The 56094-nt window shown below is 59.6% G+C and carries 56 protein-coding genes and 1 pseudogene (2 of these 57 only partly in view); 38 read left to right on the forward strand and 19 right to left on the reverse strand.

The features are described from left to right. Positions 1-938, forward strand: partial view of a MerR family transcriptional regulator gene (locus tag AABM52_RS04440; protein WP_347910668.1) — the 3' portion only. The gene continues 22 nt to the left of window position 1, outside the view; only the last 938 of its 960 coding nucleotides appear in the window; its start codon lies beyond the left edge, outside the window; it ends in the stop codon at positions 936-938. A gap of 3 nt (positions 939-941) precedes the next feature. Here AABM52_RS04440 and AABM52_RS04445 read toward each other — a convergent pair whose 3' ends face one another. Beyond that, positions 942-1547, reverse strand: coding sequence for a hypothetical protein (locus AABM52_RS04445; protein WP_223467468.1), 606 nt, complete (start codon positions 1545-1547; stop codon positions 942-944). A 54-nt stretch (positions 1548-1601) separates the two neighbouring features. Next, positions 1602-2078 carry a PAS domain S-box protein gene (locus AABM52_RS04450; RefSeq protein ID WP_347910670.1) on the reverse strand — a complete coding sequence of 159 codons (477 nt, stop codon included), beginning with the start codon at positions 2076-2078 and terminating at the stop codon, positions 1602-1604. Positions 2079-2180: 102 nt separating this feature from the next. Here AABM52_RS04450 and AABM52_RS04455 point away from each other — a divergent pair, with 102 nt between their 5' ends. The 4 genes from AABM52_RS04455 (at position 2181) to AABM52_RS04470 (ending at position 5620) form a co-directional block, all read left to right on the forward strand. Continuing rightward, positions 2181-2636: a flavodoxin gene (locus AABM52_RS04455; protein WP_347910672.1), complete on the forward strand. Its 456-nt coding sequence runs from the start codon at positions 2181-2183 to the stop codon at positions 2634-2636. A gap of 192 nt (positions 2637-2828) precedes the next feature. Then, positions 2829-3611, forward strand: a complete 783-nt coding sequence (locus AABM52_RS04460) for a class II aldolase/adducin family protein (RefSeq protein WP_046040106.1) — start codon at positions 2829-2831, stop codon at positions 3609-3611. Continuing rightward, entirely contained in the window at positions 3611-4513 is a 903-nt protein-coding gene (locus tag AABM52_RS04465; RefSeq protein ID WP_347910674.1) for an alpha/beta hydrolase, read from the forward strand. Before AABM52_RS04460 ends, AABM52_RS04465 begins: the two co-directional genes overlap by 1 nt. Positions 4514-4708: 195 nt before the next feature. Further along, complete coding sequence (locus AABM52_RS04470) at positions 4709-5620, forward strand: SDR family oxidoreductase (RefSeq protein ID WP_347910675.1); 912 nt, start codon at positions 4709-4711, stop codon at positions 5618-5620. 72 nt (positions 5621-5692) lie between these two features. Here the strand turns inward: AABM52_RS04470 and AABM52_RS04475 are convergent, their stop codons facing one another. Beyond that, entirely contained in the window at positions 5693-6463 is a 771-nt protein-coding gene (locus AABM52_RS04475) for an N-acetylmuramoyl-L-alanine amidase (RefSeq protein ID WP_347912582.1), read from the reverse strand. 580 nt (positions 6464-7043) lie between these two features. Here AABM52_RS04475 and AABM52_RS04480 point away from each other — a divergent pair. The 4 genes from AABM52_RS04480 (at position 7044) to AABM52_RS04495 (ending at position 13780) form a co-directional block, all read left to right on the forward strand. Next, positions 7044-8837: a DUF1302 domain-containing protein gene (locus tag AABM52_RS04480; RefSeq protein WP_347910677.1), complete on the forward strand. Its 1794-nt coding sequence runs from the start codon at positions 7044-7046 to the stop codon at positions 8835-8837. Between the two features lie 23 nt (positions 8838-8860). Continuing rightward, on the forward strand, positions 8861-10231 hold the full coding sequence (locus tag AABM52_RS04485; RefSeq protein ID WP_347910679.1) for a DUF1329 domain-containing protein: 1371 nt from the start codon (positions 8861-8863) through the stop codon (positions 10229-10231). A 141-nt stretch (positions 10232-10372) separates the two neighbouring features. Continuing rightward, positions 10373-12919 carry a LuxR C-terminal-related transcriptional regulator gene (locus AABM52_RS04490; RefSeq protein WP_347910681.1) on the forward strand — a complete coding sequence of 849 codons (2547 nt, stop codon included), beginning with the start codon at positions 10373-10375 and terminating at the stop codon, positions 12917-12919. A gap of 171 nt (positions 12920-13090) precedes the next feature. Further along, entirely contained in the window at positions 13091-13780 is a 690-nt protein-coding gene (locus tag AABM52_RS04495; protein WP_347910683.1) for a hypothetical protein, read from the forward strand. Positions 13781-13783: 3 nt separating this feature from the next. On the opposite strand, the gene AABM52_RS04500 is transcribed toward AABM52_RS04495, so the two are convergent. Further along, entirely contained in the window at positions 13784-14569 is a 786-nt protein-coding gene (locus AABM52_RS04500; RefSeq protein WP_347910684.1) for an IclR family transcriptional regulator, read from the reverse strand. 165 nt (positions 14570-14734) lie between these two features. On the opposite strand from AABM52_RS04500, the gene hmgA reads away from it, so the two are divergent. Genes hmgA through maiA form a run of 3 tightly spaced genes read left to right on the forward strand, consistent with a single transcriptional unit; the run spans position 14735 to position 17995 of the window. Beyond that, entirely contained in the window at positions 14735-16039 is a 1305-nt protein-coding gene (gene hmgA / locus AABM52_RS04505) for a homogentisate 1,2-dioxygenase (RefSeq protein WP_347910686.1), read from the forward strand. Positions 16040-16042: 3 nt separating this feature from the next. After that, the gene (gene fahA, locus AABM52_RS04510) at positions 16043-17347 is read left to right on the forward strand and encodes a fumarylacetoacetase (protein WP_347910688.1); all 1305 of its coding nucleotides are present in this window, start codon (positions 16043-16045) and stop codon (positions 17345-17347) included. Positions 17348-17359: 12 nt separating this feature from the next. Further along, complete coding sequence (maiA, locus tag AABM52_RS04515) at positions 17360-17995, forward strand: maleylacetoacetate isomerase (protein ID WP_347910690.1); 636 nt, start codon at positions 17360-17362, stop codon at positions 17993-17995. A 119-nt stretch (positions 17996-18114) separates the two neighbouring features. On the opposite strand, the gene AABM52_RS04520 is transcribed toward maiA, so the two are convergent. Beyond that, entirely contained in the window at positions 18115-18918 is an 804-nt protein-coding gene (locus AABM52_RS04520) for a transglutaminase family protein (RefSeq protein WP_347910692.1), read from the reverse strand. A 183-nt stretch (positions 18919-19101) separates the two neighbouring features. Between AABM52_RS04520 and AABM52_RS04525 the strand changes: the two genes are divergently transcribed. Next, positions 19102-20121, forward strand: coding sequence for a Glu/Leu/Phe/Val dehydrogenase dimerization domain-containing protein (locus tag AABM52_RS04525; RefSeq protein WP_046040126.1), 1020 nt, complete (start codon positions 19102-19104; stop codon positions 20119-20121). Between the two features lie 188 nt (positions 20122-20309). Here AABM52_RS04525 and AABM52_RS04530 read toward each other — a convergent pair. Further along, positions 20310-20549: pseudogene (locus tag AABM52_RS04530) on the reverse strand (YebG family protein); the annotation flags it as partial. Between the two features lie 276 nt (positions 20550-20825). Between AABM52_RS04530 and AABM52_RS04535 the strand changes: the two are divergent. Next, complete coding sequence (locus tag AABM52_RS04535) at positions 20826-21326, forward strand: phosphate-starvation-inducible PsiE family protein (RefSeq protein ID WP_347910694.1); 501 nt, start codon at positions 20826-20828, stop codon at positions 21324-21326. Here AABM52_RS04535 and AABM52_RS04540 read toward each other — a convergent pair. Continuing rightward, positions 21323-21640: a DUF3509 domain-containing protein gene (locus AABM52_RS04540; protein WP_347910696.1), complete on the reverse strand. Its 318-nt coding sequence runs from the start codon at positions 21638-21640 to the stop codon at positions 21323-21325. The genes AABM52_RS04535 and AABM52_RS04540 overlap by 4 nt on opposite strands. 310 nt (positions 21641-21950) lie before the next feature. Then, on the reverse strand, positions 21951-23327 hold the full coding sequence (locus AABM52_RS04545; RefSeq protein ID WP_347910697.1) for an L-serine ammonia-lyase: 1377 nt from the start codon (positions 23325-23327) through the stop codon (positions 21951-21953). Positions 23328-23462: 135 nt separating this feature from the next. Between AABM52_RS04545 and AABM52_RS04550 the strand changes: the two genes are divergently transcribed. The 5 genes from AABM52_RS04550 (at position 23463) to AABM52_RS04570 (ending at position 29459) form a co-directional block, all read left to right on the forward strand. Further along, a complete protein-coding gene (locus AABM52_RS04550) occupies positions 23463-24410 on the forward strand; it encodes a LysR substrate-binding domain-containing protein (RefSeq protein ID WP_056728454.1) in 948 nt (315 codons plus the stop codon). Positions 24411-24624: 214 nt separating this feature from the next. After that, complete coding sequence (locus tag AABM52_RS04555; RefSeq protein WP_347910699.1) at positions 24625-25032, forward strand: HPF/RaiA family ribosome-associated protein; 408 nt, start codon at positions 24625-24627, stop codon at positions 25030-25032. A gap of 253 nt (positions 25033-25285) precedes the next feature. Continuing rightward, complete coding sequence (locus tag AABM52_RS04560) at positions 25286-25858, forward strand: RNA polymerase sigma factor (protein ID WP_347910701.1); 573 nt, start codon at positions 25286-25288, stop codon at positions 25856-25858. Then, positions 25855-26844, forward strand: a complete 990-nt coding sequence (locus tag AABM52_RS04565; RefSeq protein WP_347910703.1) for a FecR family protein — start codon at positions 25855-25857, stop codon at positions 26842-26844. The genes AABM52_RS04560 and AABM52_RS04565 overlap by 4 nt, the downstream gene beginning before the upstream one ends. 185 nt (positions 26845-27029) lie before the next feature. After that, the gene (locus AABM52_RS04570; protein ID WP_347910705.1) at positions 27030-29459 is read left to right on the forward strand and encodes a TonB-dependent receptor; all 2430 of its coding nucleotides are present in this window, start codon (positions 27030-27032) and stop codon (positions 29457-29459) included. A gap of 72 nt (positions 29460-29531) precedes the next feature. On the opposite strand, the gene AABM52_RS04575 is transcribed toward AABM52_RS04570, so the two are convergent. Continuing rightward, the gene (locus AABM52_RS04575) at positions 29532-30407 is read right to left on the reverse strand and encodes an AraC family transcriptional regulator (RefSeq protein ID WP_347910706.1); all 876 of its coding nucleotides are present in this window, start codon (positions 30405-30407) and stop codon (positions 29532-29534) included. Positions 30408-30544: 137 nt separating this feature from the next. Here AABM52_RS04575 and AABM52_RS04580 point away from each other — a divergent pair, with 137 nt between their 5' ends. Continuing rightward, on the forward strand, positions 30545-31447 hold the full coding sequence (locus AABM52_RS04580; protein ID WP_347910707.1) for a DMT family transporter: 903 nt from the start codon (positions 30545-30547) through the stop codon (positions 31445-31447). A gap of 27 nt (positions 31448-31474) precedes the next feature. On the opposite strand, the gene AABM52_RS04585 is transcribed toward AABM52_RS04580, so the two are convergent. Together AABM52_RS04585 and AABM52_RS04590 are read right to left on the reverse strand one after the other, a co-directional pair. After that, positions 31475-31984 (reverse strand): DUF2165 domain-containing protein, encoded by a 510-nt coding sequence (locus AABM52_RS04585; protein ID WP_347910709.1) that lies wholly within the window; start codon positions 31982-31984, stop codon positions 31475-31477. A gap of 187 nt (positions 31985-32171) precedes the next feature. Further along, positions 32172-33146, reverse strand: coding sequence for a D-glycerate dehydrogenase (locus AABM52_RS04590; protein WP_347910711.1), 975 nt, complete (start codon positions 33144-33146; stop codon positions 32172-32174). A 194-nt stretch (positions 33147-33340) separates the two neighbouring features. Between AABM52_RS04590 and AABM52_RS04595 the strand changes: the two genes are divergently transcribed. Next, on the forward strand, positions 33341-33598 hold the full coding sequence (locus AABM52_RS04595; RefSeq protein WP_347910713.1) for a hypothetical protein: 258 nt from the start codon (positions 33341-33343) through the stop codon (positions 33596-33598). Positions 33599-33744: 146 nt separating this feature from the next. Here AABM52_RS04595 and AABM52_RS04600 read toward each other — a convergent pair whose 3' ends face one another. From AABM52_RS04600 to norR, 5 genes are all read right to left on the reverse strand, one after another. Next, a complete protein-coding gene (locus AABM52_RS04600; protein WP_347910715.1) occupies positions 33745-34494 on the reverse strand; it encodes a YkgJ family cysteine cluster protein in 750 nt (249 codons plus the stop codon). Between the two features lie 83 nt (positions 34495-34577). Further along, positions 34578-34904 carry a hypothetical protein gene (locus AABM52_RS04605; RefSeq protein ID WP_347910717.1) on the reverse strand — a complete coding sequence of 109 codons (327 nt, stop codon included), beginning with the start codon at positions 34902-34904 and terminating at the stop codon, positions 34578-34580. A 102-nt stretch (positions 34905-35006) separates the two neighbouring features. Beyond that, complete coding sequence (locus AABM52_RS04610) at positions 35007-35465, reverse strand: GNAT family N-acetyltransferase (protein ID WP_347912583.1); 459 nt, start codon at positions 35463-35465, stop codon at positions 35007-35009. Positions 35466-35492: 27 nt separating this feature from the next. Further along, positions 35493-36395, reverse strand: coding sequence for a chemotaxis protein CheV (locus tag AABM52_RS04615; RefSeq protein ID WP_007970363.1), 903 nt, complete (start codon positions 36393-36395; stop codon positions 35493-35495). Positions 36396-36511: 116 nt separating this feature from the next. Beyond that, positions 36512-38062: a nitric oxide reductase transcriptional regulator NorR gene (gene norR / locus AABM52_RS04620; protein ID WP_347910718.1), complete on the reverse strand. Its 1551-nt coding sequence runs from the start codon at positions 38060-38062 to the stop codon at positions 36512-36514. A gap of 156 nt (positions 38063-38218) precedes the next feature. Here norR and hmpA point away from each other — a divergent pair, with 156 nt between their 5' ends. After that, positions 38219-39400 (forward strand): NO-inducible flavohemoprotein, encoded by a 1182-nt coding sequence (hmpA, locus tag AABM52_RS04625; RefSeq protein ID WP_347910719.1) that lies wholly within the window; start codon positions 38219-38221, stop codon positions 39398-39400. 223 nt (positions 39401-39623) lie between these two features. Further along, positions 39624-40133 carry a disulfide bond formation protein B gene (locus tag AABM52_RS04630; RefSeq protein WP_347910720.1) on the forward strand — a complete coding sequence of 170 codons (510 nt, stop codon included), beginning with the start codon at positions 39624-39626 and terminating at the stop codon, positions 40131-40133. Between the two features lie 551 nt (positions 40134-40684). On the opposite strand, the gene AABM52_RS04635 is transcribed toward AABM52_RS04630, so the two are convergent. Beyond that, positions 40685-40945: a hypothetical protein gene (locus AABM52_RS04635; protein ID WP_102669135.1), complete on the reverse strand. Its 261-nt coding sequence runs from the start codon at positions 40943-40945 to the stop codon at positions 40685-40687. Between the two features lie 27 nt (positions 40946-40972). On the opposite strand from AABM52_RS04635, the gene cyoA reads away from it, so the two are divergent. The 7 genes from cyoA to AABM52_RS04670 all read left to right on the forward strand — a co-directional run bounded on the left by cyoA (position 40973) and on the right by AABM52_RS04670 (position 46622). Further along, entirely contained in the window at positions 40973-41917 is a 945-nt protein-coding gene (gene cyoA, locus AABM52_RS04640; RefSeq protein WP_347910721.1) for a ubiquinol oxidase subunit II, read from the forward strand. Positions 41918-41920: 3 nt separating this feature from the next. Next, positions 41921-43951, forward strand: a complete 2031-nt coding sequence (gene cyoB / locus AABM52_RS04645) for a cytochrome o ubiquinol oxidase subunit I (protein ID WP_347910722.1) — start codon at positions 41921-41923, stop codon at positions 43949-43951. A gap of 3 nt (positions 43952-43954) precedes the next feature. Beyond that, complete coding sequence (locus tag AABM52_RS04650) at positions 43955-44581, forward strand: cytochrome o ubiquinol oxidase subunit III (RefSeq protein ID WP_108218274.1); 627 nt, start codon at positions 43955-43957, stop codon at positions 44579-44581. Further along, on the forward strand, positions 44582-44929 hold the full coding sequence (gene cyoD, locus AABM52_RS04655) for a cytochrome o ubiquinol oxidase subunit IV (RefSeq protein WP_223459110.1): 348 nt from the start codon (positions 44582-44584) through the stop codon (positions 44927-44929). A gap of 11 nt (positions 44930-44940) precedes the next feature. Next, complete coding sequence (gene cyoE / locus AABM52_RS04660) at positions 44941-45828, forward strand: heme o synthase (protein ID WP_223459108.1); 888 nt, start codon at positions 44941-44943, stop codon at positions 45826-45828. Positions 45829-45966: 138 nt separating this feature from the next. Further along, complete coding sequence (locus AABM52_RS04665; protein ID WP_033047368.1) at positions 45967-46311, forward strand: hypothetical protein; 345 nt, start codon at positions 45967-45969, stop codon at positions 46309-46311. Beyond that, on the forward strand, positions 46308-46622 hold the full coding sequence (locus tag AABM52_RS04670) for a DNA-binding transcriptional regulator (protein WP_007970375.1): 315 nt from the start codon (positions 46308-46310) through the stop codon (positions 46620-46622). Before AABM52_RS04665 ends, AABM52_RS04670 begins: the two co-directional genes overlap by 4 nt. 59 nt (positions 46623-46681) lie before the next feature. Here the strand turns inward: AABM52_RS04670 and AABM52_RS04675 are convergent, their stop codons facing one another. Together AABM52_RS04675 and AABM52_RS04680 are read right to left on the reverse strand one after the other, a co-directional pair. After that, positions 46682-46960: a DUF3077 domain-containing protein gene (locus AABM52_RS04675; RefSeq protein WP_347910723.1), complete on the reverse strand. Its 279-nt coding sequence runs from the start codon at positions 46958-46960 to the stop codon at positions 46682-46684. Between the two features lie 499 nt (positions 46961-47459). Beyond that, positions 47460-48878 (reverse strand): PLP-dependent aminotransferase family protein, encoded by a 1419-nt coding sequence (locus AABM52_RS04680; RefSeq protein ID WP_347910724.1) that lies wholly within the window; start codon positions 48876-48878, stop codon positions 47460-47462. 148 nt (positions 48879-49026) lie between these two features. On the opposite strand from AABM52_RS04680, the gene AABM52_RS04685 reads away from it, so the two are divergent. From AABM52_RS04685 to AABM52_RS04720, 8 genes are all read left to right on the forward strand, one after another. Next, positions 49027-50127 (forward strand): hypothetical protein, encoded by a 1101-nt coding sequence (locus AABM52_RS04685; RefSeq protein ID WP_347910725.1) that lies wholly within the window; start codon positions 49027-49029, stop codon positions 50125-50127. Between the two features lie 42 nt (positions 50128-50169). Beyond that, on the forward strand, positions 50170-51450 hold the full coding sequence (locus AABM52_RS04690; RefSeq protein ID WP_347910726.1) for a biotin carboxylase: 1281 nt from the start codon (positions 50170-50172) through the stop codon (positions 51448-51450). A gap of 49 nt (positions 51451-51499) precedes the next feature. After that, positions 51500-51994, forward strand: a complete 495-nt coding sequence (locus tag AABM52_RS04695) for a RidA family protein (protein WP_347910727.1) — start codon at positions 51500-51502, stop codon at positions 51992-51994. 82 nt (positions 51995-52076) lie between these two features. Beyond that, entirely contained in the window at positions 52077-52562 is a 486-nt protein-coding gene (locus AABM52_RS04700; protein ID WP_347910728.1) for a cupin domain-containing protein, read from the forward strand. Between the two features lie 242 nt (positions 52563-52804). Then, positions 52805-53449 (forward strand): glutathione transferase, encoded by a 645-nt coding sequence (yfcF, locus tag AABM52_RS04705; RefSeq protein ID WP_347910729.1) that lies wholly within the window; start codon positions 52805-52807, stop codon positions 53447-53449. A gap of 32 nt (positions 53450-53481) precedes the next feature. Next, positions 53482-54822, forward strand: coding sequence for a lysine 2,3-aminomutase (locus AABM52_RS04710; RefSeq protein ID WP_347910730.1), 1341 nt, complete (start codon positions 53482-53484; stop codon positions 54820-54822). Between the two features lie 31 nt (positions 54823-54853). After that, complete coding sequence (locus tag AABM52_RS04715; protein ID WP_347910731.1) at positions 54854-55729, forward strand: branched-chain amino acid aminotransferase; 876 nt, start codon at positions 54854-54856, stop codon at positions 55727-55729. 18 nt (positions 55730-55747) lie between these two features. Next, on the forward strand, positions 55748-56094 hold the 5' portion of the coding sequence (locus AABM52_RS04720) for a TauD/TfdA family dioxygenase (protein ID WP_347910732.1). 412 nt of this gene lie beyond the right edge of the window; 347 of the gene's 759 nt are visible here — the first part of the coding sequence; its start codon is at positions 55748-55750; the stop codon falls past the right edge of the window.

A 56094-nucleotide genomic window follows, 5' to 3' on the forward strand; every position in this document is an offset into this window, starting at 1 on the left:
CATCAGGCTCCACGCAGGCCGTCGCTCTCGAACAGGAAGAACTCTTTCCCATTCGCGAGGTGGCGCGACTGACAGGTGTCAACCCGGTCACTCTTCGAGCCTGGGAACGACGATATGGCCTGATTGTTCCAACACGCACCGATAGTGGGCATCGCTTGTATTCGATGTCCGATATCGAGCGTGTCCACAGCATCCTCGGCTGGATCGAGCGCGGGGTTGCCGTCAGCAGGATCGGCAAGATCCTGGCCAGGACCGAGCCGCTCCAGACGTTGTCGCACATCATCCCCAACCACCTCGTGGAAGCCGATTACGCGCAGTGGCGGCAGCAGGTGCTTGCTGTGGTCAACGGGTTTGACGACATTCGACTGGAGCAGGTCTACGGGCAAATCTTTTCCAGCTACTCCCTGCCGGTGGTGTTCCAGGACATTCTGATTCCCATCTGGAAGCAGTTGTTGCAACGCCAGGACCAGTTCGGCGGCACCAGCGAGTGGCTGTTCCTGGATGGTTTTCTGCGTTCCCGGGTGGCGCAGCGTCTGTTGTTGATGCGCGAAAAACAGGCGCGTCGCGTGGTCATCTGCGCTCTGGATAGCAATTGCCGGGAACTGGAACTGCTGGTCGCCGCCCTGTTCCTGAGTTCCGGGCCATCGGCCGTTCGCGTATTGAACATGGGCCAGCCATTCGAGGAGCTGGCGCTGATGTGTGACAGGATCAAGCCCCTGGCACTGGTGCTGTTTTCAAATCATGCGCCGGCTCCCGAGTTGCCGCGGCGCCTGAATCGTCTGGCCATGAGTCTGGAGTGCCGATTGTTGTTGGCCGGCGATGCTTGTGACCTGGCACAGGAGAGCCTGGCCGGGTCATCGATCGGTTGCCTGGGCAATGAAGGGGAAGTCATGAGCCAGCGTCTGAAACAGTTCCTGGCGGGTACTCTGGATACTTGAAGTTCAGAGATGCAGCGCAGGATGAGTCAAACGATGCTGTTGCAGGATGAACTGGCGCAGACGCTCGGTTTCGTCCGTATCGCTCTGGCTCAGTTGATAGGCGTAGAAGCCCTTTTCGTTTTCTTTCTCGAAGGTGCCGCGCAAGGCAATCCGCTCGTAGCCTGAGGGGCTGAACCACAAGGCAAAATGCTTCGGCGGTTTGGTCTTGTTGCGAGCTTCCAGCAAAACCCCTTTGCACGACACTTCGTGTACCCACAGGGTGCCGGGTTGACCCTTGGCGTTTTCCAGCGCTACCGGTTCGTCCAGCACCAGGCGCCAAGGCCGCACCATCGGCCCGTCTTCATAGATGCTCGGCACGCCGAGACGCAAATGCAGCGCATGGAACTCGTCTTCCACCAGGTGCAGGGGGAAGGTCATTTGCTGGTTTTCGAAGCTGGCTTGAATGGTGACCTGCTCATGGGCCGCCAGGCGGGTGAGCAGGTCACGGATTTGCGAACCACCGTTGACGAGCAGGCTCGACGTCGCGTCCCGCACATTGAGTTGCGGGTTGTGCTGCATGGTCTGGATGAAATCCAGCTCATCCTGGGTCAGGAGCGCGTCGCGTTGCATGGCCTGCTCGAAAGGTATAGTTACAAAGTTATTGGTGATTGTAGTTACTGACCATTAATTCTGAGTTTCGTTTACGCCGTTCGTCGCCTTGAGTGCGGCAAGCTCGGCCTGGAGTTCAGCCAACTGCCCCTCCAGCTGTGCCACGCGCTGTTGCGCCTTGACCTGCACGGTGACGTCTTTCTGCACACCGACAAAATAGGTTTGGCCGTCCGCCGGATTTTTCACCGTTGAAAGAGACAGCTCGTTCCAGAACGGTGTGCCGTCCTTGCGGTAGTTGCGCAGTATTTCCCGGCAGGATCCTTCACTGTTCAATGCATCGCGAATCAGCGGCAGGGCTTCCTGATCGCGGTCCCCCGACTGCAGGAAACGACAATCCTGATAGAGGATTTCTTCGCTGGAGTACCCCGTCAGGCGTTCGAACGCGGGGTTGACGTAAATGAGGATTTTGTCCTGATCGCCTTCCTTTTCGGCAATCACGATACCGTCGTTGGAGGCGTTGATCACCATTTGCAGCAGTTGTGCATTAATCATCGGAGTATCCTTTCCTGATTGATTGTCGATTGCATTCTAAAAGAACTATCACGACCGTGCTGTTAATATCCGCGTCTTTTACTCGGATTCAGGATCAGATTGATGAAAGTCGCCATCATTTCCGGCTCGGTGTACGGCACGGCCGAAGAAGTTGCCCGCCACGCCGCCAGCCTGTTGAAAGCCGCCGGTTTCGAAACCTGGCACAACCCGCGTGCGACCCTCGCCGACGTCCAGGCGTTTGGCCCCGAAGCCTTTCTGGCGGTGACCTCGACCACCGGCATGGGTGAGCTGCCGGACAACCTGCAACCGCTGTATTCGACCATTCGAGACCAATTGCCAGCGGCCTGGCGCGGTTTGCCGGGCGCGGTGATCGGATTGGGCGATGCGAGCTATGGCGATACTTTTTGTGGCGGCGGCGAACAGATGCGCGAATTATTCGGTGAACTGGGCATTCGTGAAGTACTGCCGATGTTGCGCCTGGATGCCAGCGAGAGCGTGACCCCAGAGACAGACGCAGAGCCTTGGCTGGCGGACCTGATCAACGCACTGCGCGACTGAACGTTGCCTCGGCCCCCATGCCGGTCAGACCCTTGCTGGCGCCGGTCATTTGACATGGATCCAAGGCAGCAGGGCGGCTGACCCGCTGGGTCATCAAGCTGGCTGCCAATGCAACTACACGATCCTCAAGGGCTGACTAGACTCGGTGAACATAGGAAACACTCCATAATAAAAACACCGAGGCTTCTTTCCGTGACCGTCGCTCCCGTCCAATCGCCACCCAGTGTCAAAGACCAGGTCAGTGCTGCCGAGTGGCAGACGCGCGTCGACCTGGCAGCCTGTTATCGCTTGGTCGCCCAGCATGGCTGGGATGACCTGATCTTCACCCATATCTCCGCCAAGGTGCCCGGCACCGAAGATTTCCTGATCAACCCGTTCGGGTTGATGTTTCACGAAATCACCGCGTCGAGCCTGGTCAAGGTCGATCAGGCCGGCAACAAGTTGATGGACAGTCCTTACGAGATCAATCCGGCGGGTTACACCATCCACAGTGCCGTGCATGAAGTTCGTCACGATGTCGTCTGCGTGCTCCATACCCACACGGCTTCGGGGGTTGCAGTGTCGGCACAGAAGCAGGGCGTTCTGCCGATCAGCCAACAGTCGTTGTTCGTGCTTTCCAGCCTGGCGTACCACGCCTACGAAGGCGTGGCGCTCAACCATGAAGAGAAAGTGCGGCTGCAGGCCGACCTCGGTGAAAACAATTTCCTGATGTTGCACAACCACGGTTTGCTGACCTGCGGCAGCACCATCGCCGATACGTTCCTGATGATGTTCACCTTTCAACGTGCCTGCGACATTCAGGTCATGGCACAAAACGGTGCCGCTGAACTGATCGCCATCGAACCGCAGATTCTGGCCGGCGCCAAAGCCATGATCGCGGGTGTCACCCGAAGTGCTCAAGGAATGGGCGGAGCGCTGGCCTGGCCGGCGTTGCTGCGCAAACTCGATAAACTGGACCCGGGTTATAAACTCTAATGGAACTCGCCGAGATCCCCCTGTGTGTCTGGCGCAAACGCAGCCAGACGTTCGTGTTCCGTGGTCGGAGCATCCGTTACTGGACAGCCGGGCAGGGTGAGCCACTGCTGCTCATTCACGGCTTTCCGTCCGCCAGTTGGGACTGGCATTACCTGTGGCAGCCATTGACCCAGCGTTTTCGCGTGATCGCTTGCGACATGCTGGGCTTCGGCGATTCGGCCAAACCGGTGAATCACGATTACAGCCTGCTGGAACAAGCGGATCTGCAACAGGCACTGCTTGAACACCTGAAAATCGAACAGCCGTTGCACCTGCTCGCCCACGACTATGGCGACAGCGTGGCCCAGGAACTGCTGGCCCGGCATTACGAATCGCGGCTGGAACTGGCCAGTTGCGTGTTTCTCAACGGCGGGCTGTTTCCGGAAACCCACCACCCGCTACTGATGCAAAAACTCTTGCTCAGCCCTTTGGGCTGGATGATTGGTCGCGCCTTCAGTCGCGACGGACTGGTGAGAAGCTTTCGGCAGATATTCGGTCCGCAAACCCGTCCCAGTGAAAGCCAGATGGATGACTTCTGGAGCCTGGTCGAAAGCCAGCGCGGGCCACGGATCATGCACAAATTGATCGCCTACATCCCGGAGCGACGCGTCTGGCGCGACCGCTGGGTGAGCGCGATGCAACGCGGTGAAGTGCCGCTGCGAGTGATCGATGGCGGAGTGGATCCGGTCTCCGGCGTGCACATGGTCGAGCGTTACCGGGAGCTGATCCCGGATGCGGATACGGTGGTGTTGCCGGACATTGGCCACTACCCGCAGATCGAGGCCCCTGGCGAGGTGCTCAAGCACTACCTGGCGTTTCGCGATCAACTGCTGTTGCCGCCGCGCAAGGTGGCGTGCTCCTGATTCGCAGCGTTCAACCTGCTGTGCTTTTTTGTGGAGAGGGGGCTTGCCCCCTCTCCACAGGGTGCATGTCCATTTCCCTATCAATCATCCCCCAGCCTTATCGCACACCATTCAGCCTCCCCCGTGTTCATTGTGACCCGTAGCGCCGTGCCTGAAACTCGGACTCACTGTCCCCTGGCCTGCTGGAGTCCCCCCATGAATGAGTCTGTGCGCTTCGAAGATAAAGTCGTGATCATCACCGGAGCCGGTGGCGGCCTGGGACGGGCGCATGCACTGTTGTTCGCCAAACAGGGCGCCAGGGTGCTGGTTAACGATCTTGGCGGCTCGGCCCAAGGCGAAGGCGCCAATGCCTCGGCCGCCGCCCGTGTGGTCGCGGAGATTCGCGAGGCCGGCGGCATCGCCGAGGCCAACCACGACTCGGTCACCGACGGTGACAAACTGGTCCAGCACGCCCTGGACGTCTTCGGTCGCGTCGACGTGGTGGTCAACAACGCCGGGATCCTGCGTGACAAGACCTTCCACAAAATGGATGACGCCGACTGGGACCTGGTTTACCGCGTCCACGTCGAAGGTGCCTACAAAGTCACCCGCGCCGCCTGGCCGCACATGCGCGAGCAGAACTACGGGCGGGTGATTTTCACCGCGTCGACCTCGGGCATCTATGGCAACTTCGGCCAGTCCAACTACGGCATGGCCAAGCTCGGTCTCTACGGCCTGACCCGCACCCTGGCCATCGAAGGCCGCAAGAACAACATCCTGGTCAACGCCATCGCCCCCACCGGCGGCACCCGCATGACCGAAGGCCTGATCCCGCCGCAAGTCTTCGAACAGCTCAAGCCGGAACTGGTCAGCCCGCTGGTGGTGTACCTGGCCAGCGAGAACTGCCAGGAAACCTCCGGTCTGTTCGAAGTCGGTGGCGGCTGGATGGGCAAGGTCCGCTGGGAGCGCAGCCTCGGCATCGGCTTCGATCCACGGGCCGGTTTCTCCCCGGAAGACGTGGCCGCACACTGGCAGCAGATTTGCGACTTCGAGGGCGCGGCGCATCCGAAGGACAACATCGAAGCGCTGAAGGAAATGATGGGAAACCTGCAGAAATATTCGCTCTGATAGCGCCGGCAAGGTCACATTGCTGACCTTGCCGGTTGTTGCATTGTCGGCTGCAAAGCCGTTTGCCGACGATCAGCCTGGAAAGTATTTGACTACCAGCGCCTTCAGGTTGGCGGCTGTTTGCGTGTCCATTTTTCCATCGAGGTTTTCCGGACGAAAATGCATCTGGAATGCCCGCACCAACTGTTGAAAACCGCCGTCCGTTGACGCGCCCGAAACATCGTATCCATAGGATTTGAACAGCCCCAGCAATTCGCTTCGGGCTGGAACCCCTGCTGTGTTGTATTGGCGCAGATACTCGTCCCGAGTGCTTTCATCGAACCAGGCACCGACACCTTTCAAGTAAAGCTCTCGCCAGGGAAACATCGGTCCCGGGTCACTTTTGCGGCCGATCGAAACATCGGAGTGGCCCAACACCTGGGTCGGCGTGATATCCGGGTAGCGCATGAGGATATTCAGCGCCAGTTGCTCAATCGCAGCAATCTGCTCGGGGTGATACGGCGGGAAGGTGAAGTCACCTTTGTTGTCGGTCGCCAGGTTGACGACTTCAATGCCGATGGACGTGTCGTTCAGATTGCCGCGGCTGCCCCACTGACTGACACCCGCGTGCCATGCGCGATGGGTTTCATCCACCAGGTTGAACACTTCCTGCCCGGTATGGCCGGCTTTGAGGTAGCTGGGGTCGGTGATGTCCGGAACCAGATAGTGCGCGCTGACATTCGGGCCGGTCAGGGCACTGACAGAGCTCGCAAAGTCAGCGGCCGTGTAGTGAAGAATCAGAAAGCGTATTCGACTGTTGAAGCTTCGGGTTGAGCGATAATGGTTGTATTTGATGGGTTTCATGGTTGCACTCGCAATAAGTAAGTTTGAAGTCGGACGAAGGTAAAAGTCGTTCGCCGACGTGCTGTTCAACTTAAAGACTCGAATGCTTTTGGTGTTTACCTATGCTTGTAGGTACTTTCTGAAAGAAATGTAGGCATGCGAAGGTCAGCCTTTATGGTCAGGGGTTGCCGACTGACAGCCGTTACTCATCGAAAACCATCGCCCATAAAAAAGGCCGCTGCAAACGCAGCGGCCAAAGTAAGACGTTGGATCAGGAGCTACAAATCAACGTCAGTGAACACGGGGTGATAAACCGAATCCTCAATTCATCTGAAATCTTTCAGTCACGGCGCAGGCCGGTACATCGTGCCTTGCGGCGGTTTACCGTGGCAGTCAGGTAAGAATAAGCCCTTGGTGTCGTAGGAAAAATACCAATTACGGACATGCACTGTTGCAGCCCCGGCAACAGTCAGGATTCGGCTGCTCGTCGTCTGTGCCAGTCATCCTTTAGAGGTACACCACGAATACCTCCTTGGTGCGCTTATCGACCCCGATGCCCGGCAGTAGGGTGAGGCCTTCTGTCACTCACCGGGGAAGACGCATGACAAAAACAACAATGCGCGCCATCTTCACACCGCAGGCACTGGCGGCTGCGGTCGCCTTGGGTTGCTGTGCCCAGGCGCAGGCCATTTCGTTCAACATCGGGGAAATCGAGGGGACGTTCGACTCCTCGCTGTCGGTCGGCGCGAGCTGGGGCATGCGTGATGCGGATAGCGCGCTGGTGGGCACCGTCAACGGTGGTTCCGGCCAGTCTTCGACCGGTGACGACGGGCGATTGAACTTCAAGAAGGGTGAAACCTTCTCGAAGATCTTCAAGGGTATTCACGATCTCGAGCTGAAGTACGGCGACACCGGTGCGTTTGTGCGTGGCAAGTACTGGTACGACTTTGAACTCAAGGATGAAAGCCGCCCATTCAAGGACATCAGCGATCACAATCGCAAAGAGGGCGCCAAGTCTTCAGGCGGACAAATCCTCGATGCTTTCGTCTATCACAACTACTCCCTCGCCGATTTGCCGGGCACGGTCCGCGCCGGCAAGCAGGTGGTCAGTTGGGGCGAGAGCACCTTCATAGGCAACTCGATCAACAGCATCAATCCGGTCGACGTGTCCGCGTTCCGTCGTCCTGGCGCCGAGATCAAGGAGGGCCTGATCCCGGTCAACATGCTGTTCGCCTCCCAGGGCCTGACGGAGAAGTTGACCGTGGAAGGCTTCTATCAGCTGGAATGGGACCAGACGGTCGTCGATAACTGCGGCACATTCTTTGGTGTCGATGTGGTGGCGGACGGTTGCAACAAGGGTTACACCGTGGCCAATCCGGCCATTGCACCCTTGCAGCCGATTGCGGCTGCCTTTGGCCAGGGCTTTGAAGTCAGCAAGGAGGGGGTGATCGTTCCCCGTGGTGGCGACCGCGATGCCCGGGATTCCGGGCAGTGGGGTACGGCGTTGCGCTGGCTGGGGGACGACACCGAATACGGCCTGTACTTCATGAACTACCACAGCCGTTCGCCGAATGTCGGGACCACCACCGCTGGCCTCAGTACGCTGGCGAGCATTCCGGGGATCGTTGCCGCCGCCAACCGCATCGCCCCCGGCAGCGGTTCGGGTCTGGCCCAAAGCGTGATGCTCGGTCGCGGCCAGTATTACCTCGAATACCCGGAGGACATCCGCCTCTATGGCGCGAGCTTCGCCACCACCTTATCCACCGGCACCGCGTGGAGCGGGGAAATCAGCTACCGCCCCAACCTCCCGGTGCAGGTCAACACCAATGACCTGACCCTGGCCATGCTCAATCCGATCGCGGGCGGTGCGGCATCGCCCATCGCCACGTCACCCGGGGCTGACAACAAGGGGTATCGCCGCAAGGAGGTGACGCAGGTCCAGAGCACCCTGACGCACTTCATCGATCAGGTAGCCGGTGCGGATCGCCTGACCCTGGTGGGCGAGGCGGCGGTGGTCCGGGTCGGTGGTCTGGAGTCGCGTACCAAACTGCGCTACGGCCGCGACTCGGTGTATGGCCAGTATGGTTTCGGCGGCGATACCGACGGCTTCGTGACCTCGACTTCATGGGGTTATCGCGGCCGGGCCATCCTCGACTACAACAACCTCATCGCCGGGATCAACGTCAGGCCCAACCTCTCGTGGTCCCACGACGTCTCCGGCTATGGCCCCAACGGTCTGTTCAACGAAGGCGCCAAGGCCATCAGCCTCGGTGTCGATGCGGACTATCGCAACACCTATACCGCGAGCCTCAGTTACACCGACTTTTTCGGCGGGGACTACAACGTCCTCACCGACCGTGACTTCGTGGCGTTGAGCTTTGGTGTGAACTTCTGATCTGGCTGAAAAGGATGAATTCAATGCGCAAGATGATTCTGCAATTGGGCACCGTTCTGGCCCTGAGTCTGCTGGCCGCCAACGTGATGGCCGCGGTGTCGCCGGAAGAAGCCAACAAGCTCGGCACCAGCCTTACACCGCTTGGTGCCGAGAAGGCCGGCAATGCCGAAGGCTCGATTCCGGCCTGGACCGGCGGCATCCCGAAAAACGCGGGTGCGGTGGACAACAAAGGTTTCCTGGCCGACCCGTTCGCCAACGAAAAACCCTTGTTCGTGATCACCGCGGCGACCGTCGACAAGTACAAGGACAAGCTCTCCGACGGCCAGATTGCGATGTTCAAGCGCTATCCCGAGACCTACAAGATTCCGGTCTACCCGAGCCATCGCACCGTGGCGTTACCGGCAGAAATCTATGAGTCGGCCAAACGCAGTGCGCTGAACGTAACACCAATCAACGACGGTAACGGTCTGGCCAACTTCACCGGCAATCGCTACTACGCATTCCCGATTCCGAAGAATGGCGTGGAAGTGATCTGGAACCACGTCACTCGCTACCATGGCGGCAATCTGCGCCGCACCATCACCCAGGCGACACCGCAGTCCAATGGTGACTTCACGGTGATCCGCTTCAAGGACGAAGTCGCCGTGCCGTCGTTGCTCGGCGATCTGAAACCGGGCAGCGACGATAACGTCCTCAACTACTTCAAGCAGGAAGTGACCGCGCCGGCGCGGCTGGCGGGCAACGTGTTGCTGGTCCACGAGACCCTCGATCAGGTCAAGGAGCCGCGCAAGGCCTGGATCTACAACGCTGGCCAGCGCCGGGTACGGCGTGCGCCGCAGGTTGCATATGACGGTGTCGGCACCTCATCCGACGGCCTGCGCACCACCGACAATTTCGACATGTTTTCCGGCGCGCCGGATCGCTACGACTGGAAACTGATCGGCAAGAAGGAGATGTACATCCCCTACAACAGCTACAAGCTCGACTCGCCCGACCTCAAGTACACCGATGTGATCAAGGCCGGGCACATCAATCAGGACCTGACCCGCTACGAGCTGCACCGGGTCTGGGAAGTCGTCGCCACGGTCAAGCCGAACGAGCGGCATGTGTATGCCAAGCGCCACATGTACATCGATGAAGACAGCTGGCAAGTGGCGCTGGCCGACCACTACGACGGGCGTGGCCAACTCTGGCGCGTCGCCGAAGGGCATGCCCAGTTCTACTACGATCACCAGGTGCCGGCCTACACCGTCGAAGCACTGTATGACCTGATCGCCGGTCGCTATATCGCCCTGGGAATGAAGAACGAAGAGAAGCGCAGCTTCGAATTCAACATCGATGCAAAAGCGGGGGACTACACGCCGGCAGCCTTGCGTAGCACGGGGGTTAGGTAGGTTTCCTACAGGCTCCTACACAAAAGGGTGACTTTGCGGTCACCTTTTTTATAGCGGTCGATCAGTGTGTTGAATACTTCTTCAACAAGCGCTCGGGAGGGGGCTAGGGTGGCGCCAGAATTATAAAAAAGGCGCATCACAATGACTGCAATGACGCACTGTCTGGACCGCCCTGGCTTCCTGCCCCGACTGTCGTCCCATCATCTGTCCCGCGAGCGGCTGATCGAGCCCATGCTGGTCTCGACCGCGCGGGTGAAGTTGCTTTGCGCACCGGCCGGTAGTGGCAAGAGCGCGTTGTTCACCGAATGCCTGCTGCGGGCGCCGGAGCACGCTCGGGTCTGTTGGCTGCCGCTGGCGGGGGAGCCGTTGAGTGCGGCCGATTTTCTGTTGCGCCTGACGCAAGCGCTGGGTCTGCCCTCGATGGAGGAGCCTGGGCTGCTGGCACATCTGGCCCGATTGCAGGCGCCGACCTGGCTGTTTCTCGATGATTACTGCCGGGCGCCCAGTCCGGAACTCGACCGGATGCTCGATCGCCTGCTGGCCGTCGCCAGCCCGGCGCTGACCTGGTGGCTGAGTTCCCGTCGACGACCGCCCTGCAACTGGCCGCGGCTGCTGCTCGATGATGAGTTGTACGAGTGCGAAGGCCGGACGCTGGCGTTTACTGAGGCCGAGGTCGGGCAATTGCTCGGCCATCTCGAGCCGACCCTGGCGGCACAAACCGCCAAAAAGGTGGTTCAGCGTAGCGGAGGCTGGTGCGCTGGCGTGCGGATCGCGTTGCTCAATGGTTGTCCGTGGTCGGGTGAGCAGGGGCGTTCGGCGACATTACTCGATTATCTGCAACACGAGTTGTTCAACACCTTACCGTCGGAGTTGGTTGAGGTCTGGAAGGTGCTGGTTCATCTGCCACGGTTCAACGCCAGCCTGTGCGAGCATCTTTTCGGTACGGGTGAGGGCGCGCAGTGGCTGCACGCCTTGCAGGACATGGGCTGCTTCATTGAACCCTGGGAAGACTCCGTCGAGTGGTTGCGGATCTTCGAGCCACTGGCCCGGGAGATGCGTGAAGAACCGACCCCGGCCGGGCGATCCTGGCATCGCCGTGCGTGCCAATGGTTCAGCGCCGAAGAGGACTGGCAGGGCGCCTTCGAGCAGGCGTTGCTGGCGCAAGAGCACGAAGTCGCGGTCAGCCTGATGCAACACTTCAGTTTCGAGCATCTGTTCAAACGTCAGAACGTCAGCTGGTTACTCAAACTGCATGAGCAGTTGGGTGAACAGTTGACCCTGGGCACGCCGCAACGGGTGGGGTTGATCACCGCGGCGTTGCTGTTTGCAGGGCGTTTCGAGCAGGCGGCTGCCTGCATTGGGCAACTGTCCCGATTTGCCCCGCAACCGACGGCATCCTTGCAACGGCAACTGCTGGCGCGTTGGCAGGCGCAACAGGGGTGGTTGCTGCATTTGCAGGGGCGCCTGCCGGCGGCAAGGGCGCATTTTATCGAGGCACTGGACGAGCTGACGGCCGAGGCGTGGCCCGCACGGTTGCTGTGTCTGTCCGGGTTGACCCAGCAAGCGCTGCTCAACGCCGACCTCGATGCCGCCCAGGCCTTCAATCGTGACGCCCTGTGCCTGGCGCGGGCACAAGGCTCGTTGCTGTTTGAAGGCTTGCTCGAACTCGATCATGCACAACTGCTGGAGCAGCGTGGTGCACCCCGTCGAGCCGGGCAGTTGCTGACCGACATCCATGAAATGCTTGGACGGCAGGCTGATCGACCGACGCCGCTGCTGGGACGAATCGCCCTGCGGCGTGGGCGGTTGGCCTTGTGCCAGGGCCAGGACGAACTGGCCGGCGAATGTTTCCAGGCGGGCCTTGATTACTGCCTGCACAGTCAGGACAAACACGTGTTGTACGGATTTTTGGGGCAGGCGCAATTGGCGGCCAATCAACGCGACTACGCCCATGCGTTTGATCGTCTGCGCGAGGCCGAACGGTTGATGCAGCAACGGCAGATCCCCGACACGGTGTATCGCGGGGTGCTGCTGCAAATCAGCAGTCATTTCTGGCTGCAACAAGGGCGCCCGGAGTTGGCTCGGGAAGCGCTGACCCGGGTCTTGCGTCATTACCGCGGGGCCCACGCGCGCCAGGCACCGCCGGCCACGCTGCAACTGATTGCGCGTATCGAATACCAGTTGGTGTTGGCCGAGACTCAACTGCACCAGGCGCAACGTCCACTGGATCGACTCAGGGCGTTACTCGAACACGCGCAACGACACGCCATGCTGGCACTGGAAACGGAACTGCAATTGGCTATCTGCGAAGTGGCGGACCTGACGGGTGAGCCGGGCGTGGCTCAGGCAGCGCTGGAGGCCGGGCTCGCGTTGGTCAAGCGTTGTCAGGGGCAACAGGCATTGCGTGATTTGAACTTGCGCCAGCCGAACCTGATCTGTCGTTTACAAGGCGAGGAGACAGTGAGCGCGCGGACACTGGATGCCAGCCTTCTGAGCAGTCGGGAACTGGAAGTGCTCGGCCTGATTGCCCAGGGCAATTCCAATCAGCAAATTGCCGAGCAGTTGTTCATTTCGCTGCATACGGTGAAAACCCATGCCCGGCGCATTCACAGTAAGTTGGGTGTGGAACGGCGTACACAGGCAGTTGCCATGGCGAAGAAGTTGGGGTTGATAATGCAAGTCTGGTAGTTGCTGGTTTTTAGTTGGGAAATTAATTAAAACATACTGTCGCGTGCATAAATAACTGTGTTGATTAGTATGGTCGTCGGCGCTGGCAAATAAGCAGTTGGTTGCGTTGTCAGTATATTGAACGGCAGGTCGAGCAAGATGCTCGATTCTATAACGTGACAGGGAGTCTTTATGAGTGACAGTTTTTTTTCTTACAGTAAAGTTTTGCTATTGAAGCGCATTCGTGCGGATTTCGCCGTCGAAGTGCTGTTGGTTGAACGCCTGGGGGAACTCGGGATCAACCCGTTCAAAACCTATCTGAATACGCTGGTTGATATTCTTGGTACTGACGTCAGCGAGTCCAGGACGTTATTCGATGAGACGCTGGAGTGGGTTGAGACAGAGTCACTGCCTAATTATATTCAGGGTGTCAATGGGGTCTTCAATCGGTCGTATACTTTCGAACGGGAGCATCAGGTTGAAGGGCTGGATCTGCTAGAGTTTGAAAGAGTAGTAATGGATGTCGTCAATTTGTTGATAGATGCACCATCAGTCAACCTTTCAAAACGCTCGATCAAGGTTTCTGGTATCGAGCAGGTCCATGCAGCGTTAAAGTATCAGATCCCGGAAATCAATATTGATGACGTGTACCTGACCAGCTTTGTAACAGAGCCGGACGGGCGAAAGATACTTCAATCCAGAAGTCTGGCCGAAGATGTCTTTGCTCATTTTCAACATGATGAAATTCCTTACTATCACGGCGAAGGAATGGGTGTTTATTCGATCGCCTACAGTTCCCGGGAATCCGATTTGCATCCGCAGCTGACGATCAAGGACATTGGTGATCTGGTGATCGAAATTGCTCCGGATTTCCTGATCTGAAACTCAGGGACTTTCGTAGCCCATTCTCCAACTGATGGCCTGCGTCGCAGCTAATAATCGCTGCGCCGCCGGGCCGTTTTCATCGGCATGGAACAACGAGGTCGGCCCGACCACGGTCAGCACTGCCGTGATCCTGCCCATGGCGTTGAACACCGGTGCCGACAAGGCATCCACTCCGGGCATCAACAGTCCATGCACATGGTGCAGACCCCGATGGCGGATCTGTTCGCTCATCGTTGCGTAGGCCTGATCATCCGCCAAGGCGTGGGCGGCAACGTTTTTCAGTTCCTGTTCACGCAGATCCACTGTTTCACGCGCAGGCAGGTAGGCGCCAAACACCAGTCCCGTCGAAGAACTGAGCAATGGCAACACCGAGCCCAGTTGTGTCACCACCGTCACCGCACGCACCGCCGGTTCGATATGCACCACGGTCGCGCCCTGATTGCCCCATACCGCCAGGAAACAGGTTTCGTTCAAGTCGTCGCGCAGTTCAGCCAGGGGCAGGGCAGCGACTTTCAGCACGTCCATACTGTTGAGTGCCGCCAACCCGACGCGCAAGGCTTCGCGGCCCAGGCCGTAATGGTTGGTAGCGGCGTTCTGTTCGGCGAATCCGCTGGCGATCAGGGCCTGCAAATAGCGGTGAACCTTGCTCGCCGGCATCTGCACGTGTTCGGCCAGGCGCGACAGCGAAGTCGAGGGCGACAACTCGGCCAGAGCCTTGAGGATGTCGGTACCAACCTCGGCTGAGCGGACTTTCTGTTTGCCGTTGCTGTCGCTGGTCTTTTCCATGGTAGTGCTGTGATCCCGGGACGAATGGGCGTCTTTATAGCTTGACGGTCAATACCAATCAAATTACGTTATGCGTAATCAAATTACGACAAAAACAATCCAGGCGTGCCTCGACCTCTGCAACAGAGCGAACGGCCACTGCCGACTCCCTGTTCAGGAGGCTCCATGAACCCCGATTCAACGACGCCAGCGCTGGCCTACCAGTCAGGCTTCGGCAACGAATTCAGCAGCGAAGCGTTGCCCGGCGCACTGCCTGTCGGCCAGAACTCCCCGCAAAGAGCCCCGTACGGCCTTTACACCGAACTGTTCTCCGGCACGGCGTTCACCATGGCGCGCAGCGAGGCGCGGCGGACCTGGATGTACCGCATTCAACCGTCGGCCAATCACCCGGCATTCGTCAAACTGGACCGGCAACTGGCCGGCGGCCCGCTGGGTGAGGTGACCCCCAACCGCCTGCGCTGGAACCCGTTGGACATTCCTGCGGAACCGACCGATTTCATCGACGGTCTGGTGAGCATGGCGGCGAACTCGGGTGCGGATAAACCGTCCGGGATCAGCATCTACAACTACCGCGCCAACCGTTCCATGGAGCGCGTGTTCTTCAATGCTGACGGCGAGATGTTGCTGGTGCCTGAACTGGGGCGCCTGCGCATTGCCACCGAACTGGGCGTGCTTGAACTCGAACCGCTGGAAGTTGCCGTACTGCCACGCGGCCTTAAATTCCGCATCGAACTGCTCGACCCGCAAGCCCGCGGTTACGTCGCCGAAAACCATGGAGCGCCGCTGCGGCTGCCGGACCTGGGGCCGATTGGCAGCAACGGCCTGGCCAATCCGCGGGACTTCCTGACCCCGGTGGCGACCTACGAAAACCTGCAACAACCCACCACGCTGGTGCAGAAGTTCCTTGGCCAGTTGTGGGCCTGCGAGCTCAATCATTCGCCGCTCAACGTGGTCGCCTGGCACGGTAACAACGTGCCGTACAAATATGACCTGCGCCGCTTCAACACCATCGGTACTGTCAGTTTCGACCACCCCGATCCGTCGATCTTCACCGTGCTGACCTCGCCAACCAGCGTCCACGGCCTGGCCAACCTTGACTTCGTGATCTTCCCGCCGCGCTGGATGGTGGCCGAGAAAACCTTCCGTCCACCGTGGTTCCATCGCAACCTGATGAACGAATTCATGGGGTTGATCCAGGGCGAGTACGACGCCAAGGCCGAAGGCTTTGTGCCCGGCGGTGCTTCGTTGCACAGCTGCATGAGCGCCCACGGTCCCGACGGAGAGACTTGCACCAAAGCGATCAACGCCGAACTCAAACCGGCGAAAATCGACAACACCATGGCGTTCATGTTCGAGACCAGCCAAGTGTTGCGCCCAAGCCGTTTCGCCCTCGATTGCCCGCAACTGCAAAACACCTATGACGCCTGTTGGGCTACGCTGCCCGCCACTTTCGACCCGACCCGGAGATAACCCATGACGCAGACTTCCATCACTCGCAGCTGGGTTGCATCCGCCAACGGCCACGCGGATTTCCCCCTGCAAAACCTGCCGCTGGGCGTGTTCAGCCTCAACGGCTCGGCACCACGTAGTGGCGTGGCCATTGGCGAGCATATCTTTGATCTGCAAGCGGCCCTTGAGGCCGGATTGTTCGATGGCGCCGCGAAAACTGCCGTCGAGGCCACCGGTGGCGGCCAGCTGAATGCTTTCTTCGAACTGGGCCGCGAGGCTCGCGTCGCGTTGCGCGAGCGTTTGCTGGAACTGTTCGCCGAGGGCAGCACCCTGCACGGCAAGATCGAAGCCCAGGGCGCAAAACTGCTGCCGCTGGCGGCGGATTGCGAGATGCACCTGCCGGCGAAAATCAACGATTACACCGACTTCTACGTCGGCATCGAGCACGCGCAGAATGTCGGCAAACTGTTCCGTCCCGACAACCCGCTGCTGCCGAACTACAAGTACGTGCCAATCGGCTACCACGGTCGCGCGTCGACCATTCGTCCGTCCGGTACCGACGTACGTCGCCCGAAAGGCCAGACCTTGCCGGCCGGTCAAACCGAGCCGACCTTCGGCCCTTGCGCGCGCCTGGACTACGAACTGGAACTGGGCATCTGGATCGGCCAGGGCAACGACATGGGCGACTCGATTGCCATTGGCGACGCCGCCGATCACATCGCCGGTTTCTGCCTGCTCAACGACTGGTCGGCACGGGACATCCAGGCCTGGGAATACCAACCGCTGGGGCCGTTCCTGTCGAAAAGCTTCATCACCAGCATCTCGCCGTGGATCGTTACTGCCGAAGCGCTGGAGCCGTTCCGTCGTGCCCAGCCAGCGCGTCCCCAAGGCGATCCGCAGCCGCTGCCGTATCTGTTCGACAAGCGCGACCAGGCCGTTGGCGCGTTCGACATCGAACTGGAAGTGTTGCTGCTCACCGAGGCCATGCGCGAACAGAACCTGCCAGCCCATCGCCTGACCCTGAGCAACACCGGGCACATGTATTGGACCGTGGCGCAAATGGTCGCGCACCACAGTGTCAATGGTTGCCAATTGCAGGCCGGTGACTTGTTCGGCTCGGGCACGTTGTCGGGGCCGCAGAGCGGTCAGTTCGGCAGCCTGCTGGAAATCACCGAAGGCGGTAAAAAGCCGATCGAACTGGCTTCGGGCGAGGTGCGTAAATTCCTTGAAGACGGTGACGAAATCATCCTGCGCGGCCGTTGCCGCCGCGACGGTTTTGCCTCCATCGGTTTCGGCGAATGCCGCGGCAAAGTGCTGCCGGCACGCTGAGAGGAGCGGGGCATGGAACTCTATACCTATTACCGTTCGACTTCGTCGTACCGGGTGCGTATCGCGTTGGCGCTCAAGGGCCTGGATTATCAATCCTTGCCAGTCAACCTGATCGCACCCCAGGGCGGCGAGCATCGACAGCCACCTTATCTGGGCATCAACCCGCAGGGCCGCGTGCCGGCCTTGCGCACCGATGAAGGCGAGTTGCTGATCCAGTCTCCCGCGATCATCGAGTACCTGGAGGAACGTTATCCACAGGTGCCACTGCTGTCCAAAGGCCTCGCTGCCCGTGCTCACGAGCGCGGCGTGGCGGCAGTGATCGGCTGCGATGTGCACCCGCTGCACAACGTCAGCGTGCTCAATCGGCTGCGCCAGTTGGGTCACGACGAACCGCAGGTGGTGGAGTGGATCGGTCACTGGATCGGCCAAGGGTTGGCCACGGTGGAGCAGTTGATCGGTGATGACGGTTACTGCTTCGGCCTAGAACCCGGGCTTGCGGACGTCTATCTGATCCCGCAGCTGTACGCGGCCGAGCGTTTCAATGTAGCCCTTGAGGCTTATCCGCGCATCCGGCGAGTGGCGGCATTGGCGGCGACGCACCCGGCGTTCATCAAGGCGCATCCGGCGAATCAACCAGATACGCCATAACGATTCACACCATCCCAATGTGGGAGCGGGCTTGCTCGCGAAGAGGGCGTGTCAGTCAACAATAATGTGGCTGGCATACCGCTTTCGCGAGCAAGCCCGCTCCCACAATTTATTTGTGATCAGTGAACGATGGAATTGGGCGGCAAATGCCCCAGCCGTTCCGTCAGGCGAATCCGCTGGATCGGGTCGTCGCTGAGCAGCAGCGCATGTTCCAGGTCAAAGCGCTCGGCATTCGGGCAGTCCAGCCGTTGGTACAGGCTGGCCCGGGCCAGATAGTCGGCGGCAGTGGCATTGCCCAGTTCCAGGACGCGCTCGGCGTCGATCAAGGCATTGATGCAATCGTCGTGGGACAGGTACAACTGGCGCAGGTTGCGCGACAGCCGTTGCAGCATCTGCGCCGGCTCGGCGGTTACCAGGTGCTCGGCGCTGAGCTTCATGTTCGGGCCATACTGGCGGTGCAGCAGTTCCCGACAATCGTTCGGATAAAGGCGGCGGCCGCCGCAGGGGTCGAGCAAATGATCGGCGCCCGGTACCCGCAGCAGGAAATGTCCGGGGAAGTTGACCCCGACCATGGGAATCTCCAGGCCCCTGGCCAACTCCAGCGCAATCAGTCCCAGCGTCAAGGGTTGCCCTCGTCGGCGCTCCAGTACCTTGTCCAGCAATGCCACTTGCGGGCGCAAGGGGGTGAAGTCGTCCTGGGCGAAGCCAAGGTCATTCAGGCGCCGCAGCAGCGGCTGGGCCAGCTCACTGACCGGCAGCATCGGCAAGCCGCCGCTGACCCGCTGTTGCAGCGCCTGAAAATCGGCCAACAGCGCTTGGGGCTGCACCTCGCTGTCGTGTTCGGCCGCAATCCACAGTGCCGCCTCGAACAGCGCGGGCGGTGAACGTTGCAGGCAGGCAAAGAACGATTGGCGCGGGGTCATCAAAATCTCCGGGCAATGCCTCGTTTTAGCCCCCTCTCCGGCATTCGTCCAGTGCTGCAAAAAGGCAACCACAGGTTATTTCCGAAAGCCTGCATCGGGGCCGTGCTTATTCCGGTGCGCTTCTGCAATTTTTGGGCGCAAGCCTATACTGGCGTCTACAAGAAGTGATTCGGGAGCCTTACGATGTTCGCTCTCATGCAAAGCACTCGCCTTGAATCGCTGCATCTGAGCGTCGACTCGGTCACCGGGTTGAAGGCGGTCATTGCCATTCATAACAGCCGGCTGGGGCCTGCCCTGGGTGGTTGTCGTTACCTTGCCTACCCCAACGACGAATCGGCGGTCGAGGATGCTGTGCGCCTGGCCCAGGGTATGAGCTACAAGGCTGCGCTGGCCGGCCTGGCCCAGGGCGGCGGCGTGGCGGTGATCGTGCGTCCCGCCCATGTGGAAAACCGTGCGGCGCTGTTCGAAGCCTTCGGACGCTGCATCGAACAGCTCGAAGGCCGTTACATCACTGCCATCGACAGCGGCACTTCGGTGGCGGACATGGATTGCATCGCCCAGCAGACCCAGCACGTCACCAGCACCACTTCGGCGGGCGACCCCGCGCCACATGCGGCGATGGGGGTGTTCACTGGCATCCGCAGCACCGCCATGGCGCGGCTGGGCAGCGACAACCTCGAAGGTCTGCGCGTGGCCATCCAGGGCCTGGGCAATGTCGGGTATGCATTGGCCGAACAGTTGCACGCCGCCGGTGCCGAACTGCTCGTCAGTGATATCGATCACGGCAAGGTGCAACTGGCCATGGAGCAACTCGGCGCCCACCCGATTGCCAACGAAGCGCTGCTTAGCACACCTTGCGACATCCTCGCGCCCTGCGGGCTGGGCGGTGTACTCAACAGCCATACCGTGACGCAGTTGCGCTGCTCGGCGGTGGCCGGTTCGGCGAACAATCAGCTGACGCATCTGGATGTCGCCGACCAACTGGAACGCCGCGGCATCCTGTATGCGCCGGATTACGTGATCAACGCCGGTGGGCTGATTTACGTGTCGCTCAAGCACCGCGGCGAAGAGCTGTCGACCATCACCGCACACCTGTCGAAAATCAGCTCGCGCCTGACCGAAGTGTTCGCCCATGCCCAGGCGGAAAAACGCTCTCCCGCACGGGTGGCCGACGAGTTGGCGGAGAAGGTGTTGTACCGCTGAATCGGGCATGCGTTATCCACAGGCATGAAAAAGGCCCTGGGTCATTCGACTCAGGGCCTGTTCAATTCGGGCTTAGCTTACTTGGCGGCTTTGGGGGTCTTGGCAGGCTTGGCCGGAGTGACCGGCTCGGCGGCTTCAACGACCTCGACTGCTGCAACAGGTTGTGCGACTTCAACCGGTGCGCTGAGCAGTTCGGACAGGGCGTCCGGCTGGCTCTTGAACGCCTTGGCGAACACGTCGCGATTTTTCGCCATGTAAATCCCGGCTTCTTCCACTTGCTGCTCGGTCAGGGACGGAACGGCTTTTTGCAACACTTCAGCCAGCAATTCTGCCAGTTCGAGCATTTTGTCATGACGGTCAGCTTCGGCTTTATCCATGAACAAGCGCTCCAGATCTCGGCTGCTGCGGTATACCACTTCGACGGCCATTCACCACCTCACATGCCTTCACATTGGTTGTCGAATTCGACTACTGTATCTATATACAGCTAAAGGATAAGCGAAACCCTGCCTTTTGGGTAGTGGCTTTTTAATGTAGACCGGATTCGAGATTTGTCAGGCGAGACGCTGCACAGGTGCGACCAAACGCCACGGCGCGTTATCCCGAGCGGCTCGCCATCATGGGCTGGCCTTTTTTCTGCATGCAGGAAAACCGTCACGTCCAACCCGCATCATCCGGTCGAATCGACCTAAGGAAGCAGCATCGTGAAAATCAACTGGGCCGAAAAACTGCGGCAGAACGTGCATGAACTGGCCGAGTCCCTGGGCAATCTGTTCGTCGAAACCTTTCACTACCTGGCGCTGTTCGCCATTGGTGCGGTGACTGCGTGGGCGGCGGTGATGGAGTTTCTCGGGATGATCGAAGAAGGGCACATCAAGATCGACGACATCTTGCTGCTGTTCATCTATCTGGAACTGGGGGCGATGGTCGGGATTTACTTCAAGACCAACCACATGCCCGTGCGCTTCCTGATCTACGTGGCGATCACTGCGCTGACGCGGCTGCTGATTTCCAACGTTTCGCACCATAACCCGCCGGACTTGGGGATCATCTACCTGTGTGGCGGAATCCTGCTGCTGGCTTTTGCGATTCTGGTGGTGCGTTACGCTTCGTCGCAATTTCCTTCGGTGAAGATCGAGAACCCGCAGCGCAAGACAGGTGCGGGCTCCAGTGAACATCCGGAAGTAGAAAAGGGCGAGCTTTAAAGTCCCATGGTGGGTCGGGGACGGTCACTGGCTGGTGGTGGCGGCAAGCTGCGCGTGCCGCCATCGGTCATGGATTCGAGGATGGCCACGGCGCTGTGGCCCTGCTCGATGGCAATGCCGAACTGAATGCTCTGCACCAGTCGTTTCAGGCGCTCGGGGTCATTGCGTTGTTCGGCGCTGATCATGCGCTTTGCGACTACGCGGCCACTGTTGGACAGGGTCAGCATGATGCTGCCATCCAGGCCCTGAATGCTCAGGTTGATCTGGTAATCCGCTGCAAAGGCATCGGTAATGAGCTGGAAAGGGTTGTCCATGATGCGTCACCGCCTGATTGAACGTGCAGTTGTTGACCGGCCGTGATCGGGTTGGTTCGCAATGCCAGACCACCGGCCATCTCGCCATCATTGTTCCAACCAGGATGTAGCAAGGGGCATGCCGACAAAATTGTCGGACAAAAAAACACGTTCTGTAGGAGCGAGCTTGCTCGCGAAGGTCGTGAACGATAACGCGTAAAACCAGAGGGTTCGCGGCGCCTGAGGGTTTTTCGCGAGCAAGCTCGCTCCTACAGGGGCCGCGTTTTCTGCACGTTTCAGGGCAATTAACCTCGACGTGCCTCCAAAGCGATCAGCATTCCACCCAGTTCACCGCCAGTCCGCCCCGTGACGTCTCTTTGTACTTGTCGTGCATGTCGGCCCCGGTATCGCGCATGGTGCGGATCACCCGGTCCAGGGAAATAAAGTGTTTGCCGTCGCCGCGCAGGGCCATTTGCGTGGCGTTGATGGCCTTCACTGCGGCGATCGCGTTGCGCTCGATACACGGCACTTGCACCAGTCCGCCAACCGGGTCGCAGGTGAGGCCGAGGTTGTGTTCCAGGCCGATTTCGGCGGCGTTTTCCAGCTGCTCCGGGGTGGCGCCAAGCACCTCTGCCAGGCCGGCGGCGGCCATGGCGCAGGCGGAGCCGACTTCTCCCTGGCAGCCGACTTCGGCCCCGGAGATCGAAGCGTTTTTCTTGCACAGGATGCCGACCGCAGCTGCGCCCAGTAAGAACGCGATCACATCGTCGTCAGACGCATCGGCATTGAATTTCATGTAGTAGTGCAGAACCGCCGGAATGATCCCCGCCGCGCCGTTGGTCGGTGCCGTGACCATGCGCCCGCCGGCGGCGTTTTCTTCGTTCACGGAAAGGGCGTACAGGTTGACCCATTCCATTGCCGACAAGGTGGACGTAATGACATTCGGCTTGCCGATTTCCTGCAGGCTGCGATGCAGTTTCGCCGCTCGACGCGGGACATTCAGCCCACCGGGCAGAATGCCTTCGTGGCGCAAGCCTTGCTCGACGCATTCGCGCATCACCGACCAGATATGCAGCAGGCCCTGGCGGATATCTGCGTCACTGCGCCAGGCCCGTTCGTTGGCCATCATCAGTTCACTCACCCGCAGCCCGTGCTGGTTGCAGAGCTTGAGCAGTTCGGCGGCGCTGGAGAAATCGTAAGGCAGCACCACATCGCCGGCCGGTGCGATCCCGGATTCGGCTTCGGCCGCTTCGATGATGAAACCGCCGCCCACCGAGTAGTAGGTCTGCGCGAACAGTTCGCCGGTTTCGCCAAAAGCTGTCAGGGACATGGCGTTGGGGTGGTAGGGCAGGCACTCGTCTAACAGCAGGAGATCGCGTTGCCAGTCGAAGGTAATTTCCGCAACGCCTGCCAGGCACAGTTTGCCGGTTTCGCGCAGGGTGTGAATGCGGCTGTCGATGGTGGTGGGATCGATACGGTCGGGCCATTCGCCCATCAGGCCCATGACGCAGGCGCGATCCGTTGCGTGGCCGACGCCGGTCGCTGAAAGAGAGCCGTAAAGGCGGATTTCCACGCGTCGCACCTCAGCCAGAAAACTGTGATCGACCAGCGCTTGGGCAAAGGTTGCGGCAGCGCGCATCGGACCGACGGTATGGGAACTGGACGGGCCGATGCCGACTTTGAAGAGATCGAAAACACTGATAGCCATGCTAAAGCCTGTACATGCAATGGAAGGGAAATCGCTGCCATTTCTGTAGGACAAGCGCAATTTGGGCGATACTGCCTGTCACGATCCTGCGTGACCAACGAAAATTCCTAAGACATCCTTTAGCGGTACTAAACGATGAGCCGTCAATTGCACGCCCAGACGTATGTCTGGCTGAACGTGTTTGCCTGTGCCGCGCGGCACCTGTCGTTCACCCGCTGCGCCGAAGAGCTGCACATCACACCGGGGGCCGTCAGCCAGCAGATCCGCCAGCTGGAAGAGCGCCTGGGCTTTCGCCTGTTTCACCGCCGCGCCCGCGGAGTGGAGCTGAGCGCAGAGGGCCAGCGCCTGGCCATTACCGTCAACGAGGCCTTTGGCAGCATCGACGCGGAATTGCGGCGACTGGATGCGGGCATGATCAGCGGGATTCTGCGGGTGCGTTCGATTCCGTCGTTCCTGAGCAAATGGCTGACGCCGCGCCTGCCGCGCTTGCAGCAGCGTTTTCCGGACATCCAGTTGCGCCTGGTGGCCGAGGACAGCAGCGTGCCGTTGCATGAAGGCGACTTCGACCTGGCGATCGACCTGAACGACGGCAGCTACCCGGGGCTGTTATCCACAGCCTTGCTGGATGAACAGATTTTTCCGGTGTGCGCGCCGAGCCTGTTGCGTGGTCGGCCGCCACTGCACGGTCCGGCAGACCTGATGCACTTTCCCTTGCTGCACGACATCACCGCCTGGCGCGGCAGCTATGAGTACGCGGAATGGGAGTTTTACCTCAATGCCATCGGCTTCGAGGGTGCGGATGTGCGACGCGGGCATACCTTCAATCGCAATCACCTGACCATCGAAGCGGCCATCGCCGGCATGGGCGTGGCGATTGCCCGACGAACCTTGCTCAATGATGAGTTGGAACGTGGTGCCTTGATCGTGCCGTTTGGCCTGGCGGTGCCCAATCACAAACGCTACATGCTGCTTTACGCACCGGGGGCTTTGAGCCATCCGGGTGTGCGCGCGGTGCACGATTGGTTGGTGGAGGAGGCGGGTGCTTTTCGCAGTCTGCACCCGCTGGGGGAGCAGCAAATGTGAGCAATTATTACGTAAGAGCAGGGCGACCCAACTCCCGACATTAACAGCGCTTTTGCTCGTTGTCCGACTTTTTTTGCGTATGAATATTTATCTTTTTTCAGGGGTTGAATTGTTCAGCGTACAGACCGATTGTGTAAGCAAGAGGTCACGGTGATGACGCCCAAGGGCTTAGCTGACCGGCCTCTCGCGAGCTAGCTGAAATAAGGGATGAACTATGCAAATCCAAGTCAATAGCGATAACCATATTCAAGGCAGTAAACGACTGGAGGAGTGGGTACGTACGACCATTGAGAGCACGCTCGAACGCTACGAAGAGGACCTGACACGAATCGAGGTTCATCTGCGGGACGAGAACGGCGAGAAGCCGGGTCCCCACGACATGCGCTGCCAGCTGGAGGCGCGGCCAAAAGGCCATCAACCGGTTTCCGTCACCCATAAAGCCTCCACCATGGAGCAGGCGATCGACGGAGCGGCCACCAAACTTGAACATGCGCTGGAGCATATGTTCGGCAAATTACGCGGCAAACGAGCCAATGTGGTGCCCATCGAGAGTGGCGCCCATGCCGACCAGCTGCTGGAAGAAGAGTTTCTGGAAAACGAACAGGCAGCGCTTAACGGCTGACACCTGATTCACTTTTTTACCTTCCCATGAAAACGGGCCTGCATTGCAGGCCCGTTTTGTTTTCGGTGGCTTTTGGATTCCATGGCCATTGGCTGGCTCTGGGGGCAGCCAGGTTTGCGGTGCAGCCAATGGGCGAAACAGGGAGCTGCACCCGATCTTTTTGCGTATGAGAATATTTATCATTAGTATTGCGTCCTTGCCGGCCCCCTGACGCTGTCGTGGCCTCACCGGTTTTCAGATCGAAACATGAACGATGATCACTTTGCCCCCCGACCCCCACGATATCGAACGCGATCAACCGCGCGGCGACCGTGCGCATTTTCTCCAGGTGTTTCTCTCCCAGCGTTCGCAAATGGAAGCACTGGTGAGTCGGCGTGTCGGTTGCCGGGCGACGGCGGCTGACCTGGTACAGGATTTGTTCCTGCGTTTCTGGCGGCGGCCGCTGGTGCAGGTCGAGGAACTCAGCACCTACTTGCTGCGCTGCGCCGGCAACATCGCCATCGATCACTTGCGCAGTGAAGGCACGCGGGTCCGGGCCAGCGAAGGCTTGATGGTCGAACCGCCGGACAGCCACGGCAGCGGTCCGCAAGCGGCGCTGGAGGCGGGCAACGATTTGCGCCACGTCGAAGCCGCGTTGCGTGCCTTGCCGGAGCGTACGCGGCAGATCTTCTTGCTCAATCGCATTCACGGGCGCAAATACGCCGAGATCGCCAAGGCCATGGGCTTGTCCCAAAGTGCCGTGGAAAAACATATGATGCGCGCCCTCGAAGCCTGCAAGGCCAGCCTTCGAGAACCCGAACCGCGTACGCCAGGGAAAGCACCGTGAGCCACTTCGAACGCGTCATTCCGACGCCCGCGCAGGAGCAGGCCGCGCTGACCTGGCTGAGTTTGTTGCATGACCAGCCCAGCAGCGGTGACCAGGCGACGTTCAGCCAATGGTTGCAGGCCGACCCCGCCCATGCCGAGGCCTATGCTCAGGCGCAAGTGCTGTGGGAGTTGAGCGAAGGGCCGGCGCGCACGCTCGCCGATGAAGACGCTTTTGCCTTGCAGGGCTATCTCAATTCCATGGACAAGCCGCGGCGCAGCACGCTCGGGCGCTGGTCCGGTGCGCTGGCGATGGCCGCGTGTCTGCTGTTGATGATCAGTCTCGGCACGGGCTGGCAGCCGATGCGCTGGATGGACGACCTGGGGGCGGATTACGTCTCGGCTCCGGGGGAAATTCGCACCGTCACCCTGGCCGATCAGTCGCAGGTGACACTGGATGCCGACAGCGCCATCGCCGTGGATTTCAGTCGCGGTGAGCGGCACGTGCAACTTCGTCGCGGCGCCGGTTTTTTCAGCGTGACGCATACGGGGGAACCCTTTGTGGTGGACGCCGAGAAGGGGCAGGCGCGGGTCCTGGGCACGCAGTTTGAAGTCCGTTTGCAGCCCCACGGCGCGCAGGTCACGGTGTTGTCGGGACGGGTTGGCGTGACGGCGGACCAAAACGCCGAACAGCAAATCCTCACCGCCGGCCAGCAAGTGACCTATGGCAAAGGCACAGCGGAAAAACTTCACTCGGTGGACAGCGAAGCGCAGTTGGCCTGGCGCCAGGGCTGGCTCAATTACTACAAGGCGACGTTGGCCGATGTGGTGCAGGATCTGGCGCGCTATTACCCCGGACGGATCTTGATACTCAACGATGAACTGGCGATGCGGCGGGTCAGTGGCAGCTTTCCGAGCAGGAACCCGCAGGCGGTGTTGAGTTCGTTGCAGGGGGTGTTGGGGTTTGAGCAACATCAGGCGTTGGGGCATCTGATTATTTTGCGTTGAATCGACCGGCCCCATCGCGAGCTTGCTCCGGGCGGCGATCCGACGATGGGGCCAGTTCAAACACCACATCGCCCTGAGTAAAAATATTTTCAAATTTTTGCTGAGGTAAACCCGATTGCCATCCGTGTAGTGACTGAAACTGCGAGTCATTCGCATCCGTTGCGGTTCTACACAGGTCATGAGTCATGAAGTCCAGGGCAAAATCGGGTTCGTTCAAACAATGGTTGGGTGTGTCTGCGTTGAGCTTTTCGGCAATGGCGTTGTTGCCGCTGAGCGTAGCGCTGGCCGCAGAGGTGGGCAGCAGTCAGCCCCGCGGGCAATTCAATTTCGCGTTGGCTGCCAAACCGCTGCCCCAGGCCCTGAGTGATTTCAGCCGGGTGACCGGTATCAGCGTCGTCTACACCGATGAAGCGCCTTATGGCCTGAATGCGCCGGCGGTCAACGGCCAGATGAGCGCCGAACAGGCCCTGCAACGTCTGCTCACCGGTTCGGGTTTGACCTTCCGTCGCACCGACGGCCACACCTTCGCACTGGAACCGCGGCCAACCGAAGGCGCATTGAATCTCGGCGCGACCACCATCACCTCGTCGATCGATGACTCCATGAGCTACCAGCCGCCACCGACCTCTTCGGTGATGCGCTCTTCGGCCCCGATTCAGGAAATCCCGCAGACCATCAACGTCATCCCGGCCCAGGTCATCCGCGACCAGGCTCCGCGTAATCTCGATGACGCCCTGGCCAATGTCAGCGGCATCACCCAGGCCAACACTTTGGGCAGCACCCAGGACTCGGTGATGGTCCGCGGCTTCGGCGACAACCGTAACGGCTCGATCATGCGCGACGGCATGCCGATCGTGCAGGGGCGTGGCCTCAACGCCAGCGTGGACCGGGTCGAAGTGCTCAAGGGTCCAGCCTCGTTGCTCTATGGAATCCAGGATCCGGGTGGCGTGGTCAACATGGTCAGCAAGAAGCCCGAGCTTGAGCAGTACAACGCGCTGACCGCGCGCGGTTCGAGTTATGGCGACGGCAAGAACGGCAGCGGCGGCGGTCTCGACAGCACCGGAGCCCTCGGCGATTCCGGGCTGGCCTACCGCATGGTGCTGGACTACGAAGATGAAGATTACTGGCGCAACTTCGGTGTGCATCGCGAGAGCCTGATCGCGCCATCGCTGGCCTGGTACGGCGAAAGTACCAGCCTGCTGTTTTCCTATGAGCACCGCGAATTCCTCACACCGTTCGACCGCGGCACGCTGATCGATCCACGGACCAACCATCCGCTGGACATCTCGCGCAACGAGCGCCTCGACGAGCCGTTCAACAACATGGAAGGGCGCTCGGACCTCTATCACTTCGAGGCCGACCACGAACTCAACGACAACTGGAAAGCCCATTTCGGCTACAGCTGGAACCGCGAAACCTACGACGCCAGCCAGGTGCGCGTGACCGCCATCGACACCAAAAAGGGCACCCTGACCCGCAGCATGGACGGCACCCAGAATGCGATCAGTACCGACCGCTTCACCACCGCCAGCCTGGAAGGCAACGTGAATGTGCTCGGCATGCAGCACGACCTGCTGTTCGGCATCGACGACGAATACCGCAAGATCTACCGCGAAGACCTGATCCGCCAGAAAAGCCGCACCCAGTTCAGCTACGTGAACCCGATCTATGGGCAGGAAGTGCCTGGCACTACCGTCAGTGCACCCGACAGTGCGCAGACCGATGAACTGCGCAGCGATTCGGTCTTCTTCCAGGACTCCATCCACCTCACCGACCAGTGGATTCTGGTGGCCGGCGCGCGTTTCCAGATGTACGACCAATACGCCGGCAAGGGTGTGCCGTTCCACGCCAACACCGACAGCAACGGGCAGAAATGGGTACCGCGCGCTGGCCTTGTGTACAAGTACACCGATGCCTTGTCGTTCTACGGCAGCTACACCGAGTCGTTCAAACCCAACTCCACCATTGCGCCATTGAGCGGCAGCAGTACCGTGCTTGACGGTGGTATGGCACCGGAAGAAGCCAAGTCCTGGGAGCTGGGTGCCAAGCTCGATCTGCCGGGCCGCATCACCGGTAACATCGCACTGTTCGACATCAAGAAACGCAATGTGCTGGTGGCCAACTCCGAAGGCCCGACCACGATTTACAGTGCCGCCGGCGAAGTGCGTTCCCGTGGCCTGGAAGTGGACCTGAGCGGTCAGCTCAGCGATCGCTGGAGCATGATCGGCAGCTATGCCTACACCGATGCCGAAGTCACCGAAGACCCGGACTACAAAGGCAATCAACTGCAAAACGTGGCGAAGAACAGCGGCTCGCTCTCGGCCGTCTACGACTTCGGCAGCGTCATTGGCGGCGACCAACTGCGGGTCGGCGCCGGGGCGCGTTATGTGGGTGAGCGCGCGGGCAACGCGATAAACGATTTCGACCTGCCGAGCTACACCGTGGCTGATGCGTTCGCCACCTACGACACCAAGGTTGAAGGGCAGAAGGTCAAGTTCCAGCTCAACGTGAAGAACCTGTTCGACCGCACCTACTACACCTCGGCGGCGAGTCGGTTCTTTGTTTCGATGGGGGATTCGCGGCAGGTGACGTTGTCGAGCACTTTGGAGTTTTGACGACAGACTGCGTTATCGTTCATCGCGAGCCTGCTCGCGAAGGCGGTAATTGTGGCGCCGAAGAACCCGCGTCTAGCGCAAAAACGCCTGCCGATACTCACCGGGCGTCCCGCCAAGTGACTGGCGAAAGCGGTTGGTGAAATGGCTGGCACTGGAAAAACCGCAAGCCAAGGCAATGTCGCCTAGCGGCTGCGAGGTCGTGCGCAGCAACTCCCGCGCCCGGTTCAGACGCCGCGCCAGCACGTACTGGTGGGGTGGCAAGCCGAAGCTTTCGCGGAACATCCGCGCGAAGTGGTATTCGGATAATGCGCACAACGCCGCCAATTGACCGAGGCTGATGGCCTCGTCCAGGTGGCTGTCGATGAACTCCACCAGATGCCGACGCTGATGCGCGGCCAGCCCGCCTTTAAGGCGCAGGCCCTGACGCGCGTTGACCTGGCTGAGCAGGGCATGGCTGAGCAGCTCGTGGGCCAGGCTGCTGGTCAGCAGTCGTTCGCCCGGCTCCTCCCAGTTCAGGGTGATCAATTGCCGAAAGCGCAGCGCCTGCTGCGGATCATCGAGAAAGGTCTGCTCGCGCAGCTGCATTTCCCGTGGTTCGCGATCGAGCAGGGTGACGCAGCCGAGGGCAAATTGTTCGGGGCTGAAATACAGGTGTGCCAGGCGAATATCGCCGTTGATTACCCAGCCTGACTGGTGATCGGCGGGCAGGATGCACAGTTTGTCCGGACCTCCCTTGTTGTCGGGTTGATCTCGGCGGAAGGTGCCGGTGCCGCCGGCCAGATAGCAGGACAACGTGTGATGGCTGGGCGCTTCGTATTCCTGGGCGTCGTGGTGATTGCTCCACAAGGCTGCAGACAAGCCGTCACCGAGTTCGGCACTGTGCTCGAGACGAGCATTGGGCGAGCGGTTGAGGGCTTGAAAGACTTGCAGGTTGTCCAGTGCGGCCATATGGGTTCTCTCCAACGCCTTGCATCCTACTCCGTAGACGCGTGCCTGCCAGCCTGCCGCCGGACAAAAGCGCAAGTTTATGCAAGTGAGCCAGGGCGTAGCGCCGGACACTGGGCTCCTATCGAGGAGCCTTAGTCATGAACCTTTCTTTGTACCTGCTGACCGTGCTGATCTGGGGTACCACCTGGATTGCCTTGAAATGGCAACTGGGCGTGGTGGCCATTCCCGTGTCGATCGTCTATCGCTTCGGCCTCGCCGCGCTGGTGCTGTTCGTGATCCTGCTGCTCAGCCGACGCCTGCAAGTGATGAACCGTCGCGGGCACCTGATCTGCCTGGCTCAGGGCCTGTGCCTGTTCTGCGTCAACTTCATGTGCTTCCTCACGGCGAGCCAGTGGATCCCCAGCGGTCTGGTGGCCGTGGTGTTTTCCACCGCCACCCTGTGGAATGCCCTCAACGCGCGGGTGTTCTTCGGTCAGAAAATCGCCCGCAATGTGTTGATGGGCGGCGCGTTGGGCCTGCTGGGGCTGGGGCTGCTGTTCTGGCCGGAACTGGCCGGGCATACCGCCAGCCCGGAAACCTTGCTCGGTCTCGGTCTGGCCCTGTGCGGCACCTTGTGTTTCTCGGCGGGCAACATGCTTTCGAGCCTGCAGCAGAAGGCCGGTCTCAGGCCGCTGACCACCAATGCCTGGGGCATGGCCTACGGGGCCGCGATGCTCACGGTGTGGTGCCTGGTCAAAGGCATTCCCTTCGACATGGAGATGAGCGCGCGCTACATCGGCTCACTGTTGTACCTGGTGATTCCGGGATCGGTGATCGGTTTCACTGCCTACCTGACCCTGGTCGGCCGCATGGGGCCTGAGCGGGCTGCGTATTGCACGGTGCTGTTTCCGGTGGTGGCGCTCAACGTGTCAGCGTTCGCCGAGGGTTATCAGTGGACGATGCCGGCACTGTTGGGGCTGGTGTTGGTGATGTTGGGCAATGTATTGGTGTTTCGCAAGCCCAAACCACGCTTGGTACAGGGGAGTGGCAAGCTCGCTTGAAGTAACGTTCATCGAGCGCTGAAGTCCTCAGTGCTCGACTTTGATCGCAATATAAATCATCAGCGGTAGTATGAAATCGACAATATGCCGGGTCCAGTCTTTGTAACTCCAGGCTTGTGATTGGTCCATGTTGAACCATTCCACACCGATCACTTGAAAGCCGACATAGTAAAGCAGGAGTGCAATGAGCAGTCCAATGATCGCGGGCTTCTTGGCCTCGTGAAATTCTTCTGCGCTGCTATTCAGGTTTTTATAAAGATAACAGGTGCCGATCATGAAAAAGAGCGTGTAGATAACCTCAAGTGTAATGATGAGCCAGTAGATGCGGTGATGGAGCATGTGCGAGGTAATGGCCCTGTAGCTGTACCTCCCGTCGTCACCTGTGCTCTCCATGCTCAGGATGTTACTGATGTTTTCGTAGTTGGTTGCGTAGTCTGAAAAGTTGCTGTACATCACCAGCAATCCAAAAATGCTTATGAATAACATTAGTGTGGCTTTGCTGAAGCGTATAACTTGATTTGTCGTAAGTTGATTCAATGTGATGATCTCCTTTATTGTTCCAGTTGTGCCGGGGTAAGTAAGGAGAGTCTAGCGTGTGGTTTTATCGTTTGTTTATTGACTGAATTGCAGGGTGTGTATTCAGACAGCTTTCTGACAGGTTGAGATTAATACTGCTTTATTCTTGGCATTAAAGGGCAGGTGCTGATAACGCCTGCCCGTTTTTTCAACCCTTCCAGACTTGTGGGTTGACCAGGTCCTGCGGTCGTTCCCCCAACAGGGCACTGCGCAAGTTGGCCAGGGCACGGTTGGCCATGGCATCGCGAGTCTCATGGGTGGCCGAGCCGATGTGCGGCAAGGTCACGGCATTTTTCAGCTGGAACAGTGGCGACTCGGCCAGCGGTTCCTTTTCGTATACGTCCAGCCCGGCACCACGAATGCGGTTGTTTTGCAGCGCTTCGATCAGCGCCGGTTCATCCACCACGGGGCCGCGGGAAATGTTTACCAGAATGGCACTCGGCTTCATCAGCGCCAGTTCACGATGGCTGATGAGGTGTTTGGTTTTCTCGCTGAGCGGCACCACCAGGCAAACGAAATCAGCTTCGGCCAGCAATTGATCGAGGCTGCGGTACTGTGCGCCGAGTTCCTGTTCCAGCTCGGTCTTGCGGCTGTTGCCGCTGTAGATGACCGGCATGTTGAAGCCCAAGCGACCGCGTCGGGCGATGGCCGCACCGATATTGCCCATGCCGACGATGCCCAGGGTCTTGCCGTGCACATCGCAACCGAACAGCTGCGCACCGACAGTGGCCTGCCATTGCCCGGCCTTGGTCCAGGCATCCAGTTCGGCGACGCGACGGGCGCTGCTCATCAACAGGGCAAACGCCAGGTCGGCGGTGCTTTCGGTGAGCACATCCGGCGTATTGGTCAGCATGATCCCGCGTTCGTTGAAGTAGGCCAGATCATAGTTGTCGTAGCCCACAGAGACGCTGGACACCACTTCCAGGCTGGCGGCGTTCTCCAGCTGCGCACGACCGAGTTTGCGGCCTACACCAATCAAGCCATGGGCCTGGGGCAGGGCTTCGTTGAATTGGGCGTTGATGTCGCCGTTTTTCGGATTCGGCACGATGACGTCGAAATCCTGTTGCAGGCGTTCGATCATTTGCGGGGTGACGCGGCTGAAAGCCAGGACAGTCTTTTTCATGTGGGGCGGGCTCGTCGGGCGGTGAAGAATGATGAGCACGCTAACATTCTTCACGGGATTTGTGCGAGTCGTCAGGCGGTCAGTGCAAGCTTGCAGCTTGCGGTGCTTCATCCAGTTATACTGCCGCACTTCTTATACTGTGGCATGCGGCCCGCTCACTGGGCCCGACAATTAATGCACCACCCGGAGCTTTCATGACTTCCCCGAAACAACCGCCGATCGCCGACGCCCTGAGCGACGTGCAGGCAGAGCTGCCAGACAGCGTCGACTCCAGCGCCGACAGCGAAACCAAAGCCGAGATCCCGGCCTTCAAATTCCCGTTCAAGCCGGGTGATCTGGCGGCCGCCAAGGATTCCAACCAGCCGTGGTACAAGAACGGCGCCAAGAACGGCCACACCAAGACGCCGGGCATGGCTCCGCCGGGGACTCGTCGGTCGATGGGTAAGCGCTAAGGCTTCAGGTTTGTAGTGCCTGGCCTGCCGTCATCGCGAGCAGGCTCGCTCCCACAAGGAGACTGCGTTCTTGCAATGAGAATGCGATCAAATGTGGGAGCGAGCCTGCTCGCGATGGGGCCGCTACAGGCAACACATCTGTTGAATCAAACCGCCCGCAACGAAATAAACGAGTAATTCGCCGGCGCATCCGCCGCCACTTGCGCACCTGTGGCCAGCACTTGCCCGGCAATATCATCCCCCGACACATGAAACAGCCATTCGCTGTCCCATTGCGGCAACGTTTGCCCAACCAGGTCGTCGATGATTGCGGCGAACTCCGTCATATCCGGTAGATAAGCGGTAAACCCGTCGCCCTTCAGGGCCGTCGTGCGAATCCCCAGCAACGCACAAATCGCGTCCTTCATCAGAATGTCATCACGATCCGCCTGGCGGGAGCGCAGGATCAATTCCGACAATTCCCGGTCGACCAACTCACCACCGACAATCAGGTCCGGTCCTTTTTCCCACGACTCAGGCGGACATTCCTTCACCGCTGTGTTCAGTGGTATGTGCGGATTGATTTCCATCGGATAGATACGACACACCAGCGGCCGTCGTTCGTAGATGCGACAGAGGTTGTCTTCGTCAAGATTCCGGCAGGGGCCGACATTGTAGGCGGCGAAGGTGATGGCCACGTACGCCTCGGATTCACCGCTGCACACCACCGCCGAACGGCGTTCGGCGTGTTCCCGTTGGTGCACCGGCAGACCCAGGCCATTGCCCAGAAACGCCTCCACCAGCACGATCACCTGACCGCCGTCAGCTGCCCACATCCGGGCTTCGCCCAGGGTCAGGGGCACATGGTGGTCGTTGCAGCATTTGCCGCAGCCTACACAGGAAAAAGTCGTATTCATTGAGCGTTCGTTCGCATCACAGGGCATGAAACGGCGACAGAATGCCGCCGCAAAGGCCACTATCGAAGCAAGTTATGCGCCACTCAGTTTGCCTTACCGGCCGGGCGGATAGAGTCCCATTCGGTGACGTACGCGGTTTTGCTCTTTTTGTTGTACAGGCACAACTCGGTGCCTTGTGCGCCTTTCATGTGCTTTTGCGGGTACTGGCCCTGGAGCAGGAGCGCGGTATAGCCGACCCGGTCATCGAACTGCGCGGCGTTGCCGACCGGTTTGCTGTCCTTCAGGCCGCTGGCCTTGGTGCAGCTGGTGAGTACGGCTTTATCGTAGGTGGCCCAGGCGCCGGGGCTGGAGGCGTGGGCCTGGGAGGCGAGGGCAGTGAGGCAGAGAATAGTCAGGGTTGCTGCTTTCATGGTTCAGGCATCCTTGGTGCTGTGACCGAAAGGTGAGTATGCCTGAAGGTTTTGAGGTGGTTGTGTCGGCCCCATCGCGAGCTTGCTCGCGATGGCGGTTTGTCAGAGTGGCACCGGCTCCCGGCGGACCGTGCGCATCCCGACGCTTTCATACAAGCGCCGCGCCCGAAGGTTGTCTTCACGTACCTTCAGGTCCACGAAGCCTTCACGCCGCTGCTGGAACACCATGAACGCCTGCAACAACAGCGCACGGCCCAACCCCCGGCCCTGAAACCGTGGATGCACCACCAGGTTCTTGATGTAAGCACTGGTCCAGCACTGGCAAACACCCACCACTTCTTCGGCATCCAGGGCAATGAAGCACAGGGCCGCGTCATATTCCGGGTCGGTTTCGAACTGCCGTTGCCACATCTCCAGCGCCGCTACGCGACCACCGCCGTCGAGATAACCGAACTCCATCAACCGGTGCACGGCGGCGCCCAGTTCGGGGCGGTACTCGCTCAATTGCAGGCCGGATGGCCAATCGGGGGATGGCACGACGACGGAGAGGTCGCGCCGCATCAGCCAGCAGAAGTCTTCGGTCAACACTCAATAACCTTGTTCGGCGACAGCCTTGGCCGCAGTGATCAGGCACTGGGTCAATTCTGGCGAAGAGAATTTGGTCAGCACCGCGTTTGCCCCGGCCAGTCGTGCTTTCTCAGCGTTCATCGCACTGTCCAGCGAGGTATGCAGCAGTACATAAAGATGTGCGAAATCCGGGGTTTCCCGCAGGGTGCGGGTGAAGGCGTAGCCGTCCATCTCCGACATCTCGATGTCCGAGACGATCAGGTTGATCTGCTGCGCGGTGCCTTGCAGGTCCAGCAGGCAGTCGATGGCTTCCTTGGCGCTGCGGGCGGTATGGCATTGCAGGCCAAGGTTACGCAAGGTGTGCACCGATTGCTGCAAGGCGACCTGGCTGTCGTCGACCACCAGGATGCGCGCGTTGCCGAGCAGTTCGGCGTCCTCCATGCTCAGTTCGGTCGGCGCCATTTCGATTTGTGCCGGGGCGATGCCATGGATGACTTTTTCGATGTCCAGCACTTGCACCAGGGTGCCATCGACCGACGTCACGCCGGTGATGTAGGCACGCAAACCACCAGAGCCGAAGGGCGGCGGGCGGATGTCGGTGGTCAGGCAATGGACGATCTTGCTCACGGCCTGCACGTGCAGGCCCTGCTTGGAGCGGCTGACGTCGGTGACGATCAGGCAGCCGCCGTTCGGGTCTTCCAGCGGACGCTCGCCAATGGCACGGCTGAGGTCGATCACCGACAGCGAGGCGCCGCGCAGGGTGGCTATGCCTTTGACGTGGGGGTGCGACTCCGGCAGCCTGGTCAGCGGCGGGCAGGGAATGATTTCACTGACCTTGAGCAGGTTGATCGCCATCAGCTTGCCACTGCGCAAGGTAAACAGCAGAAGCGAAAGTGAATCTGCGCGGGCTTTTGTGGAGGACATTTGAACCTTCTCTGGAAAAAGGTGGCTGGCAATCCCGGGATCGCCAATGACTTCGATGCCGGGTTATCGACTTGTTTGGGGCAGGCTTTAGTAATTCAGTGAGTGGTAGAACGCCATCACTTCATCCCCAACCTTTTGGCCATCCGCCCCAGGTTTGCCCGATCCAAGCCTAGCTCACGGGCCGCGCTTGCCCAGTTGTTGTTGTGCCTCTCCAGGCAGGCAGCGATCAATTGACGCTGATAATGCTCGGTGGCCTCGCGCAAGTCGCCGGTGACCGCTTGCATGATGGTGGCGGCGGGTTGCTCGGCAGCGGCTTCAACGCTGGCATTGGGCAAGTCCAGGTCGGCTGCGCTCAAGCTGAGAATCTTCGGCCGTTCCTTGCAATTGCCCAAGGCTTTCAAGGCGCTGCGGCCGATCAAGTGTTCTAGCTCGCGCACATTGCCGGGCCAGTCGTAGGCCAATAGCGCGGCCTGGGCGTCGCTGTTCAGGCGCAGGCTGTTGAGGCCCATGCGCGAGCGGTTCTGCTCCAGGAAGTAACCGCTGAGCAGCAGCACATCGCGCCCGCGATCGCGCAGGGCCGGCACCAGCAGCGGATAAACGCTGAGCCGATGGTAGAAGTCGGCGCGGTAACGGCCGCTGCGCACTTCTTCGGCGAGGTCGCGGTTGGTCGCCGCGATCAGGCGCACGTCGACCCGATGCTCCTGGTCCGAACCCAGTCGCTGCAGTTGACCGCTCTGCAGCACACGCAGCAACTTGGCCTGCACGGTCAGCGACAACTCACCGACTTCATCGAGGAACAGCGTGCCGCCATTGGCCAGTTCGAACTTGCCGCGGCGGTCGTTCATCGCCCCGGTGAAGGCGCCGCGGACGTGGCCGAACAACTCGCTTTCTACCAGTGTGTCGGGCAGCGCGGCGCAGTTGAGGCTGATGATCGGCTTGTCGGCGCGGGGCGAGGCGGCATGGATGGCCTGGGCCACCAGTTCCTTGCCGACCCCGGTTTCGCCGGTGATCAACACGGTCAGGTCGCTGCCGCCCACCAGGTTGATTTCTTCGACCAGACGCTTGTGGGCCTTGCTCTGGCCAATCATCTCGCGATTCTGCTGGCCGCTGGCCTGGCGGTAGACCTCGGCGCGCTGATGTTCATCTTCAACCCGGTTGTTCAACCGTTCGATGCGCTCGGCGGCGTTGACCGTGGCCGCCGCGAGGCTGGCGAAGGCTTGCAGGGCATCCAGTTCGATCGGTTCGAAGCGCTCCGGGTCGAGGGCATCGAGGGTCAGCAGACCCCAGGGGCGCTCGTCGATGAACAACGGGCAACCCATGCAGTCGTGGACTTCCAGATGTTCATCCAGGCCATCGACCAGGCCGTCATAGGGATCAGGCAAGTCGCTGTCGGCAGCGAAACGGGTCGGGCCGGGGCCGCTGAGCAGCGCTTCGAAACGCGGGTGCTCGCTGACCTTGAAACGCCGACCGAGGGTGTCGGTACTCAAGCCGTCGACGGCCAGCGGCACCAGCCATTCACCATCAAGGCGCAGCAGGGCGGCGGCGTCGCACGGGAGCAGGGCGCGCATGGCTTCCAGCAGGCGGCGATAACGCTCACCCTCGGGCAGTTCGCGGGACAGGTCGGAGACCAGGGGGAGCAGGGCAGTGAGCAGGGATTTTGCAGTCATAGTGACTCCGTGTAGTCGGTATGACTATAAATCAGGTCGTGTCTAAATGACTATTAAGTTGTTAACTTGTTGATTTGTAGCGATTAAATAGTTGGCACGAAAGCTGATAAGCATAGGGTAATCCGTTAGCAACCCAAGAAGACCAGGAGTCACCTTATGCTGAGCGCTCAAGACCGTGCCATCGTCAAATCCACCGTACCGCTGCTCGAAAGCGGTGGTGAGGCGCTGATCACGCACTTCTACCGCATGATGCTCTCCGAATACCCGGAAGTCCGCCCGCTGTTCAACCAGGCCCACCAGACCAGTGGTGATCAGCCGCGTGCGTTGGCCAACGGCGTATTGATGTATGCGCGCCATATCGACCAGCTCGACCAGTTGGGCGACCTGGTGGCCAAGATCATCAACAAGCACGTGGCCCTGCAGATCCTGCCTGAGCACTACCCGATTGTCGGCAGCTGCCTGTTGCGGGCCATCGCCGAAGTATTGGGCGAAGAGATCGCCACCCCGGAAGTGATCGCTGCCTGGGGCGCGGCCTACGGTCAACTGGCGGACATCCTGATCGGTGCCGAAACCAGCATCTACGACCAGAAGGAACAGGCACCGGGCGGCTGGCGCGGGGCGCGGGAATTCATCGTGGCCGGTAAGGTGGAGGAGAGCGCCGAGATCACCTCGTTCTACTTTGAACCTGCGGACAAAGGTCCGATCCTGGTGGCAGAACCCGGCCAGTACATCGGCATGAAACTGATCCTCGACGGTGAAGAGATCCGTCGTAACTACTCGCTGTCGGCGCTGGCGAAAAAAGGCCAGTACCGCATCAGCGTCAAACGTGAGGACGGTGGCCGCGCGTCCAACTTCCTGCACGACCAGTTGCAGGTCGGCGCCAGCATCCAGTTGTTCCCGCCGTCGGGCGAGTTCGTCCTGACCGCCAGCGACAAGCCACTGGTGCTGATCAGCGGTGGCGTAGGCATCACCCCGACCCTGGCGATGCTCGAAGCGGCGCTGGAGACCCAGCGGCCGGTGCATTTCATCCACTGCGCGCGCAACGGCAGCGTCCATGCCTTCCGCGACTGGATCGATGGCCTGGCCGAGCGTCACCCGCAACTCAAGCGTTTCTATTGCTACTCCGAGGACGACGGCGTGAGCCCGGCGGCGCACAAGGTCGGTTTGTTGAGCCAGCAGCAGTTGCATGCATGGCTGCCGGAGCAGCGTGACCTGGATGTTTACTTCCTGGGGCCGAAGGGTTTCATGGCGTCCATCAAGCGCCACCTCAAGGCACTGGGTGTGCCGGAGAAGCAAAGCCGCTATGAGTTCTTCGGGCCGGCAGCGGCGCTGGAGTAAGGGGTTGGCGCGGTGGGTCAGCAGGCTCACCGCGTCGCTTTCATCGCGAGCCTGCTCGCGAATGCCACACCTCGATCCTGAATTGAAAAAAGTCAGAAAGTTAATCCCTTCTTAACCGCCTTATCGTCTATTCCCCCCGAATCCCCCTCACATGCTCCAGACTCTCAAAGGTCCGGGCCAGCGTGTAGACTGGCGGGCAATCGATATCTTGAAGGGAAACGCGATGAGCGATGAATCCATGCGGTTGGGGCGTGAACGGCGCTACCTGGTGTTGTTGGGCATCATTTGCCTGGCGCTGATCGGCGGTGCGCTGTACATGCAAATTGTTCTGGGCGAGGCCCCTTGCCCGCTGTGCATCCTGCAACGTTACGCGTTGCTGCTGATCGCGATCTTTGCCTTCATCGGCGCGGCCATGCGCAGCCGTCGCAGCATCACGGTGTTTGAAACCCTGGTGGTGATCTGTGCAGTGGCAGGTGCAGGCGTTGCCGGGCATCACGTCTTTACGCAGTTCTATCCGGCGGTCAGCTGTGGCATCGATGTGCTGCAACCGATTGTCGATGACTTGCCGCTGGCGAAGATCTTCCCGCTGGGTTTCCAGGTCGATGGTTTCTGCTCCACGCCCTACCCGCCGATCCTTGGTCTGTCGCTGGCGCAGTGGGCGCTGGTCGCCTTCGTGCTGATCGTGGTGCTGGTGCCGTTGCTGACCTCGCGTAACCGCAAAGCGCTGCGCTGAGGTCATCTGCCGCCACGCATTGTCGGACAAAAACGCCCCGGTCCTCGCAGAGAGGGCCGGGGCTTTTTTTGTCTTGCAGAGCACATTTCAGAGGCCGAGTAAAAAGACCGTGACGGGCGGCAATCAAGGGTGCGACACGTGTGCGACATGTTGTCACAGAGCGAGTGTCGCAGGGCGTTCGAGGAAGCCGGATTGGTGCATGGAAGCGTAACGAAATTGGGCTGTTTTGCAGGCTTGCAGTTTTTTCCACTGCGGGCACGAACAGGCAGTTTTAACAGGCTCTGGCGAATGGCCAGAGCCCCCGTCATATCGGGCCTTGGGCAAGGTCAAGGGCAGAGAAGAGGGACACGATACTGTCTGAACCGTGGGTGGAAGACCTACTTATTTTGGTGTTTTTGTTGAGAATGAATTTCGATAAGATGCGCCACTTTTGCGAAAACGGTTAATGATTGTTGCCGGTTCGGATAAAAATTATTTCGGGATGAGACATGGTTTATAAAACATTACATATCTACAATCGCCCGCACTGAATTCCCGGCACTGCTCAAATCTTAACCAGGGGTGAGCAGAAACAGGGTGTCGAGAGGTCTGGTGGCTTCATGCGATTCCCAGGTGTCGGAGCCTCCAACTACCCGCACCAAATGGAATTGGTCTGTAACAAGGCCTTTGACCACGTATTCGAATAAGAACTCACCGCAGGCCCGGGATTTGTCGTACAGCGTCTGACGCACGACGGGCATGCCCTTATTCAATCCAAGAAAAATGCCAACCCTTGGCAGGGTGAAGTGTTGGCGATCAAAACCCAACTGCATTGCGCAAGCTGCTTTAGAGGTCGTGAGATGAGTAAAAACAGGTACCCCAGACTACTAGGCTTATTGCCGCTGATCGGCACGTTGTTGCTGTCAGGCTGCAACATGACCTTGCTCAATCCCAAGGGCCAGGTTGGTCTGGACGAGCGAAACCTGATCATCACCGCAACGCTGCTGATGCTGTTGGTCGTGGTTCCGGTCATCGTGATGACTTTCCTGTTCGCCTGGAAATACCGCGCGTCCAACACCAACGCTACCTACACCCCGAAATGGAACCACTCCACCAAGATCGAGATCGCGGTGTGGGCTGTTCCAGTGCTGATCATCATTGCCCTGGGTTACGTCACCTACAAGTCGACCCACGCCCTTGACCCGTACAAGCCGCTGGAATCCGACGTGAAGCCGGTGACCATCGAAGTGGTCGCGCTGGACTGGAAGTGGCTGTTCATCTACCCGGAACAAGGCATCGCCACGGTCAACAAGATCGTGTTCCCGGCGCACACCCCGATCAACTTCAAGATCACTTCCGACGCCGTGATGAACTCGTTCTTCATCCCTGCGCTGGGCGGCCAGATCTACGCGATGGCTGGCATGCAGACCAAACTGCACCTGATCGCCAACGAAAACGCTGAAATGGACGGTATCTCCGCCAACTACAGCGGCGCTGGTTTCACCGGCATGAAATTCAAGGCAATCGCAACTTCCCAGGAAGATTTCGACGCCTGGGTAAGTGAAGTCAAAAAGGCACCTAAACAGCTTGAACAAGCTGAATACGCAGCCCTTGCCAAGCAGAGCCAGAACAACCCAGTCGAGCTCTACTCCTCGGTGACGCCGAACCTGTTCCAGACCATCGTCGACAAGTACGAAGGCATGAAACCGGGTCCGAAAGTGAAGCACGAGAAAGAAGAGAAAGAAGTGGCCGCTACGCAAGGAATGGACATGAACTCGCATTCAGCTGCCGGGGCAGAGGAGTAAACGATGTTTGGTAAATTAAGTTGGGAAGCGATCCCGTTCCACGAACCGATCGTGATGATAACCATCTCCATGATCGCGCTCGGTGGTCTGGCGCTGTTCGCTGCAATCACCTACTTCAAGAAGTGGACCTACCTGTGGACCGAGTGGCTGACGTCGGTCGACCACAAGAAAATCGGCGTGATGTACATCATCGTCGCCATGGTCATGCTGCTGCGCGGCTTTGCCGACGCCATCATGATGCGTACCCAGCTGGCCATGGCCACCGAGGGTTCGCCTGGCTACCTGCCACCTGAACACTATGACCAGATCTTCACCGCTCACGGTGTGATCATGATCATCTTCATGGCGATGCCATTCTTCACCGGCCTGATGAACCTTGCAGTGCCGCTTCAGATCGGCGCGCGTGACGTTGCCTTCCCGTTCCTGAACTCCCTGAGCTTCTGGCTGCTGGTTTCCGGCGTAGTGCTGATCAACCTGTCCCTGGGCGTCGGCGAATTCGCCAAGACCGGCTGGGTTGCCTATCCACCACTGTCGGGCCTGCAATACAGCCCTGGCGTGGGGATGGACTACTACATCTGGGCGCTACAGCTATCGGGTCTAGGGACAACGCTGACGGGGGTCAACTTCCTGGCCACCGTGCTGAAAATGCGTACCCCAGGCATGAAGCTGATGGACATGCCGATCTTCACCTGGACCTGCACCTGGGCCAACGTCCTGATCGTGGCTTCGTTCCCGATCCTGACCGCTACCCTGGCACTGCTGACGCTTGACCGTTACATGGATTTCCACATTTTCACCAATGAACTTGGTGGCAATCCGATGATGTACGTGAACCTGTTCTGGGCGTGGGGTCACCCTGAGGTGTACATCCTGATCCTGCCAGCGTTCGGTATCTTCTCCGAAGTCATCTCGACCTTCACCGGCAAGAAACTGTTCGGCCACCACTCGATGGTCTACGCATCGGGCGCGATCTCGATCCTGGGCTTCATGGTTTGGCTGCACCACTTCTTCACCATGGGTTCGGGTGCCAGCGTCAACGCCTTCTTCGGTCTGGCGACGATGCTGATTTCCATCCCGACGGGTGTGAAGCTGTTCAACTGGCTGTTCACCATCTACCAGGGCCGTCTGCGTTTCACCAGCCAGGTTCTGTGGACCCTGGGCTTCATGGTGACCTTCGCCATCGGCGGCATGACCGGCGTATTGCTGGCCATCCCGGGTGCCGACTTCGTTCTGCACAACAGCCTGTTCGTGATCGCGCACTTCCATAACGTGATCATCGGCGGTGCGGTATTCGGTTACATCGCAGGTTTCGCGTTCTACTTCCCTAAAGCGTTCGGCTTCAAGCTGCACGAAGGCTGGGGCAAGGCAGCATTCTGGTTCTGGATCAGCGGCTTCTTCGTCGCGTTCATGCCGCTCTACGCGCTGGGCTTCATGGGCATGACCCGTCGCCTGAACGCCACCACCAACCCTGAGTGGGTGCCGTACCTGTACGTCGCCATGTTCGGTGCGGTGATGATCGCCGTGGGTATCGCTTGCCAGCTGATCCAGCTGTACGTCAGCGTGCGTGACCGCAACAAGCCGGAAAACATGTGCGAACACGGCGACCCGTGGAATGCACACACCCTGGAATGGTCGACCTCGTCGCCACCACCGTTCTACAACTTCGCTGTGCTGCCGAAAGCCGACGTTGTCGACCCGTTCACCGAGGCCAAGGAAAACGGCACCGCGTACAAGGCCCCGGCCAGGTACGAGCCGATCCACATGCCAAACAACACCGCGACCGGTGTGGTCATGGGTGCTCTGTTGACCGTGTTCGGTTTCGCGATGATCTGGCACATCTGGTGGCTGGCAATCGCTGGCCTGGCTGGCACCGTGATCTACTTCGTGATCCACGCGGCCCGTGATGATCAAGGCTATATGGTGCCGGTCGACGTGATCGAGCGCATCGAAGCCGAGCAGCACAAGCGTCTGGTAGCGGCAGGGAAAATCCCGGCCACCGCCACCCGTGTTGAAACCTCGTTGGAACAGGCTTAAACCATGTCGAACTTAGTGACCAATGCTGGACACACCCATGTCGATGGACATGGGCATGATGACCATCACCACGACTCGGGCGAGATGACCGTATACGGTTTCTGGCTCTACCTGATGACCGACTGCATTCTGTTTGCATCGATCTTCGCGGCGTACGCGGTACTGGTTAACAACGTAGCGGGTGGCCCGTCGGGCCACGACATCTTCGAACTGCCATACGTACTGGGCGAAACCGCTCTGCTGCTGTTCAGTTCGATCACCTACGGCTTCGCCATGCTGGCGTTCTTCCGTGGCAACAAGAAGCAGGTCCTGGGCTGGCTGGCCCTGACCTTCATGTTCGGTGCCGGCTTCATCGGCATGGAGATCAACGAGTTCCACATGCTGATCTCCGAGGGCTACGGCCCTAGCCGTTCCGGCTTCCTGTCCGGGTTCTTCACCCTGGTCGGCACCCACGGTCTGCACGTGACCAGCGGTCTGATCTGGATGGCGATCATGATGTATCAGGTGCAGAAAAACGGCCTGACGGCGACCAACAAGACCCGTCTGAGCTGCTTGAGCCTGTTCTGGCACTTCCTGGACGTTGTGTGGATCTGCGTATTCACCGTTGTTTATCTGATGGGGACTATGTAAATGGCTAACGCAGCTCATTCCCAAAATGGCCATGACAGCCACGACGCCGGTCACGGCAGCGTCAAGTCCTACGGCATCGGTTTCATCCTGTCGGTGATCCTGACCCTGATCCCGTTCGGTCTTGTGATGTACCCGACGTTGCCGAAGTCGATCACCCTGATGATCGTCGTCGCGTTCGCAGTCATCCAGGTGCTGGTGCACCTGGTGTACTTCCTCCACCTGGACCGTTCGGCCGCGCAGCGTAACAACGTGATTGCGTTTGTCTTTGCCGCGATCGTGATCGTCCTGCTGGTTGGCTTGTCGCTGTGGATCATGTTCAGCATCCACACGTTCATGATGGCGAAGTGAGGTAGATCCGCATGTCCCTTAAGCACTTTATCCAAATCACCAAACCGGGGATCATTTTCGGTAACGTGCTTTCTGTGGCAGGCGGATTTTTCCTGGCCTCCAAAGGGCATGTCGATCTGGCCATCTTCCTGGCCGCCATGATCGGCACGTCCCTGGTGGTTGCCTCCGGTTGCGTGTTCAACAACTGCATCGACCGCGATATCGACCTGAAGATGGAACGCACCAAGAACCGCGTGCTGGTCCAGGGCTTGATCTCCCTGAAACTCGCCCTGATCTATGCGACCGTCCTGGGTGTCGCCGGCGTTGCCCTGTTGTACAAGGTGGCCAACCCGTTGGCCGCGTTGTTCGCGGTCATCGGCTTCGTGATCTACGTCGGCTTCTACAGCCTGTACCTCAAGCGCAAGTCGGTTCACGGCACGCTGGTGGGCAGTCTGTCGGGCGCCATGCCGCCGGTCATCGGTTATGTCGCAGTCAGCAACACCTTCGACATGGCCGCGCTGACCCTGCTGGTGATGTTCAGCCTGTGGCAGATGCCGCATTCCTACGCCATCGCGATCTTCCGCTTCAACGATTACCTGGCCGCATCGATTCCGGTGCTGCCAGTGAAGCGCGGCATCCAGGTGGCCAAGAAGCACATCCTGATCTACATCCTGGCCTTCCTCGTGGCGACCTTGATGCTGACCTTCAGCGGCTACGCCGGCATGAGCTACCTCGCCGTCGCCGCGGCCATGGGCATGTACTGGCTGTACATGGCCTGGACCGGCTACAAGGCAGTGGATGACACGGTCTGGGCACGCAAGCTGTTCGTGTTCTCGATCTTCACCATTACCGCGTTGAGCGTGATGATGTCCCTGGACTTCAAAGTGCCGAGCGAGTTGCTGCTGACGTACGCGCCTTAAGCGTCGGATGCTGTAAAGAAAAGCCCCGCCTTCGAGAGAAGAGCGGGGCTTTTTGTTGGGGGTAAGTCGCAAGGGCTGCTCGTCAGGTAGATGTTTCGATGGTTGCCTGACTATAGGCAGTTTGCTTATAGTTGGCTAATGCGAACCGTATTCTTCGAAACCACATCTTTCACTGCTACCGTTGGTAATTATCTGACGGACGATGAGTATCGTGCGTTGCAGTCGCACATGCAGTTGAACCCGCAAGCGGGTGATGTCATGCCTCGAACAGGCGGTTTCCGAAAGCTGCGTTGGGCTGATGGACGCCGAGGTAAAGGTAGGCGAGGTGGCTTGCGGGTTATCTATTATTGGCTTATGAATGATGGCCAGTTCTGGATGTTTGCAATTTATGACAAAGATGAGCTTGAGAATTTGACCGCCGACCAAGAGAAGGTGCTCAAGAAAGCCATAGAGACAGAGTTGAAAAAACGAGGTACCCCATGAAAAAACGCGACCTGTTTGCAGAGTTGATGCAGGGCGTTGATGAGATGGCGGCTCAACGCGAAGGCAAGATTACATTGCGCAATACGGTTGTGGAGGACATCCCTGCACCTGAGGTGGGGGCGCAAGAAATCGTTGCGCTACGGGAAAAGCTACACATGTCCCAGGCTGTTTTCGCCAAGCGAATTCGAACCAGTCCCAGCACCCTGAGAAACTGGGAGCAGGAAAAGTCGAAGCCCAATGCTCAGGCCGCCTTGCTGATCAGGTTGGTTGAGAAGTTTCCGGATATGGTTGATCGACTGGCAGTCGTCTGATCACATCGTCGAATATCTGAAAAGCCCCGCGTTTCAAACGAAACGCGGGGCTTTTTCATTCACGCGCGGTTGTTACACGGTGCATCGAGCACCTTAACCACGTCATCGATGATTGCCTTGCTCATGTCCTGCAAAAAGTGCGAGGCCCAGGCGTGTCGGTCGGAGTCGCGAACCATGGCTGCGTCTGAGGCGAGCAGTTTTGCGAGGTGGAGCAGGTCGGAGGCGTGGTAGAGGGCTTCGGTTACCGGGACGCCGGCATTGATGCGGAACAGGGGTTCGTTGACGTGGTAGGAGAAGGGGGTGAGGCCGATGGTTTTGAGGTCTTGGGGAATGGTCATTGGGCTTCACCTCCTGTTGGTTGGTAGGTGGTGAATGACGTTTGAAGCAGACAGACCAATAGCATTCATGAGTAAAGCTCCCGAATCAAGTTGAGAGCTACCACGTTCGTTCTCAGGCGAATGGGTGGCAGCTATGCGCGGGCTGAGAAACCGGAGATACAGGAATCCGGCAGACCCGAAGGTCTCCCACGCACAGCCGCCATTGCACGAATGTACTGGCATAAAAAAAGCGCCGGCAATCGTGATTGGTGGCGCTTGTGCGCCCGTATCTTACCCGGGTTCTCAGGCCCGGTCGCTGAATTGGCAGCGACCGGGCGAAGTTAGCGGGCAAGGATGAGGTCGGCAATCGTAGCGATCTGGTGGCCGGGGATGGCCGGGACACTGCAGACCCTGTGGGAGCGGGCTTGCCCGCGATGGCAGTGTGTTAGGCGACATTGATGCTGGATGTGACGGCCCCATCGCGGGCAAGCCCGCTCCCACAGGATTTGAGGCGTGTCGGTTATTTTTGGCCAGTGTCGAGCAACCGGAAAAACCGCTCCCGCACCTGCAAGCTGTCACTGTGAGCCACATTGAAGCGCAGGAACTGGCTGGCGTTCGGGGCTTTGCTCAGCAAGGTACCCGGCGCCAATACCATATTGTTCTCCAGCCCCTGACGAGCCAGGTTCTCGGCATGCAAGCCCTCCGGCAACCGTGCCCAGATGAACACGCCTTCGCCGGGCAGCGAGGAAAGCGAACACCCAGCCTCCGCCAACCAACTCGCCACTCGGCTGTTCGATTCATACAACCGATCCACCGTGCGCCGCGCATGCTTGGCATAGCTGCCGTCGCTGAGCATGGTGCAGGTGATCTGCTCCGCCAACTCCGACGTTACCCCGCCGCAGGCCATTTTCAGCGCGACCATGCGTGCCGCCAGTTGTGGCGAGAGCACGGTGTAGCTGACGCGGCTGTTGGCGGTCAGGGTCTTGGAGAAGCCCGACACATAACTCACGTTGTCCAGCCCGCTGGCGGCCAGGCGCGGTGTGCGGCGTTGCTGGATGTCGCAGTACAGATCGTCTTCGACGATGTGCAAGTCATGGCGGTGGCTCAGTTCCAGCAAGCGGTAGACCTGAGCCGGGGTGAACGAGTGGCCGGTAGGGTTATGCAGCGTGCTGTTGGTCATGTACAGCACGGGTTTGTGGGTGATCAGCAGTTGCTCGAAGGCGTCGAGGTCCATGCCGTCGCAATCCCGGGCGATGGTGATGACTTTGGCCCCGTGCAACGCCAGGTTGGCGTGCATGTTGAAGTAGCAGGGGTCGTCGAGCAGCACGGTGTCGCCGGGTTTGACCAGCAGGCGCATCAGCAGGTCGATGGCCTGCATGGTGTTGGCGGTGGTGATGATCTGGTCCACCGGCGCTTCGATGCCGAAGGTCGCCAGTTTGACCCGCAGGGCCTGGCGCAACGGCAAGTAACCGCCGGCCACGCCGTACTCGCCCATGCGCAACGACGTCGCTCGCAGGGTACTGCGCACGGCTTTCTGCAATTCTTCGGCGGGTAGCCACGAGGTCGGCAGAAAACCGCAGCCGGGGCGCAGCGTGCCGTTGTCCAGCAGCAAGGCGCGACGTATCACGCTCAGGGTGTCCTGGGGTTGCAGGTCCGGGCCGGTGCCGCTTTTCAGCGCCGCTTCGGAGCGATGCACGTAATGCCCGGAGCCCTGGCGAGACACCACCAGCCCCTTGGCCCGCATGCGGTCCAACGCATCGACCACCGTGGACTTGCCCACATTCATCAAGTCGGAGAGTTCGCGAATCGGCGGCAGCTTGGCGCCGTGGGGCAGGCCACCGGTGCTGATGGCCTGGGTCAGCTGATCGACGATCTGCTGCACCAGCGGCACGCCGGGCTGGAACTCAATGGCGGCAATGACTGCGCGTTGAACCTGCATTTTACTGGTCTCTCCGGCAGTAAAGTTCGTTGGATTCTATACGAACTTGCCCTGATCAGGACAAGCCTCTCTCTCTACCATGCCCTTACAGACTTTTCTGAAGGTCGGCCTTTGTCGGCGGGCGTTTACCTGGTTCCTGAGGTGCTGCATGAGTGTCGAAACAACGGTCGCGGTAGCCAAACCGGTCATTAACCTGCGGTTGTTCACGATCCGGATCATCACCGCCGTCTCGCTGTTCGCGGTGCTGGGCAAGGCCAACGTCTGGCTCGACACCGCTACCAACAGCATTCTGGCCCTTGGATATCGCGCCTTATTGCTGCTGTTGCCCCTGACTTTACTGGTGCTTGGCCGCCGCTCCCTGAGCGTCACGCTGCTTTGTGCCGGCCTTGGCCTGGTGCTGCTGGCGCTGACCAGCAATCAAGGCTTGGTGATGTTTGCTGCCGCATTGTTTGCCTACGGCATTGCCATTGCCGGTTACCTGATCAAGAGCGAAGCAGCCCAGACCAAGGAAGGCGCGGCCTACAACCGCGTGGCCATGAACATGGGCAGCCTGGTGGCCGGTTTGATCCTGCTGTCGCCGCTGCTCACGCCAACCATGTTTTTCCTCGGCGCGGCGGCGTTCGTGTTGCTGTGCCTGCCGATCGCCCTCGGCGCAACCTTCACCACCGAACCGGTGCTGGCCCGCCCGGCCACTCAGGTCGGCAGCAACTGGGGCAACAAACTGCCCTGGGTGATCGCCGGCATCATCATGGGCATCAAGCTGTTCGGGGTGTTCTCGATCCTGCCACAGGCGATCCTGCTCAAGACCGGCGAGCTGCCGGCCTGGTACGGCTTGATGCTGATCCTCAACAGTGCCGTGGTGGTGTTCGCCCAAGTGCCGGTGATGAAGCTGATCGAGCGCACCGGGCGCTTCAAGGTCGTGGCGGTGATCGGGATCATCGTCGGCGGCTTTGCCGTGCTGTCTTCGCCCGCCGCGTTCCACGTCGAAACCCTCGCCGGGGCGCTGGTCTGGGTGGCGCTGCTGTCCATTGCCGAGTGCGCCTTCAGCTACCTCGATTACTTCTCGGTCAAGCAAAACAACATGTTCGTCAAGGAAGTGTCCCTGGGGGTGGGGGCCGGGCTGACCGTGTTGATCATGCGGGTGGTGCCGGCGCCGTACAACGCGCTGGTGCTGGCCGCCATCGGTGCCGCAGGGATCCTGGCCTGGTATTGGCTCAACCGTAAATCCAATGCGTCGTTGCATGACTGAGTCATCGCCGTTGCGGTTTTCACTTTGCAGGTCGGGGGCATTATGAATACGACTTCATGCGTAGTAGTGGTCGGTTACAACGGTAATCGGGTTCACGACATCCAGAAACTGCGCTTGCTGTGCAAGTCGCTCTACAACGCCAGGCTCATCCTGCTGGTTGAGAAAATCCAGCCCCATGACGACCAGGTGGCCGATCACGTCTGCAGCACTTCACTGGCCGAAGACGATGTGGCGACGTCCCTTGAGCTGATAGTGGGGTGCCTGAATGCCGACAGCTGGAAGCTGATCGGCGTACTGCCGTTCTCCGATCGCGGCGTGCTGCTCGGTGCAGCGCTGGCCACTCACTTCGGCCTGCCGGGCATTACCCCAGGCGAAGCGCGGGCGGGCCTGGACAAGCAGATTTTCCGCCAGCTCGAAGCGGCGGCCAGCACCGCCCCCGAAGAATACCGGCCAGTGTTTTCCGCACGGGTCGAAAGCCTGTCGGAACTGCGTCAGCGCGTCGTCGAACTGGGTGGCAAGGCCTTCATCAAACCGGCTTGCGAGGGTGCGAGCAGAGGTTGTCGCGTCATCCATCACCCTTCGGAATGCGATGACGCCTGGCTCGCCCTGAAGCCTTACCGCGAAGGCGGCATCGTCCTTGAAGAACTGGTGCAGAACGCCCGGGAATACAGCTGGGACTGTGTGGCCGGCAGCACTTGGCTGACTGAAAAGACCACCACCGAAGGCGCCTACCGCGCAGAGATCCAGCAAGTCGTGCCCGCACCGCTTGCGGCTGAGGTACAGGCGCGTTTGATGGCAGCGGGTCGGCATATGTCGGGCCTGGTGTCCCGGGACAACGGCGCCTGGCACAACGAAGTGTTCCTGCGCAGCGACAACCTGACCTCGGCCGTGGAGACCAACATGCGCCCCGGCGGCATGCACATCTGGGACCTGGCCAAACGCGCCTTCGTCAATTTCGACCCATGGGAACGCTGGGTTCGCTGGGCGGTGGAAGGCAAGACCGAGCAGCACGAGCCAGTGGCCCGCGGCTACTGCGGCATACGCCTGCTCAGGGCACCGGCCGGCGGCATCCTGCGCGCAACGCCTGACATCGAGGCCCTGGCCCGCGCTCTGCGTATCGACCTGGTGGAAGGCCAGTACGCCAAGCGTGTCGGTGACTCGGTCAGCGCGCAGATCAAGGACAACTTCTCATTCATCGGCCACATCGTGCTGTTTAACGAACACTACGGGCAACTGAGCAACGACCTGTTGCGGCTGGCCGAGGTGATTGAGTCACGCATCGAGGTGACTTGCCTGGCACCGGCCACCCGCGCCGTGTGTTGAGCCGGCAAGCACCCGTTTTTTTGCATTACTGATCAAGAGGGTTCGATCAATGATCCAGCACATGACCTGCGATGAACGCTTCATCGCCCTGGCCAAAGAGTTTGGTTATGACATCTACGGCGAAAACACCGCTGGCGGCCACTACGCGCCGCTGATCCGTCATCACGATGAGCTGTACATCAGCGGCCTGGTGCCGCGCATGAACGGCAAGATCCACTACCCCGGCCGCGTCGGGCTGGATCTCAGCATGGCCGATGCGCAAGCGGCCGCCAGCATCAGCGCGATGCGCGGGCTGGCGTTGATCGTCGATGCCATTGGTTCGCTGGACAAGATCAAGTCATTGATCCGGGTCACGGTCTATGTGAAGTCCACTGCGGACTTTGTCGATTTGAGCGAAGTGGCCAACGGCGCCTCGGATGTGTTCAGCCATGTGCTGGGCGACGCCGGTAAACATACCCGCACCACGGTGGGTGTTTATCAGTTACCCAAGAGTGCCGCGATAGAAGTGGACATGATCGCTGCCTTGCGCCCATCGGTTTTGTAAGTTGTTTCCGACTTTACAGCGCTGAACCCTTAACTTAAGGTTTAGCGCTGAAGTATTGGGAATAACAAGAAAGGACGTGCGAATGGATAACTTTCAAGGTGCGTTTTTTTCATATAAGGATTTTCGCCAGAGCCTGCACCATCGAACGCCAGGCCCCAAGGTATGGAAAGGCACTGAACTGGCGGGTATGCGTCAGACCCTTGAAGCCAGCGACGTTGATATTGTCGCATTGGCTCACGACAAGAGCATTGAAGGCTGTGAGGTGACGCCTGGCATGGCGATCGCCATGCAATGGCTGAACCCCGGTGTGACGCTCAACGGCCATGCCCATTCCTGGTGGCATCTGTTTGTCATCCAGTGCGGCAGTGGCGTGTTGACCCTCGGCGATGCCGACGGGGTCAACGTCAGCAATGGCGATGTGCTGCTGGTACCGGCGTGGACCCGGCACGGCTTCGTCAACACCAGTAGACACGAGCCTTTGGCGATGCTGAACATGAGCAACATGCCGCAGATGGCATTGCTTTCGAATTTTGCCGACAGCCATGGCCTGATCACCACCCAGCCGTAATTTCCCAGCGCATCAACCCAGGGAGCCCACCTTCGTCGGCTCCCTTTTTTGTTTTTCAGACCTGTCCCGATATCGCCGGTTTCAGCGTTTTTGCCGGGATTTCGGCTGCGTGTCTGTCGGTGGAAAACAACTTTCTGTATCGATTGAAACGGGCAAATTCTGTATCTATTCAGCCTCAATTCAACTAACTACGATCACTTCCAATGCACGTCAATCCCTGCAGTTGGTCAATGGAGTGTTCTATGGAAAACAGGAAGCTGAAACTGTATGTCGGCGCCGATTATGTCAGTGCTTTTGCGATGTCTGCTTTTGTTGCGCTCAAGGAAAAGCAACTTTCATTTGAACTTGTTGCTGTTGATCTGAAAGCACGAGAAAACTATCTGGCGAGTTATCGCGATCTTTCGCTGACATGCAAAATCCCAACGTTAGTTCACGAAGGTTTTGCCTTGTCGGAGTCATCGGCGATTGCCGAATACCTCGATGAACTCACCCCAGGGCATAAAAAACTCTATCCACAGGACCTCCAGCAGCGTGCCCGTGCCCGCCAATTGCAGGCCTGGTTGCGCAGTGACTTGCTGGTGGTGCGCAAGGAGCGTCCGTTTGACCTGGTGTACTTCGGCAAGAAAAACACCGCACTGTCCGACGAGGCCCAAACCGCCGTCGCGCGCCTGTTCTTTGTCGCCGGGCATTTGCTGGAGGAGGGCGCCGAGCATCTGTTTGGTGACTGGAGCATTGCCGACACGGACCTTGCAATCATGCTCAACCGACTGGTTGCCAACGGCGATCCGGTACCGGCGCGGCTCGCGGCGTATGTGCGCCGCCAGTGGGATCGCGACAGCGTCCGGGCGTGGATGGACATAGAGCGCAAAGCGCCGGCCATCGCGTAACAACACTCAGGGCAATCACCAGGAGCGCGGCCATGCAAGGACTGTCGGAGCACGAACGCTACAAACCCTACAACTCACGCACCATCCGCGACTCACCCTACTGGCACAAGCTGACGCCGGCGTTGCAGGAGGCCATGACCGTGGTGGCGCGGGTCATGCCGTTTCGCACCAATGAATACGTGCTGGGCACGCTGATCGACTGGAACAACATTCCGGACGACCCTGTTTTTCGCATGACCTTTCCCCACAAGGACATGTTGCTGGCGGAGGAATATGCCTCGCTCAAGCAACTGATCGAGCTGGATGACAGCGCGGCGATCAAGCGTCGGATCGAGGCGATCTGGCGGCGCATGAACCCGCATCCGGCCGGGCAGTTGACCCACAACGGAGTCACCCTCAACGGCAAAGTCCTGCCGGGCATCCAGCACAAGTACCGCGAGACCGTGCTGTTTTTCCCCGGTGCCGGTCAGACCTGTCACGCGTACTGCACCTTCTGTTTCCGCTGGGCGCAGTTCATCGGCGAAGAAGAACTCAAGTTCAACGCCCGCGAGTCCCAGGAGCTGGTCAGTTACCTGAGGGTGCACAGCGAAGTGACCGACGTGCTGATTACCGGCGGCGACCCGATGATCATGAACACCCGCTCCCTGGCCGGTTACATCGAGCCGCTGCTGGCGTTGCCACACCTGAAGAACATCCGCATCGGCACCAAGTCCGTGGCGTACTGGCCGCAGCGTTTTGTCAGCGACAAGGATGCACCTGAGCTGCTGGAGCTGTTCCAGCGCATCGTCGCGGCGGGGAAAAACCTGTCGATCATGGGCCACTACAACCACCCGGTGGAGATCCGCCAGACCATTGCCCGCCAGGCCATCGAGCGCATTCGCTCGACAGGCGCGACGGTGCGCATGCAGGCGCCGCTGATCCGCCACATCAACGAAAACCCCGCCGATTGGGCCGCGCTGTGGACCGAAGGGGTGCGGCTCGGGGCCGTGCCTTATTACATGTTCGTCGAGCGTGACACTGGCCCCAGCCACTACTTCGCGATGCCGCTGGCCCGGGCTTTCGAGATCTTCCAGGCGGCGTACCGCACGGTGTCGGGGCTGGCGCGCACAGTGCGCGGGCCGTCCATGAGCACCTTCTACGGCAAGGTGTTGATCAACGGCATCGAGACCGTCGCCGGGGAAAAGGTCTTCGTCTTGCAGTTCCTCCAGGCACGCGATCCGCAATGGGTGTTGCGCACGTTCTACGCGCGCTTCGATCCGCAAGTGACCTGGTTCGATGACCTGCAACCGGCCTTCGGCGAGCGTGCGTTCTTCTTTCAGACCGAGCTCACTGCCGTGCCGGAATTGATACCCGTGTTGCTGGAAACGGCGTAGGAAAATTCATGAACAATGGGGAGATATGGATATGAGCAGTATCCCGTTTGATCAACGAGAGGGCGTTATCTGGCTCGACGGCGAGTTCGTCGAGTGGTCCCGGGCGCAGTTGCATGTACTGACCCATGGCCTGCATTACGCGAGCACCGTGTACGAAGGCGAGCGGGTCTACAACGGCAGGATCTTCAAGCTGCGCGAACACAGCGAGCGCTTGTATCGCTCGGCGCAACTGATGGACTTTGCCATCCCTTATGAGCTGGCTGAACTGGAGGCGGCGAGCCATGAACTGCTGCAACGCAACAAGGTCGTCGACGGCTACCTGCGCCCGGTGGCCTGGCGCGGCAGCGAGATGATTTCCACCTCGGCGCGTTTCAACCGTGTGCACGTGGCCATCGCGTGCTGGCAGTGGCCGAGCTATTTCGACCCGGCCGCGCGCATGTTCGGCATCCGCTTGAAAACCGCGACCTGGCGTCGTCCACCACCGAGCAGCAGCCCGTTCCAAGCCAAGGCCTCCGGGCATTACCAGATCGCCACGCTGAGCAAGCACGACGCCGAGAACACGGGTTACCACGATGCGCTGATGCTCGACTGGCGCGGCCACGTGGCCGAAGCCACCAGCGCCAATGTGTTCTTCGTCAAAGGCCGGACGCTGCACACGCCGCTGCCGGATTGTTTCCTCAACGGCATCACCCGCCAGACCGTGATCGAACTGGCCAGGGCGCTGGACTACCAGGTCGTCGAACGCACGATTTTGCCTACGGAACTTGGCGACTTCGACGAGTGTTTTCTTACCGGCACCGCCGCCGAAATCACCCCGGTGCAGAGCATCGATGAACAGCACTACCGACCGGGCGACGCCTGCCGCGACTTCATCGCCGCGTACACCTCAACCGTCAACGCCGGATAACCCGTCAGGAATCTCATCATGTCAGACCAAGGGATTGTTGCGTCTCAACCTTGCATTTCGCTCGGCCATCGTCATGAAGAGCTGTCGACGTTGGGCTGGTCGGTGCTGACCCCGGAGGAATTTGCCGATGATGTCGTAGGCACCTTGCGCGAGTTCGGCCCGATCATTCCGCAGTTCAACGGCCAGATGGCCTTTCCCATTACCCGCAAGCCGGGTTACGAAGACTTGCCGTATTCCCAGAGCATGAACGGCATCGGCCCGCACACTGAAGCGCCGGTGTACGGACCGCCGCCGCGCTACCTGGCGTTGCATTGCCATAAACAGGCCACGTGCGGTGGCGGGCACACCGGTTTGGTGGACGGTTA

The sequence above is a fragment of the Pseudomonas grandcourensis genome, from assembly GCF_039909015.1.
GTDB lineage: Bacteria > Pseudomonadota > Gammaproteobacteria > Pseudomonadales > Pseudomonadaceae > Aquipseudomonas > Aquipseudomonas grandcourensis.

Bases quoted from the DNA above. Each gene is read 5' to 3' on its own strand.
- AABM52_RS04715 (WP_347910731.1), top strand. From the start codon at position 54,854: ATGAGCAGTATCCCGTTTGATCAACGAGAGGGCGTTATCTGGCTCGAC.
- yfcF (WP_347910729.1), top strand. From the start codon at position 52,805: ATGGAAAACAGGAAGCTGAAACTGTATGTCGGCGCCGATTATGTCAGT.
- AABM52_RS04540 (WP_347910696.1), bottom strand. From the start codon at position 21,640: ATGGACAACCCTTTCCAGCTCATTACCGATGCCTTTGCAGCGGATTAC.
- hmgA (WP_347910686.1), top strand. From the start codon at position 14,735: ATGAACCCCGATTCAACGACGCCAGCGCTGGCCTACCAGTCAGGCTTC.
- AABM52_RS04445 (WP_223467468.1), bottom strand. From the start codon at position 1,547: ATGCAACGCGACGCGCTCCTGACCCAGGATGAGCTGGATTTCATCCAG.
- AABM52_RS04490 (WP_347910681.1), top strand. From the start codon at position 10,373: ATGACTGCAATGACGCACTGTCTGGACCGCCCTGGCTTCCTGCCCCGA.
- AABM52_RS04615 (WP_007970363.1), bottom strand. From the start codon at position 36,395: ATGTCCTCCACAAAAGCCCGCGCAGATTCACTTTCGCTTCTGCTGTTT.
- AABM52_RS04470 (WP_347910675.1), top strand. From the start codon at position 4,709: ATGAATGAGTCTGTGCGCTTCGAAGATAAAGTCGTGATCATCACCGGA.
- AABM52_RS04680 (WP_347910724.1), bottom strand. From the start codon at position 48,878: ATGCAGGTTCAACGCGCAGTCATTGCCGCCATTGAGTTCCAGCCCGGC.
- AABM52_RS04465 (WP_347910674.1), top strand. From the start codon at position 3,611: ATGGAACTCGCCGAGATCCCCCTGTGTGTCTGGCGCAAACGCAGCCAG.
- AABM52_RS04450 (WP_347910670.1), bottom strand. From the start codon at position 2,078: ATGATTAATGCACAACTGCTGCAAATGGTGATCAACGCCTCCAACGAC.
- AABM52_RS04575 (WP_347910706.1), bottom strand. From the start codon at position 30,407: ATGGCCGCACTGGACAACCTGCAAGTCTTTCAAGCCCTCAACCGCTCG.
- AABM52_RS04605 (WP_347910717.1), bottom strand. From the start codon at position 34,904: ATGAAAGCAGCAACCCTGACTATTCTCTGCCTCACTGCCCTCGCCTCC.
- fahA (WP_347910688.1), top strand. From the start codon at position 16,043: ATGACGCAGACTTCCATCACTCGCAGCTGGGTTGCATCCGCCAACGGC.
- AABM52_RS04480 (WP_347910677.1), top strand. From the start codon at position 7,044: ATGACAAAAACAACAATGCGCGCCATCTTCACACCGCAGGCACTGGCG.
- AABM52_RS04650 (WP_108218274.1), top strand. From the start codon at position 43,955: ATGTCGAACTTAGTGACCAATGCTGGACACACCCATGTCGATGGACAT.
- AABM52_RS04670 (WP_007970375.1), top strand. From the start codon at position 46,308: ATGAAAAAACGCGACCTGTTTGCAGAGTTGATGCAGGGCGTTGATGAG.
- AABM52_RS04665 (WP_033047368.1), top strand. From the start codon at position 45,967: ATGCGAACCGTATTCTTCGAAACCACATCTTTCACTGCTACCGTTGGT.
- AABM52_RS04555 (WP_347910699.1), top strand. From the start codon at position 24,625: ATGCAAATCCAAGTCAATAGCGATAACCATATTCAAGGCAGTAAACGA.
- AABM52_RS04630 (WP_347910720.1), top strand. From the start codon at position 39,624: ATGAGCGATGAATCCATGCGGTTGGGGCGTGAACGGCGCTACCTGGTG.
- norR (WP_347910718.1), bottom strand. From the start codon at position 38,062: ATGACTGCAAAATCCCTGCTCACTGCCCTGCTCCCCCTGGTCTCCGAC.
- AABM52_RS04635 (WP_102669135.1), bottom strand. From the start codon at position 40,945: ATGCAGTTGGGTTTTGATCGCCAACACTTCACCCTGCCAAGGGTTGGC.
- cyoA (WP_347910721.1), top strand. From the start codon at position 40,973: ATGAGTAAAAACAGGTACCCCAGACTACTAGGCTTATTGCCGCTGATC.
- AABM52_RS04700 (WP_347910728.1), top strand. From the start codon at position 52,077: ATGGATAACTTTCAAGGTGCGTTTTTTTCATATAAGGATTTTCGCCAG.
- AABM52_RS04580 (WP_347910707.1), top strand. From the start codon at position 30,545: ATGAACCTTTCTTTGTACCTGCTGACCGTGCTGATCTGGGGTACCACC.
- AABM52_RS04600 (WP_347910715.1), bottom strand. From the start codon at position 34,494: ATGAATACGACTTTTTCCTGTGTAGGCTGCGGCAAATGCTGCAACGAC.
- cyoD (WP_223459110.1), top strand. From the start codon at position 44,582: ATGGCTAACGCAGCTCATTCCCAAAATGGCCATGACAGCCACGACGCC.
- AABM52_RS04525 (WP_046040126.1), top strand. From the start codon at position 19,102: ATGTTCGCTCTCATGCAAAGCACTCGCCTTGAATCGCTGCATCTGAGC.
- AABM52_RS04560 (WP_347910701.1), top strand. From the start codon at position 25,286: ATGATCACTTTGCCCCCCGACCCCCACGATATCGAACGCGATCAACCG.
- AABM52_RS04595 (WP_347910713.1), top strand. From the start codon at position 33,341: ATGACTTCCCCGAAACAACCGCCGATCGCCGACGCCCTGAGCGACGTG.
- AABM52_RS04675 (WP_347910723.1), bottom strand. From the start codon at position 46,960: ATGACCATTCCCCAAGACCTCAAAACCATCGGCCTCACCCCCTTCTCC.
- AABM52_RS04545 (WP_347910697.1), bottom strand. From the start codon at position 23,327: ATGGCTATCAGTGTTTTCGATCTCTTCAAAGTCGGCATCGGCCCGTCC.
- AABM52_RS04455 (WP_347910672.1), top strand. From the start codon at position 2,181: ATGAAAGTCGCCATCATTTCCGGCTCGGTGTACGGCACGGCCGAAGAA.
- AABM52_RS04710 (WP_347910730.1), top strand. From the start codon at position 53,482: ATGCAAGGACTGTCGGAGCACGAACGCTACAAACCCTACAACTCACGC.
- AABM52_RS04570 (WP_347910705.1), top strand. From the start codon at position 27,030: ATGAAGTCCAGGGCAAAATCGGGTTCGTTCAAACAATGGTTGGGTGTG.
- AABM52_RS04690 (WP_347910726.1), top strand. From the start codon at position 50,170: ATGAATACGACTTCATGCGTAGTAGTGGTCGGTTACAACGGTAATCGG.
- AABM52_RS04695 (WP_347910727.1), top strand. From the start codon at position 51,500: ATGATCCAGCACATGACCTGCGATGAACGCTTCATCGCCCTGGCCAAA.
- AABM52_RS04685 (WP_347910725.1), top strand. From the start codon at position 49,027: ATGAGTGTCGAAACAACGGTCGCGGTAGCCAAACCGGTCATTAACCTG.
- AABM52_RS04500 (WP_347910684.1), bottom strand. From the start codon at position 14,569: ATGGAAAAGACCAGCGACAGCAACGGCAAACAGAAAGTCCGCTCAGCC.
- AABM52_RS04475 (WP_347912582.1), bottom strand. From the start codon at position 6,463: ATGAAACCCATCAAATACAACCATTATCGCTCAACCCGAAGCTTCAAC.
- AABM52_RS04520 (WP_347910692.1), bottom strand. From the start codon at position 18,918: ATGACCCCGCGCCAATCGTTCTTTGCCTGCCTGCAACGTTCACCGCCC.
- AABM52_RS04495 (WP_347910683.1), top strand. From the start codon at position 13,091: ATGAGTGACAGTTTTTTTTCTTACAGTAAAGTTTTGCTATTGAAGCGC.
- cyoB (WP_347910722.1), top strand. From the start codon at position 41,921: ATGTTTGGTAAATTAAGTTGGGAAGCGATCCCGTTCCACGAACCGATC.
- cyoE (WP_223459108.1), top strand. From the start codon at position 44,941: ATGTCCCTTAAGCACTTTATCCAAATCACCAAACCGGGGATCATTTTC.
- maiA (WP_347910690.1), top strand. From the start codon at position 17,360: ATGGAACTCTATACCTATTACCGTTCGACTTCGTCGTACCGGGTGCGT.
- AABM52_RS04590 (WP_347910711.1), bottom strand. From the start codon at position 33,146: ATGAAAAAGACTGTCCTGGCTTTCAGCCGCGTCACCCCGCAAATGATC.
- AABM52_RS04610 (WP_347912583.1), bottom strand. From the start codon at position 35,465: ATGCGGCGCGACCTCTCCGTCGTCGTGCCATCCCCCGATTGGCCATCC.
- AABM52_RS04485 (WP_347910679.1), top strand. From the start codon at position 8,861: ATGCGCAAGATGATTCTGCAATTGGGCACCGTTCTGGCCCTGAGTCTG.
- AABM52_RS04550 (WP_056728454.1), top strand. From the start codon at position 23,463: ATGAGCCGTCAATTGCACGCCCAGACGTATGTCTGGCTGAACGTGTTT.
- hmpA (WP_347910719.1), top strand. From the start codon at position 38,219: ATGCTGAGCGCTCAAGACCGTGCCATCGTCAAATCCACCGTACCGCTG.